At 35.7% G+C, this 57,671-nt stretch carries 48 protein-coding genes and 2 tRNA genes (1 of these 50 cut by a window edge); 32 read left to right on the forward strand and 18 right to left on the reverse strand.

What is annotated here, in order from left to right; genetic code table 11:
- Positions 1-17: 17 nt before the first annotated feature.
- A complete protein-coding gene (locus tag E0I61_RS00965; protein ID WP_131991225.1) occupies positions 18-539 on the reverse strand; it encodes a YceI family protein in 522 nt (173 codons plus the stop codon).
- Positions 540-735: 196 nt separating this feature from the next.
- On the opposite strand from E0I61_RS00965, the gene E0I61_RS00970 reads away from it, so the two are divergent.
- Both E0I61_RS00970 and E0I61_RS00975 read left to right on the forward strand, forming a co-directional pair.
- Entirely contained in the window at positions 736-1,710 is a 975-nt protein-coding gene (locus E0I61_RS00970; protein ID WP_132068815.1) for a polyprenyl synthetase family protein, read from the forward strand.
- Between the two features lie 172 nt (positions 1,711-1,882).
- Complete coding sequence (locus tag E0I61_RS00975; protein ID WP_113664520.1) at positions 1,883-2,233, forward strand: hypothetical protein; 351 nt, start codon at positions 1,883-1,885, stop codon at positions 2,231-2,233.
- 33 nt (positions 2,234-2,266) lie between these two features.
- Here the strand turns inward: E0I61_RS00975 and E0I61_RS00980 are convergent, their stop codons facing one another.
- Complete coding sequence (locus E0I61_RS00980; protein WP_131991221.1) at positions 2,267-2,809, reverse strand: hypothetical protein; 543 nt, start codon at positions 2,807-2,809, stop codon at positions 2,267-2,269.
- Positions 2,810-2,928: 119 nt separating this feature from the next.
- Here E0I61_RS00980 and E0I61_RS00985 point away from each other — a divergent pair, with 119 nt between their 5' ends.
- Both E0I61_RS00985 and odhB read left to right on the forward strand, forming a co-directional pair.
- Entirely contained in the window at positions 2,929-5,700 is a 2,772-nt protein-coding gene (locus E0I61_RS00985) for a 2-oxoglutarate dehydrogenase E1 component (RefSeq protein ID WP_132068817.1), read from the forward strand.
- Positions 5,701-5,873: 173 nt separating this feature from the next.
- Positions 5,874-7,091 carry a 2-oxoglutarate dehydrogenase complex dihydrolipoyllysine-residue succinyltransferase gene (gene odhB / locus E0I61_RS00990; RefSeq protein WP_131991217.1) on the forward strand — a complete coding sequence of 406 codons (1,218 nt, stop codon included), beginning with the start codon at positions 5,874-5,876 and terminating at the stop codon, positions 7,089-7,091.
- Positions 7,092-7,146: 55 nt separating this feature from the next.
- On the opposite strand, the gene E0I61_RS00995 is transcribed toward odhB, so the two are convergent.
- The 4 genes from E0I61_RS00995 to E0I61_RS01010 all read right to left on the reverse strand — a co-directional run bounded on the left by E0I61_RS00995 (position 7,147) and on the right by E0I61_RS01010 (position 13,439).
- Positions 7,147-7,587, reverse strand: a complete 441-nt coding sequence (locus E0I61_RS00995; RefSeq protein WP_132068819.1) for a retropepsin-like aspartic protease — start codon at positions 7,585-7,587, stop codon at positions 7,147-7,149.
- Positions 7,584-10,211 (reverse strand): CHAT domain-containing protein, encoded by a 2,628-nt coding sequence (locus E0I61_RS01000; RefSeq protein ID WP_132068821.1) that lies wholly within the window; start codon positions 10,209-10,211, stop codon positions 7,584-7,586. The genes E0I61_RS00995 and E0I61_RS01000 overlap by 4 nt, the downstream gene beginning before the upstream one ends.
- An 86-nt stretch (positions 10,212-10,297) precedes the next feature.
- Positions 10,298-12,250 (reverse strand): PKD domain-containing protein, encoded by a 1,953-nt coding sequence (locus tag E0I61_RS01005; RefSeq protein WP_132068823.1) that lies wholly within the window; start codon positions 12,248-12,250, stop codon positions 10,298-10,300.
- A 208-nt stretch (positions 12,251-12,458) separates the two neighbouring features.
- On the reverse strand, positions 12,459-13,439 hold the full coding sequence (locus E0I61_RS01010) for a hypothetical protein (RefSeq protein WP_132068825.1): 981 nt from the start codon (positions 13,437-13,439) through the stop codon (positions 12,459-12,461).
- Between the two features lie 283 nt (positions 13,440-13,722).
- Here E0I61_RS01010 and E0I61_RS01015 point away from each other — a divergent pair, with 283 nt between their 5' ends.
- From E0I61_RS01015 to E0I61_RS01045, 7 genes are all read left to right on the forward strand, one after another.
- A complete protein-coding gene (locus E0I61_RS01015; RefSeq protein WP_132068827.1) occupies positions 13,723-14,307 on the forward strand; it encodes an RNA polymerase sigma factor in 585 nt (194 codons plus the stop codon).
- A gap of 2 nt (positions 14,308-14,309) precedes the next feature.
- Positions 14,310-15,035, forward strand: coding sequence for a tetratricopeptide repeat protein (locus E0I61_RS01020; RefSeq protein WP_132068829.1), 726 nt, complete (start codon positions 14,310-14,312; stop codon positions 15,033-15,035).
- Positions 15,036-15,173: 138 nt separating this feature from the next.
- Complete coding sequence (locus E0I61_RS01025; RefSeq protein WP_131991203.1) at positions 15,174-15,953, forward strand: TatD family hydrolase; 780 nt, start codon at positions 15,174-15,176, stop codon at positions 15,951-15,953.
- A 65-nt stretch (positions 15,954-16,018) separates the two neighbouring features.
- Positions 16,019-17,155, forward strand: coding sequence for a 1-acyl-sn-glycerol-3-phosphate acyltransferase (locus E0I61_RS01030; RefSeq protein WP_131991201.1), 1,137 nt, complete (start codon positions 16,019-16,021; stop codon positions 17,153-17,155).
- Positions 17,145-18,173: an asparaginase gene (locus E0I61_RS01035; RefSeq protein ID WP_131991638.1), complete on the forward strand. Its 1,029-nt coding sequence runs from the start codon at positions 17,145-17,147 to the stop codon at positions 18,171-18,173. Before E0I61_RS01030 ends, E0I61_RS01035 begins: the two co-directional genes overlap by 11 nt.
- 62 nt (positions 18,174-18,235) lie before the next feature.
- Positions 18,236-18,320: transfer RNA gene (locus E0I61_RS01040), tRNA-Ser, on the forward strand.
- A gap of 882 nt (positions 18,321-19,202) precedes the next feature.
- Complete coding sequence (locus E0I61_RS01045) at positions 19,203-19,904, forward strand: porin family protein (RefSeq protein WP_131991175.1); 702 nt, start codon at positions 19,203-19,205, stop codon at positions 19,902-19,904.
- Here the strand turns inward: E0I61_RS01045 and E0I61_RS01050 are convergent.
- On the reverse strand, positions 19,899-20,504 hold the full coding sequence (locus E0I61_RS01050) for a hypothetical protein (RefSeq protein WP_131991173.1): 606 nt from the start codon (positions 20,502-20,504) through the stop codon (positions 19,899-19,901). The two genes, E0I61_RS01045 and E0I61_RS01050, sit on opposite strands and share 6 nt — an antisense overlap.
- 223 nt (positions 20,505-20,727) lie before the next feature.
- Here E0I61_RS01050 and E0I61_RS01055 point away from each other — a divergent pair, with 223 nt between their 5' ends.
- The 10 genes from E0I61_RS01055 (at position 20,728) to E0I61_RS01100 (ending at position 33,704) form a co-directional block, all read left to right on the forward strand.
- The gene (locus E0I61_RS01055; protein WP_132068831.1) at positions 20,728-23,175 is read left to right on the forward strand and encodes a bifunctional UDP-N-acetylmuramoyl-tripeptide:D-alanyl-D-alanine ligase/alanine racemase; all 2,448 of its coding nucleotides are present in this window, start codon (positions 20,728-20,730) and stop codon (positions 23,173-23,175) included.
- An 89-nt stretch (positions 23,176-23,264) separates the two neighbouring features.
- Positions 23,265-23,681, forward strand: a complete 417-nt coding sequence (gene mscL / locus E0I61_RS01060; RefSeq protein ID WP_131991169.1) for a large conductance mechanosensitive channel protein MscL — start codon at positions 23,265-23,267, stop codon at positions 23,679-23,681.
- A gap of 264 nt (positions 23,682-23,945) precedes the next feature.
- Positions 23,946-24,935, forward strand: a complete 990-nt coding sequence (locus tag E0I61_RS01065; RefSeq protein ID WP_132068833.1) for an aspartate-semialdehyde dehydrogenase — start codon at positions 23,946-23,948, stop codon at positions 24,933-24,935.
- Between the two features lie 99 nt (positions 24,936-25,034).
- A complete protein-coding gene (locus E0I61_RS01070; RefSeq protein ID WP_131991165.1) occupies positions 25,035-25,388 on the forward strand; it encodes a hypothetical protein in 354 nt (117 codons plus the stop codon).
- A gap of 147 nt (positions 25,389-25,535) precedes the next feature.
- Complete coding sequence (locus tag E0I61_RS01075; protein ID WP_132068835.1) at positions 25,536-27,755, forward strand: TonB-dependent receptor; 2,220 nt, start codon at positions 25,536-25,538, stop codon at positions 27,753-27,755.
- A 499-nt stretch (positions 27,756-28,254) separates the two neighbouring features.
- Positions 28,255-30,342: a prolyl oligopeptidase family serine peptidase gene (locus tag E0I61_RS01080; RefSeq protein ID WP_394346059.1), complete on the forward strand. Its 2,088-nt coding sequence runs from the start codon at positions 28,255-28,257 to the stop codon at positions 30,340-30,342.
- 289 nt (positions 30,343-30,631) lie between these two features.
- Entirely contained in the window at positions 30,632-30,907 is a 276-nt protein-coding gene (locus tag E0I61_RS01085; protein ID WP_235832042.1) for a helix-turn-helix domain-containing protein, read from the forward strand.
- Positions 30,908-30,909: 2 nt separating this feature from the next.
- Entirely contained in the window at positions 30,910-32,133 is a 1,224-nt protein-coding gene (gene dcm / locus E0I61_RS01090; protein WP_235832043.1) for a DNA cytosine methyltransferase, read from the forward strand.
- Positions 32,130-33,263, forward strand: coding sequence for a phospholipase D-like domain-containing protein (locus E0I61_RS01095; RefSeq protein WP_132068841.1), 1,134 nt, complete (start codon positions 32,130-32,132; stop codon positions 33,261-33,263). The genes dcm and E0I61_RS01095 overlap by 4 nt, the downstream gene beginning before the upstream one ends.
- 6 nt (positions 33,264-33,269) lie before the next feature.
- Positions 33,270-33,704, forward strand: coding sequence for a very short patch repair endonuclease (locus E0I61_RS01100; RefSeq protein ID WP_132068843.1), 435 nt, complete (start codon positions 33,270-33,272; stop codon positions 33,702-33,704).
- 109 nt (positions 33,705-33,813) lie between these two features.
- Here the strand turns inward: E0I61_RS01100 and E0I61_RS01105 are convergent, their stop codons facing one another.
- The gene (locus tag E0I61_RS01105) at positions 33,814-34,290 is read right to left on the reverse strand and encodes a hypothetical protein (RefSeq protein WP_132069680.1); all 477 of its coding nucleotides are present in this window, start codon (positions 34,288-34,290) and stop codon (positions 33,814-33,816) included.
- A gap of 42 nt (positions 34,291-34,332) precedes the next feature.
- The gene (locus E0I61_RS01110; protein WP_132068845.1) at positions 34,333-34,722 is read right to left on the reverse strand and encodes a hypothetical protein; all 390 of its coding nucleotides are present in this window, start codon (positions 34,720-34,722) and stop codon (positions 34,333-34,335) included.
- A 50-nt stretch (positions 34,723-34,772) separates the two neighbouring features.
- Between E0I61_RS01110 and E0I61_RS01115 the strand changes: the two genes are divergently transcribed.
- Positions 34,773-35,273, forward strand: coding sequence for a DUF456 domain-containing protein (locus tag E0I61_RS01115; RefSeq protein WP_132068847.1), 501 nt, complete (start codon positions 34,773-34,775; stop codon positions 35,271-35,273).
- Positions 35,274-35,465: 192 nt separating this feature from the next.
- Here E0I61_RS01115 and E0I61_RS01120 read toward each other — a convergent pair.
- The 7 genes from E0I61_RS01120 to E0I61_RS01150 all read right to left on the reverse strand — a co-directional run bounded on the left by E0I61_RS01120 (position 35,466) and on the right by E0I61_RS01150 (position 46,216).
- Positions 35,466-35,539: transfer RNA gene (locus E0I61_RS01120), tRNA-Asp, on the reverse strand.
- Positions 35,540-35,625: 86 nt separating this feature from the next.
- A complete protein-coding gene (locus E0I61_RS01125) occupies positions 35,626-36,552 on the reverse strand; it encodes a DUF58 domain-containing protein (RefSeq protein WP_132068849.1) in 927 nt (308 codons plus the stop codon).
- 102 nt (positions 36,553-36,654) lie between these two features.
- The gene (locus E0I61_RS01130; RefSeq protein ID WP_132068851.1) at positions 36,655-39,216 is read right to left on the reverse strand and encodes a M1 family metallopeptidase; all 2,562 of its coding nucleotides are present in this window, start codon (positions 39,214-39,216) and stop codon (positions 36,655-36,657) included.
- Positions 39,217-39,320: 104 nt separating this feature from the next.
- Positions 39,321-39,638 carry a thioredoxin gene (gene trxA, locus E0I61_RS01135; protein WP_131991141.1) on the reverse strand — a complete coding sequence of 106 codons (318 nt, stop codon included), beginning with the start codon at positions 39,636-39,638 and terminating at the stop codon, positions 39,321-39,323.
- 355 nt (positions 39,639-39,993) lie between these two features.
- Positions 39,994-40,905: an outer membrane beta-barrel protein gene (locus E0I61_RS01140; RefSeq protein WP_132068853.1), complete on the reverse strand. Its 912-nt coding sequence runs from the start codon at positions 40,903-40,905 to the stop codon at positions 39,994-39,996.
- 180 nt (positions 40,906-41,085) lie between these two features.
- The gene (gene dnaE, locus E0I61_RS01145) at positions 41,086-45,621 is read right to left on the reverse strand and encodes a DNA polymerase III subunit alpha (protein WP_132068855.1); all 4,536 of its coding nucleotides are present in this window, start codon (positions 45,619-45,621) and stop codon (positions 41,086-41,088) included.
- Positions 45,622-45,796: 175 nt separating this feature from the next.
- Complete coding sequence (locus tag E0I61_RS01150; protein WP_132068857.1) at positions 45,797-46,216, reverse strand: DUF417 family protein; 420 nt, start codon at positions 46,214-46,216, stop codon at positions 45,797-45,799.
- A 586-nt stretch (positions 46,217-46,802) separates the two neighbouring features.
- Between E0I61_RS01150 and leuC the strand changes: the two genes are divergently transcribed.
- The 4 genes from leuC to leuB all read left to right on the forward strand — a co-directional run bounded on the left by leuC (position 46,803) and on the right by leuB (position 51,842).
- The gene (gene leuC, locus E0I61_RS01155) at positions 46,803-48,197 is read left to right on the forward strand and encodes a 3-isopropylmalate dehydratase large subunit (RefSeq protein ID WP_132068859.1); all 1,395 of its coding nucleotides are present in this window, start codon (positions 46,803-46,805) and stop codon (positions 48,195-48,197) included.
- Between the two features lie 170 nt (positions 48,198-48,367).
- Entirely contained in the window at positions 48,368-48,964 is a 597-nt protein-coding gene (gene leuD, locus E0I61_RS01160; protein ID WP_131991131.1) for a 3-isopropylmalate dehydratase small subunit, read from the forward strand.
- Positions 48,965-49,101: 137 nt separating this feature from the next.
- Positions 49,102-50,688: an alpha-isopropylmalate synthase regulatory domain-containing protein gene (locus tag E0I61_RS01165; protein ID WP_235832044.1), complete on the forward strand. Its 1,587-nt coding sequence runs from the start codon at positions 49,102-49,104 to the stop codon at positions 50,686-50,688.
- Positions 50,689-50,780: 92 nt separating this feature from the next.
- A complete protein-coding gene (leuB, locus tag E0I61_RS01170; RefSeq protein WP_132068861.1) occupies positions 50,781-51,842 on the forward strand; it encodes a 3-isopropylmalate dehydrogenase in 1,062 nt (353 codons plus the stop codon).
- 89 nt (positions 51,843-51,931) lie between these two features.
- Here the strand turns inward: leuB and E0I61_RS01175 are convergent, their stop codons facing one another.
- Both E0I61_RS01175 and E0I61_RS01180 read right to left on the reverse strand, forming a co-directional pair.
- Positions 51,932-52,294, reverse strand: a complete 363-nt coding sequence (locus tag E0I61_RS01175) for an RNA recognition motif domain-containing protein (RefSeq protein WP_099713722.1) — start codon at positions 52,292-52,294, stop codon at positions 51,932-51,934.
- A 155-nt stretch (positions 52,295-52,449) separates the two neighbouring features.
- Entirely contained in the window at positions 52,450-52,935 is a 486-nt protein-coding gene (locus tag E0I61_RS01180) for a DUF6252 family protein (protein WP_132068863.1), read from the reverse strand.
- Between the two features lie 200 nt (positions 52,936-53,135).
- Between E0I61_RS01180 and E0I61_RS01185 the strand changes: the two genes are divergently transcribed.
- From E0I61_RS01185 to E0I61_RS01210, 6 genes are all read left to right on the forward strand, one after another.
- Positions 53,136-53,696, forward strand: a complete 561-nt coding sequence (locus E0I61_RS01185; RefSeq protein WP_131991125.1) for a 30S ribosomal protein S16 — start codon at positions 53,136-53,138, stop codon at positions 53,694-53,696.
- Positions 53,697-53,711: 15 nt separating this feature from the next.
- Positions 53,712-54,236 carry a ribosome maturation factor RimM gene (rimM, locus tag E0I61_RS01190; RefSeq protein ID WP_132068865.1) on the forward strand — a complete coding sequence of 175 codons (525 nt, stop codon included), beginning with the start codon at positions 53,712-53,714 and terminating at the stop codon, positions 54,234-54,236.
- Between the two features lie 151 nt (positions 54,237-54,387).
- Complete coding sequence (locus E0I61_RS01195) at positions 54,388-55,095, forward strand: tRNA1(Val) (adenine(37)-N6)-methyltransferase (RefSeq protein WP_132068867.1); 708 nt, start codon at positions 54,388-54,390, stop codon at positions 55,093-55,095.
- A gap of 237 nt (positions 55,096-55,332) precedes the next feature.
- A complete protein-coding gene (locus E0I61_RS01200) occupies positions 55,333-56,511 on the forward strand; it encodes an acyl-CoA dehydrogenase family protein (protein WP_132068869.1) in 1,179 nt (392 codons plus the stop codon).
- A 91-nt stretch (positions 56,512-56,602) separates the two neighbouring features.
- A complete protein-coding gene (locus E0I61_RS01205) occupies positions 56,603-57,385 on the forward strand; it encodes a DUF3050 domain-containing protein (RefSeq protein ID WP_131991117.1) in 783 nt (260 codons plus the stop codon).
- 64 nt (positions 57,386-57,449) lie between these two features.
- Positions 57,450-57,671 carry the 5' end (the start) of an SGNH/GDSL hydrolase family protein gene (locus E0I61_RS01210; protein WP_132068871.1) on the forward strand. It continues 522 nt past the right edge of the window, so only the first 222 of its 744 coding nucleotides appear in the window; the start codon lies at positions 57,450-57,452; the stop codon falls past the right edge of the window.

Here is a 57,671-nt window from a genome sequence, read left to right on the forward strand (position 1 = left end):
TTAGTTTGTCTTTCTTGTTAAACTGTTAACTCTAAGTTTGCCATAAACTTAATATCTTGTCCTAAGGCTAACCCGCCGGTTTGATTAAATGAAGTAAAATTCAAACCAAAATCCTTACGATTGATTTGACCCGTTATCTCAAAAGCAGCTTTTTGATCGCCATCATAAGTATTGATTCCAATGAATTCAGCATCAAGCTCCACCACTTTTGTAATGTTTTTTATGGTTAGATTTCCTTTTAAAAAATTAATGTTTTTATTGACTTTTTCGAATGAGGTCGACTTGAAACTAATAATTGGAAACTCCTTAATGTCGAATAAGTCATTCAACCCCAAGTGAGTATCTATTTGTTCCAGTTTTGCATCTTTATTATTGACATCTAAAGAGAATTCGATTGATGCATCTTCTATTTGATTATCCTCAATATCAATATGCCCATTGAATTTATTTATGGAACCTGCCAGATACGCAATTATTGAGTGTCTCATTTTTATCAGAACATCTGATTGGCTCGAGTCAACTGTCCATTTTGTTTTCATAATTCTTTGCGTTGTATTTAGAATTTATTTCAGAATCGGAATAAATTCTAAATGTTAAATTTTCGTTTGCAAATGTAAGAAGGAAACTTTGAATACTAAAATAGTTTCCAGTGTATTTTAATTTATTTAACATTTGATGACAAAAGGGAGTTTGTAATGCTAATTGAATACTGTAAATTAGCCAAAAAATTATTTTATGCATTCTATTTACCAGTATCAAGAGTTTCTTTCGGATTATTTGGAATCACAATATGAAACAAAAGAACCGAAAAATCTATACGAACCGATACATTATATTTTGGATCTTGGAGGTAAAAGAATGCGTCCGGTACTTACATTAATGAGTGCGGAGGTTTTTGATGCAGATTATAAAAAAGCGTTGCCGGCGGCTTTGGCTGTTGAAGTTTTTCATAATTTTTCGTTGGTTCATGATGATATTATGGATGATGCGCCATTGCGAAGAGGACAAGAAACAGTTCATGAGAAATGGAATTTAAACACCGGAATTTTATCTGGTGATGCGATGCTGATTTTAGCGTACCAATATTTTGAACAATATGAACCCGTTATTTTTCGGGATTTAGCCAAGTTATTTAGCAAAACCGCTCTTGAAGTTTGTGAAGGTCAGCAATGGGACGTCGATTTTGAAGTACGGAATGATGTTACGATTCCGGAATACCTGAAAATGATTCAGTATAAAACGGCCGTTTTGGTTGCCGCAGCCATGAAAATGGGAGCCATTATCGCTGAAACTTCGGAAGAAAATGCAAATCTGATTTATGATTTTGGACTGAATTTAGGTTTGGCTTTTCAATTACAGGATGATTTCCTAGATGCTTTTGGTGATCCTGAAACCTTTGGAAAACAAGTTGGCGGCGATATTATAGAAAACAAAAAAACGTATTTGTATCTAAAAGCAGTTGCTTTTTCAGAAGAAGAGGAAGCGCAGGAATTGAGACGATTGTTTTCGATTCAGCCAGAAGACAATACTGAAAAAATCAAAACGGTAAAAGAGCTTTTTAACAGCTCAGGCGCTTCAAAAGCAACTCAAGATGCAATACAAGATTTTACGTTTAAGGCTTTTCAAACTTTGGATAAAATGAATATTGACTCCGATAAAAAAGCATTACTAAAAACTTTTGGCGAGAATTTAATGGGAAGAAAAGTTTAGGTTTTTGATTGATGATTAACGATTTTTGACCCAAGCGACAGCGAACTCGCGAAGCATTGCAGAAGTTTTACTTCGGATAAATAATTGTTCTATCACAAAAATCCATACCTCCAAAAATAAAAATCAGTACTGTTACCAAATCTGAATTCGTTAATAAAAAATCTAAAATCAAATGTTTATAGTTCCAAAAAATACCGATTTACTACTTACTGAAGCGGAAGGCGAAAACTTATATTTGAAATTAATTGAACAAATGAATAAGGATTTCAATCTCGCTAACGAAGCAATTGATTTTCCTTTGAGTATCTCCCCTAATGAATTGAAGTTGCAGCTTCATGAAAAAATCTACCGCCTAATTCAATATAAATTTGCTGAATACCTCAACTTACTTTACATAATTGATGTTTCTGAGGAGGAAATAAAAAAACTAGACGGATCTGATTTAGTAATTCTGGCAGAACAAGTCGCCTTCTTAATTCTAAAAAGAGAATGGCAAAAAGTCTGGTTCAGGAATAAGTATTAATTATTAATGTCAGAAGCAAAGTAAGTTTTTACATTAAAAATAAACCCTGACAAACGGCATGAATGCGCTGCCATAAATGTTATTGTCGTCATTTAATACATTGTAACGGGCGCCAATTGTAGCGTTTCCGGATCTATAACCTGCTCCCAGAAACAATCCTGTGTTCCAGTAATCTTGTGAATTGCTATTGGATCCCTCCAAATCTACATTGACTCTTAATTGTTCCAGTTCAGCCGAAAGTTGGATTTCAGATATTGGATTAAAAAGACCTATAACACTGCCACCATACAAATGGGAAGCGTAATACTCTTTTTGTTTTAAATATTTATATTGTACGCCAACCCCCAAAGCTACATACTCATTGAAATTATAAATAGCACTTGGAGCCAATGAAATGTCCGTATAGCCAGAGCCAAAGCCTAAACCAATTCCGCCTCCAAATTGCACATTCCTCCAAAACTGATTTTGGGTTTTAGGAGAGGATGAATTTTGTTGTGCAAACAGACAACTTGAAAAAAATAAGGTGATTATCACCAATAATGATTTGGAATCCTCTAAAAAGCTATTCTTTGTCATAAGTTTTTGGTTTTTTAACATTTTTCAATGTAAAAGTATCTTAAAATAAATTATAAATTTATTCTATTATTGTACTTTTGCCAAACTATTTTAACAAAAAAGTATATTCACTAAATATTATGGATAGGTTTTCATTTTTAAACGCAGCACACACCGAATTTTTCGCACAATTATACGATCAATATTTAGAGAATCCAGATAGCGTTGAGCCAAGTTGGAGAGGTTTTTTTCAAGGTTTCGATTTTGGGATGGCTACTTACAATGAGGAGAACAAGGTGGAACAAATCGCTAATTTTGCAGCTAATAACTCAGATATTAATTTGGTGTCTGATAAGCTTCAAAAGGAATTTAATGTATTGAAATTAATAGATGGATACCGTTCTCGAGGTCATTTGTTTACCAAAACAAATCCGGTTCGTGAAAGAAGAACTTCATCACCTACACTTGAAATTTCAAATTTCGGACTTTCAGCAGCCGATTTAAATACTGTTTTTGACGCGGCAAAGGTTATTAACATACAACCGTGTACGCTTCAGGAAATCATAACTCACCTTGACACTATATATTGTCAACATATTGGGGTGGAGTACATGTACATTCGTAATCCAGAAGTGGTGGAATGGATTCAGCAAAAATTAGGGGTTAATGATAATCAGCCTAAATTTTCACCGGATGAAAAAAAATCGATTCTGAATAAATTAAACCAAGCCGTTTCTTTTGAAAACTTTTTGCATACTAAATATGTAGGTCAAAAACGTTTTTCTCTTGAAGGTGGAGAATCTATAATCCCAGCTTTGGATGCTTTAATTGAAAAAGCAGCCGAGCAAGGAGTTGAACAATTTGTAATGGGAATGGCACACCGTGGCCGTTTGAATGTTTTGGCAAATATTTTTGGCAAATCAACCCAAGACATTTTTGGGGAATTTGATGGTAAAGATTACGACCAGGAATATTTTGACGGAGATGTTAAGTACCATTTAGGACTTACCGCTGACAAAGTTACCAGTACTGGAAAAAATATAAATATCAATTTGGCTCCAAATCCTTCGCACCTGGAAACAGTAGGTGCGGTTATCGAAGGGATTACAAGAGCTAAACAAGACAAATATTTCCCTAACGATTTCTCTAAAGTATTGCCAATCGCCGTTCACGGTGATGCCGCAATTGCAGGTCAGGGAATTCTTTATGAGATTGTACAAATGGCACAACTTGACGGTTATAAAACTGGAGGAACAATTCATATTGTAATCAATAATCAAGTAGGTTTTACCACTAATTATCTTGATGCGCGTTCCTCTACATATTGTACGGATGTTGCCAAAGTAACACTTTCGCCAGTATTACACGTAAATGCGGATGATGCCGAAGCTGTAGTTCATGCGATGTCATTTGCTTTGGATTTCAGAATGCAATTTGGTCGTGATGTATTTATCGATTTATTAGGATATAGAAAATACGGACATAACGAAGGTGATGAGCCTCGTTTTACTCAACCGGTTTTGTACAAAATTATTGCAAAGCACAAAAATCCCCGTGATATTTATGCCGATAAATTGTTAGCAGAAGGTGTCATAGGAGCGGATTATGTAAAACAATTAGAAGCAGTTTATAAAGAGGACTTGGATAACAATCTTCAGGCTTCACGCAAAAAAAACTTAACCATCATTACTCCATTCATGAAAAATGAGTGGGAAGGTTTTACACAGGTTTCGGATGTGGTAATGCTTGAAAAAGTGGATACAAAAGTTGCTAAAGATACCTTAGACTCTATTATAAAAACCGTTTCGAGCTTGCCGTCTGATAAGAAATTTATAAATAAAATTTCTAAAATTGTTACCGATCGCAGAACAATGTACGATAACAATACTATCGACTGGGGAACAGCAGAAACATTGGCTTATGGGTCGCTTTTGACCGAAGGTTATGATGTTCGTATTTCTGGGCAAGACGTAGAACGTGGTACTTTTTCGCACCGACATGCGGTAGTAAAAGTCGAAGATTCTGAGGAGGAAGTAATTTTATTAAACAGCATAGACAACAAAAAGGGGAGTTTTAATATTTTTAACTCTCATTTATCTGAATACGGAGTTTTAGGTTTTGATTATGGATACGCATTAGCCAATCCTAAAGCATTAACTATCTGGGAAGCACAGTTTGGGGATTTCAGTAATGGAGCCCAAATTATGATTGACCAATACATCTCTTGTGGAGAAGACAAGTGGAACAACCAGAACGGAATTGTTTTACTATTGCCACATGGATATGAAGGTCAAGGTGCAGAACACTCTTCGGCTAGAATGGAGCGTTATTTACAACTTTGCGCCAGACATAATATGTATGTTGCCGATTGTACAACGCCGGCCAACTTCTTTCACTTGTTGAGAAGACAAATGAAAACAACGTTCCGTAAACCACTTATTGTGTTTACACCAAAAAGTTTATTGCGTGATCCAAGATGTGTTTCTACTGTTGAAGAATTTGCAACAGGTAGTTTCCAGGAAACATTCGATGATGAAACAGTGAATAAAGCCGATGTGAAAACATTAGTTTTCTGTACCGGTAAATTCTATTATGACATTACTGCCGAAAGAGAAATCAACGGTCGTAGCGATGTAGCAGTAGTTAGAATCGAACAATTATTCCCTTTACCAGTAGAGCAATTAAAAACGATTATAGCAAAATATCCAAACGCGGATGATTATGTTTGGGCACAAGAAGAACCAAAAAACATGGGTGCTTACAGCTACATGTTGATGAACTTCGATTTAGTAAAATGGAGATTGGCTTCGTTAAGAGCATACGCAGCTCCGGCTTCAGGAAGTTATACGCGTGCAAAACGCCGTCATGCGGATGCAATAAAAATGGTTTTTGATAAAGATTTATTTAGATAATAAGGAGCTATTTCCTGCTGTACGCTATATCTTTTTCTTTTCACAGGAAAAAAGAAAAAGGTAATTGCGAGAGCAATTCGACCATCAGGACTAAAAAACAGTTCACACAATAAACACATAAGTTGTTCCAGAACAATTTAAAACATAAAATTCATAATTTAAAATAATACGAGATGATTTTAGAAATGAAAGTCCCATCACCAGGGGAATCTATAAAAGAAGTTGAAATTGCAACTTGGTTGGTAAAAGACGGAGATTATGTAGAGAAAGACCAAGCAATTGCTGAGGTTGATTCTGACAAAGCAACATTAGAATTGCCAGCAGAAGCAAGCGGAATCATTACTTTAAAAGCAGAAGAAGGCGATGCAGTAGCGGTAGGAGCGGTAGTTTGTTTAATCGATACAAGTGCAGCAAAACCAGCAGGTGATGCACCCGTTGAAGCACCAAAAGCTGAAGTTAAAGCAGAAGCGCCAAAAGCAGCTCCGGTAGCAGCAGTTCCAGCAGCAACGTATGCTTCAGGAGCACCTTCTCCAGCAGCAAGAAAAATATTAGACGAAAAAAATATAGCGCCAGCTTCAATAACAGGAACTGGAAAAGACGGAAGAATCACTAAAGATGACGCAGTAAATGCAGTGCCTTCAATGGGAACCCCTACAGGTGGATCTCGTGGAACGGAGCGTACTAAATTATCTATGTTGCGTAGAAAAGTGGCCGAAAGATTAGTTGCCGCTAAAAACGAAACGGCAATGTTGACTACTTTCAACGAAGTAAACATGACGCCAATCAACTTGATTCGTAATGAATACAAAGATGCATTCAAAGCAAAACATGGTGGAATTGGTTTAGGATATATGTCTTTCTTTACTAAAGCAGTGACGAGAGCGTTAAAATTATTCCCGGATGTAAACTCAATGATGGATGGTGATCATAAGATCGCTTTCGATTTTTGCGATATTTCAATTGCGGTTTCTGGACCAAAAGGTTTAATGGTTCCTGTAGTTCGTAATGCTGAAAACTTGACTTTCCGTGGTGTAGAAGCTGATATTAAAAGATTGGCTCTTAAAGCACGTGACGGACAAATCACAGTTGATGATATGACTGGCGGAACGTTCACGATTACTAACGGTGGTGTTTTTGGAAGCATGTTGAGTACACCAATTATCAATCCTCCACAATCCGGAATTCTTGGAATGCACAACATTATCGAGCGTCCTATTGCCGTAAACGGAAAAGTGGAAATTCACCCTATGATGTATGTGGCACTTTCTTATGACCACAGAATCATTGATGGTCGTGAGTCTGTTGGATTCTTGGTAGCTGTCAAAGAAGCGCTAGAAAATCCATTAGAGTTATTGTTGGATAACAATCCTAAAAAAGCTTTAGAACTATAGTTTTAAAATTTTAGAATATAAAAAAATCCTGTTTAGAAAAACTAAACAGGATTTTTTATTTCAGCAAATACAAACAATGATTGTAATAATCCACAATCGCTTTTCCTTTCATCAAAACATCCGCGCCAATGATTCCATGAACGGGTTTTGATTTGTGTTGCAGTAAAGCCTCATTGACGTGTGATAAATCGAAAATTACAATATCAAAAGCGATGTCTTTCCAAGAACCCAGTTGCAGTTGGTTTTTTGTGGCAACTTGCGTAAACATTCCTGTGGCACCTGCTCCTGAAGCTTTTGTTTTGGATTTCTTGGCTTCCAATAAAAACAAATCGACACTCTCAAATCCGATACAACTATTTGAAGCACCCGTATCGAGAATGAAACTGCCAATTACCCCATTAATTTTAGCCTTTATCAAAAGGTGTTGGGTTTTGGTAATCTTAAATTTTACTTTTTTGTAGTTTTCTTTTTTGAGAATAGTGTGGAGGTTTTTCATTTTTTATATCTAATAAGAGCTAAAAATAATCCAATTAAAATCAAAAAAGCAATACTGTAAAAAATATAATTTGTAGAATTACTTTTTGTTTCAATTCCGCCATAATATACGAATGCACTCCAGTAATAAGGCGATTTTTTGGCATTTGGAATACTTTTATTATTTAAAAAGCTACGTTTTGCATTTGCATTGGCTTCAAAGTAAGAGGAATCATTTTTTATATTTTTATAAAAATAATCCATAAAAACAGAAGTTGTATAATCGTTTACTTTCCACAAGGAAAACAATAAATTTTGGGCTCCGGCAAACTGAAAACCTCTGGCAATACTCATTGCGCCTTCGGATTTGTAGAGTTTGCCAATTCCGGTTTCGCAGGCACTTAGGACCACTAATTCCGAATTAATTTTCAAGTGATATAATTCCGAATATAAAATTTCCTGATCGTAAAATTTGATGCTTGCCAGGGTTTCAAGATCACCTGCAGAAGCATGTGTGGACAAATGCAGAATCGAATGATGGGGAGCATTGATTCTGAAATTTTGGAATGTTGCCGTCGCATTTTCAAAAAACTGTCCTTTAAAATTCTTTTTTATGGATTGCATTTCGGCTTTAGAAAAAGCTAATTCGTAATTCGTATTTTCAAAAACAGGAAACATTCCTAAAACGGTTTGCTGCTCTGTCGAAAGTGGTTTTGCATTCAAATAAAAACCAGCCGAATTGTTGTAGACAATCTTGAAATCATTCAATAGATAATGCATTTTGGCAAAATTACTCGTTGCTATTTCTTTTGTGATCAAAGCTTCAAATGGAAGAAAATGGAGTAGTCCATCAGGAACAATCAATAGGTTTTTATGGATTGTGTTTTTGGGTAATTTGAGTAAATCAAAAGCAATTTTCCCATATTGATTGTAGCCTTTTACGTCATTTGAAATGGTATTGGCATTACTGAAATAGTCCAAGAATTGCCAAATTTTAACAATGGAATGGGCTGTGTTACTAAAGGAGTTTAGTTTTATTTCTTGGTTTTCCAAAGTAAAAGAATACATCTTTTCAAACCCCGAGAAATAGTAAACCATAACTGCCTTGTCTTTTTCCAGTTTTGAATACAAGGATTTCAGATCGATGTTTTCGGCTGAATTGACTTGATTTTTCGACCTAATTTTCTTTAGCGAAAGCATCAATTCGTTTTGCTTTTTCATGGCTTCGTTTATTTTTGAAACGTCTGCCAAAACTCCTTTTTGCTGTTCTTTTGCGATTTCATTAGTCCAAATTTGAAGTTGTTCCAAATGCAATTTTTCTTCTCTGGAAGCTGTTTTTTTGTTCGAAAGATAGTTTTTCAAAACCCCCGATTTTGTTCGTTCCGAAAGTTGAAAAGCACGTTCTATATATGAGCTTTTATTTTCTTTTTTATAGAGAAAATCATAAATGGAAATACATTTTTCGGTTCGATTTCTAATTCGGATTTGGTTGATGATTTTGGAGTTTTCATATACTAAAAGATTGGCAAACAAATCTTCGATTTGAAACGAAAGAGCATAAGCTTCCAACGCTTTTTTGGGTTGGTTTTGTTCCTCGAAAATATCGGCTTGCAAGTCCAGGGCGTCAAGCAACACCGTTTCGGCATAAAGGGAATTGGGATAGGGTAGAATATTCTTTTGATTGGAATAATTTGGAATTAAAATCTTGAAAACCGATGCTATAATTGTGCTTGCTTCAGCGTATTTTTTTTGTTGAAATAACAAGTCAGCTTCTTCATAATTGAATTTGGCTAGTTTTCGAGGCGAAATATTGGGGGTTGAAAAGAAATATTTCTTGGCTTTTTCAAAATAGGAATTAGCCAATTCAATGTTTTGCCATTGTAAATTTAAGGCAGACAAGTTGCGGTAACAATTTGCCAGTGTTTCGGTTTGGGACTTGTCAGATTGCAATAATCGTATGGCGGCAAAATAAGAGCTTTCCAGTTTTGTAAAAATATTTGGAATCGGTTTGGAAAGTACTGGATTTTTATAGCTTAGCGCATAATTGTTTCCCAAGTTGTTCCATAAATTCCCTTTTTGAACGGCCGATAATTTCTCGATTTTTATGGTTTTTTCGAGCAAGTCAATCGCTTCTTCAACTCTGCCCGTGTTTTGATACACATTCGACAAATTGAGAATGGCGGCTATTTTTTGGGATTGGTTTTTCTCGGCATTGGCGATAAAATAATATTGTTTTATGACGTTTTCGGCATTGTCATAATCCCCTAAAATTGTGTATAAATTCCCTAACGGTTTCAGACAATATTCGATAATGTCATAATCCTGAAGTTTGTTTTTCTGATAGATTTGCCAGGCCTTTTCATAGCTTGAAATCGCTTGATTGGTTTTGCCAAATAGGTTCTGGTAGAAAGCGATATTGCAATTTAATACGACTAGTGCCAGTAGTTCGTTTTTGGATTTTAGTTTTGGATTTTTGTGAAATTCCTTTTCGTTTTCGGTGAGGTTTTGTAAGTTTTCAGCAGATGGATTTGCTACAAAAACATCAATTGTATGGTAAATTTTATCTTCTTGGGAAATAGTATTCTGTCCAAAAATATTTAGATTTAAAACCAAAAAAATTAAAACATATAAGGGATTTAAGTTCATATAACTTTTACATTGTGTAAGTAAAAAAGGATGATTTTTCAGTTATAAAGGTATGATTAGCTACTTAAATTCCTTATATTTTTACACTAAAACTTCCATAATCCATAAAACTGAAAGTAATTAAAATTCTCTTTGAAATTCATCACGTATCGGGCTCCTAAACTAGGACCAATTCTAGCTCCACCAATCGTTAAATCAAAAAGCAAACCTGTTTTGAGCGAAGTAAAAGAGTCGGAAACCGAATTGGATTCTTTAGTTGTGCTAATCAAAAATTTATCTGTTGTTCCTTCATAAGTTTCTACTTTTTGGTTTTGATTCTGTTTTTCAGAAACGTTTATATTGGCTTGTAATCCGGCGCCAATACCAATATAATTATTGATGTTATAACGAAGTAATACCGGTATTTCCCAATTTACATTTTGGTTGTTTGAAGCTGTTGTGGTGCGTTGCAGTTGTCGAACACCATTAGTGGTGGTTACGATTTTCTCTTCAACAGCAATTGAATTGTCAAAGGAATGCAGGCTGTTCAAGAATTCAGCTTGCCAATAATAGCGGTACGATTTATAAGGGGAAAGGGTTGCGCCAGCAAAATAACTTTTGGAGTTCTGTAAATTTGGATACAAATTATAACCTGCTTTGGCCCCAATAGAAATTCCCGGTAAGAATCGGGTAGTAGCATAATTGGTAATAATGGGCTCGTTTTTGTCGAAAATTATGGCGGTTCTGGTTTTGGTTTTTATTTTGTGAAAGTCTTTATTGAATTTCATGGAATATTTCACAAAGCCTTTGGTGCTGTCGATTTCTTTTACATTTTTCTGATTGCTCCCGGGCAGATAAATATTTTTGAAAGTAAAGAAAATCTGTTTTTGTTTGATAATCGTATCCAGACAGCTTGTTGTTGGCACTTCGTCTTTAGGGCAAATCGGACATTTTGGATACATATCTTCAATTTGAAATGTTTTCTTGTCGAACATATCCGGAATGTCCGTTTCCAAACGAATCATTCTTGCTGGACCTTCGCCATTATTTTGGAAACGGGTTTTAAAGTTGACTCTCTTGAAACGGACCAATCTGTAATTCATGAAACTTCCGTTAGAACCCATTTTGTTTGGGTCATGAGAAGTGACGATTTCCATTTCCAAATTTTTTATCTTGTGGTTTTTAAAACTTCGGTTGGGAACAAATATTCCGCGCATGGTTACGGTTGCGCTGGTGTCTTTGATCATTTCGGGAGTGGTTTTGAATGTGTAAAAAACAGTGCGGGTTTCCGTAGGATTGCTGTCGTCAAATTCCAGAATGGAAACATTTTTGTAGGTTTTATTTGCTTCTAAAAGTGTGGCATCCAAATCTTCTTCGGTGGTTGTGGATTTGTATTTTTTGGCTGGAGCCAAAGTCTCGCTGGAGGCCAAATACGAATTAGAATTGTCCAGGTCATTTACGGATGCAAGGGTGTTTTCTTTGATTTCGCGTTCTCCGGCATGCGTTCTAAAGTCAACCAATTCGAAGTTGTTGTTTTTGAATTGTTTTTCGTTGTAAAAAAGATATAATTTACCGTTGCTTACGTAGTTTTCCAGATTTTGATAACTTAAAATTACCACCATTTCCTGTTCTGGAATAGGGTCACAATTTTTTTGTATAGTGAAGCCGTTTTGGTCTTCAATGGAAGCGATGTCTTTGTAGAGATCATCAGAAGTTTCGGTTATCGCCACTTTTTTTGGTCGTGTGGCTGGTGGTTTTCCGTTGTCATAATTATTGGTTACGGCTAGACGTGCGGTATAGGTACCTTTGGTTTTGTAGACATGTTTGGGTTCGGCTTCTCTGCTGTAATGGCCGTCACCTAGTTCCCATAGGTAAGAATAACTGGGTTTTGGTGCGCCGGCGATTGGGATCAGTGGTGGTGTTTCTGGTTTGAAAGAAACGAGTTTCCCTTTTTGATTGTAACCAATGTTTGCTCTTCTGGTAATGGTGTCTTTTACTTTTGTTTGGGAGTAAAAGGGAAATGAGGATAGTAATAAGAGGAAAAATAAAGTTGGTTTCATAATCGGGTTTTTTTTAGCCCTGATGGGAACGGCATCCTTTCTTGTCCTGAATTTAGTTCAGGATCCAGAAGCAAGTTCTGGACAAGAAAGATACAGTGTACAGCAGGATTAGCTCCTGAGAAGCATCAGGATGCATTCGAAAATATTTTTAAATGTAAAAAAAAGTGGTGAGCAAATCACCACTTTTTCTAAAAACTTCTATCAGATGTTATTGTATTGCATTGATTGCGGCTACTAATTGAGCTTCAGTTCCTAGCGTAGTTTCGGATAAAGTGAAAGTGTACACATCGTTTGCTTGAACGGTTACGGCTTTGATTGCGTATCTCCAGTTGCCATTATCTTCGGTTGCAAAAATTATGTGCATTTGTAATCCTATTGGAATTTGACCGTAATGCTCACTAAATTGTAGTGTGGTTGGATTATAAGTATCTAACTTGGCTAGCGCATTTTGGCCCTCACCATCATAGGACAAGTAAATAGCACTATTTGTATTGTTATATCCTGTTGGAACGCTTGCTAAAATGGTGGTTCTTGGTCTTGGGTCACTGTAGAATTTATCTACATTTGTCCAACCAAAGTTTCCAAAAGTCACCGTATAGCCGTTTTGATTGAAACCAACCGCTCCATCTTTTCCTCCTCCAGCTGCGCCTCCAGGTCTTACCCAAGCAAGGTTGTCATCGTCTTTTGTGTCGCCTGCCCAAAAAGTCATTCCAGTATCAATAGCAGTCCCTGTTAAATTTGAGGGCACTAGAAGTTGAATTGTGCCTGTTGTAGCTAGATCTACACCTCCCTGAGAGGCTTTGATAAAAAATTCACCACCGGATTTCAGTAGACTTTTTTTACCGTCAGGCATAACTCCCATCGTAGGTTTGTTAGCTATTAGCATGTTTCCTTTGTCGAAAAGTTCAATAAATGTAATATCAATTGCTCCGGTTACAGGATTTCCGTTTTTAGTAAGTGCATTTCCGTCTAATTTTATAGTCACTCCTTTTGCAGAAGTTAGCGTGATAACTCCGGTTCCAGCAGTTGCTGTAAAATTTTGTGTGTTCTTTTTTACCCCTTGTTCCCTTATTGCAATAAATGCTGCTTTTGTTGGAGGTGCTGGAGTTGTGTTTTCATTGGTAGTACAGCTTGCAAAGGCTAGTGTTGCTAAAGCTAAAAGGGCGATGTTTTTAAAATTTGATTTCATGATTTCTAATTTTTTAAAATGGTTTTTTAATAGATACTTTTTGTTTTGTAATTGTTACCCCAATTGGCAAACTATTTTTTGTCGTTTATTAGGGCTTCATTGTTATATCAACTTTCTTATTATTTTGTTACCCCTTATAATCTGAATCTTTTCTGAGTATCGATAATTTCAAGTTGTTTAAGGGACGTTTACAGGGTTATATCAAATTGGTTTTATAATTGTTACCCTTTTAATTTGAATTTATTTCAGATTCTTTTTTACATTAGCCAATAAAAAGTTTTTTATGGCTAACAATGCGATTCATCCGGATCAAATTTATATAGACGGACTTGCCAATAATAATTCGGCAATGATCCAATCTATCTACAAAAAGTTTGTTCCCAAAGTGGTTACCTATATAAGGAATAATTCAGGTGATGAAGATCAGGCCCAAGATGTGGTTCAGGAAATCCTGATTTTGCTTTTTAATCAGGCAAAAGTTAACAAATTGCAACTCACTTGCCCGTTTGACGCCTATTTTTTTTTGTTATGTAAAAGGAAATGGCTGAATGAATTGAAAAAAGCATCGAATAAAGGGGTAACAATCAGGGAGGATTTTGCATCTAATAATGAACCCTCAGATGAGATGGTTACACAAACCGAAGCATTCGAGGAGAAACAACAGCTTTTTGATGCGATGTTTAAAAAACTGGGTGACAAATGCCAAGAGTTATTAAAATTGAGTTTTACCCTCAAATCTATGGAAGAGGTGGCGGAGAAACTCCAGGTGACTTACGGGTATGTCCGCAAGAAAAAATCGTTGTGTACCGGTCAATTAACCCAGTGGATTCAGGAAACAAACCGATTTAAATCTTTAAAAATCACTTAGCCATGAACGAGGACCGTTATATAGTATTCGACCACTATCTTCAAGACGAATTGTCTGTCGAAGATAAAGTAAAGTTCGAGAATCAATTGGCTGAAGACCCGGAATTGGCTTCGGCATTTGAAATTTTCAAGGAATTGAATCTTCATCTGGAAAATAAATTTGGCAATGCCGATGAGTTTAATGCTTTCAAAGAAAATTCAAAATCGATTTCGAATGATCATTTTAAAGCTTCTAAACCGAAAACAAAAGTGATTGGATTTAAGCCTTGGATTTATTTGGTTGCAGCATCAGTTGTTGTTTTGTTGGGGTTGTTTCTTTTTAATCCAAAACCAAATTTCGAAGATTTCAACCAACATGAGAACGCTTATTTCACCGAAAGAGGGGCGGTTGATGAAAAACTGAAACAAGCAGAGGACGCTTTCAATGCAAAAAATTATAAAGCAGCCATCTCATTTTTTAAAGCCGTTTTAAAAGAGAAAGACACGCCGGAAATACACTATTTCTATGGGATTTCCTTATTGGAAACTAATGAAATTCAAGAAGCTGAAGTTGTTTTTAACGAACTAAAAGCGGGGACTTCAATTTATAAAAATAAAGCAATTTGGAATTTGGCTTTAGCCAAATTAAAACAGAAAGATTATAAATCCTGTAAGGAAATTCTATTGACTATTTCCTCAGATTACGAGGATTATGAACAAGTTCAGGAATTATTGAAGGAATTGGATTAAATTTTTAAAACAAAAGCAGCACTTTTATAAGTATAACGAAAAGATACAAAAGAATTTTCTGGAGTATCTTTTTTTCTTTTTGACTTTTGTTATAAAATTTTAAAAAACTTCGCAACTTTGTAACCTTAAACTATAGACTTGGAAACAAAAGCAATAATCACCGATACCCATACACATTTATATTCTGAGGAATTTGATCAAGACCGAAATGAAATGATACAGCGCGCCATTGATGCCGGGGTTTCACGATTTTTTATTCCTGCAATCGACTCCACATGTACGGAGTCTATGTATGAATTGGAGAAAAATCACCCTACCACTGTTTTCTTGATGATGGGTTTGCATCCTACGTATGTAAAAGACAATTATCTCGAAGAATTGCAACACGTAGAAAACGAATTGGCGAAAAGAAAATTTTATGCCATTGGTGAAATTGGAATCGATTTGTATTGGGATAAAACGCATTTGAAGGAGCAGCAAATCGCCTTTAGAAGACAAATCCAGTTAGCCAAACAATACAAATTACCTATTGTGATTCATTGTCGGGAAGCTTTTGAGGCCATATTTGAAATTCTGGAAGAGGAAAAATCAGCTGATTTATTTGGAATTTTTCATTGTTTCTCCGGAACGCATCAACAAGCATTACAGGCGATTTCGTATAATATGAAGCTGGGAATAGGTGGAGTAGTGACTTTTAAAAACGGGAAAATAGATCAATTTTTGAATCAAATCGATTTGAAACATATTGTTTTAGAAACGGATTCCCCTTATCTGGCACCAATACCCTTTCGAGGCAAACGCAACGAGAGTGGGTATATCGTTAATGTCGTAGATAAGTTAGCGCAAATTTATAGTCTTTCGGCAAATGAAGTTGCAGCAATAACCACGGAGAATTCCAAAGCTATTTTTGGGATTTAAAGAAGAATTTACCTTATTTTGATATTTTTTTTGTTCATTTGCCAACACAAAAATTGAGAACCAAAATGCAGAAATTTGACGCTATTCGGCCATTTTACGATTCCGAAATAAACGAAGCACTTCAGAATGTTGTAAATCATCCCATGATGAAAGCATTGATGAATTTTACTTTTCCGGATGTTGCTGATGAAGTTTGGAAAGAACAATTGCGAAAAACGCATTCTATTCGTGATTTTCAGTGCAATTTTATTTATCAGTCTGTTCAAAGAGTTTTGGAAAAAAGCTCTGAAGGTTTGACTACTTCAGGTTTTGAAAACTTAAAGCCTAATACCTCCTATCTATTTATCTCGAATCATCGAGATATTCTATTGGATACCACTTTGTTGAATACCGCTTTATTTGAACATGGGTTAGCGATGACGGCTTCTGCGATTGGAGATAATTTAGTCAAGAAATCGTTTCTGAATACGTTAGCCAAACTAAATCGAAATTTTTTAGTGCAGCGTGGCTTAACGCCAAGGGAAATGCTACAAAGTTCAAAGTTGTTGTCAGAATATATTGGCAATTTATTACTCCATGAAAACCGTTCCGTTTGGATTGCGCAACGTGAAGGAAGAACCAAAGACGGAAATGACGAAACTAATCCGGGTGTTTTGAAAATGCTTGGAATGGGTTCTGACGAAAAGAATTTGATGGATTATTTCAAAAAGATAAAAATTGTACCGGTTTCTATTTCGTATGAATACGACCCAACGGATGCTTTGAAAATGCCTCAATTGATGGCTGAAGCCAATAATGAAGTGTACATTAAAGAAAAAAATGAAGACTTCATGACAATTCTTAGCGGTGCTTTGGGACAAAAGAAAAGAATTCACATTCATGTTGGTAAAGTGTTAGATACTGAAATTGATACAGTCATTGCTGAGAATGATAGTACCAATAAGCAAATAGTAGCTTTGGCAAAAGTAATTGATGATGCAATATTGAGCAATTATAAGTTGTGGCCAACGAATTTTATTGCATATGACATTGTAAACAAGACAGATCACTATTCCCATTTGTACACCGAAAATGAAAAATCGTTATTCGGTCGCAGACTTGAAATGCGTATTGATCATGACAATCCAGTAGCTTTAGATGGTTTTTTGGCGATGTATGCGAATCCGGTTGTGAATAAATTAAAATACCATGATGTTGTATAAATCCAAAATACTTTTGATTTATACTGGTGGAACCATCGGTATGAGGAAAGATTTTGAAACGGGTGCACTTAAGGCTTTCAATTTTAGCAAATTATTACAACGAATCCCAGAATTGAAACAATTGGACTGTGAGATAGAAACAATTTCATTTGAGAATCCCATTGACTCTTCTAATATGAATCCTGAAGAATGGGCAAAAATTGCTACAATTGTTGCTGATAATTACGTTTCTTTTGATGGATTTGTTGTGCTTCATGGATCAGATACGATGTCGTATTCCGCATCAGCTTTGAGTTTTATGCTCGAGAATTTGTCAAAACCAGTTATTTTTACGGGTTCCCAATTGCCTATTGGAGATTTACGTACTGATGCCAAAGAGAATCTGATTACTGCGATTCAAATTGCTTCTTTGCGCCATAATGACGCGCCAGTTATCAGTGAAGTGTGTCTTTACTTTGAATACAAATTATACCGAGGCAATCGAACCACCAAGATTAATGCCGAACATTTCAAAGCGTTTACCTCCCCTAATTATCCTGAATTGGTGGAATCCGGAGTACACTTAAAATTGAATCCCGAATTGTTTTTACCCAAAAACGAAAATAAGGAATTCAAAGTTCATAAAAATTTGGATAATAATGTGGCTATCATAAAAATGTTTCCAGGTATCAGTGAAGCAGTTTTATCGGCTATTTTAGATATTCCGAATCTTAAAGGTGTTGTTTTAGAAACCTATGGAGCGGGGAATGCACCTACGGAAGAATGGTTTTTAAATTTATTAAAAAAAGCAATTTCCAGAGGTTTACATATAGTGAATGTTACCCAATGTTCCGGGGGAAGTGTGAGAATGGGACAATATGAAACCAGTACAGGCTTGAAAGAAATTGGAGTGATTTCCGGAAAAGACATTACCACTGAAGGCGCAATAACAAAATTGATGTATTTACTGGGTCAAAAAACAGCTCAAAAAGACTTTAAGGCTATCTTTGAAAGGGCTTTACGAGGCGAAATGGTATAATATTCAGTTTTTACTTTTCTAAGTCAGTTTTTTTTGTGTTCTTTGCAACCTTAAATGAAAATAGAGAGGTGGCCGAGTGGCTGAAGGCGCACGCTTGGAAAGCGTGTATATGGCAACATATCGAGGGTTCGAATCCCTTCCTCTCTGCAAAGAAATTAATGCTTCCTGAAAGGGGAGCATTTTTTGTTTTATAGTGTGACAAATTTTTTTGTTTGTCTAAGCGTATAAAAACAAAAAAGGATCAGGCATGAAATGCCAAGCATTAATTTCTTTGTGAGATTCTATTCCGGAATGAATGAAATTAATCCTGTTTTTACTGTAAATACCTTTAAACTCAAATCACTTATGAGCAAAGTATTCTGGGTTTTAACATTCTATAATCTTCGCAATTTTATTTATTGACAATAAGAAGTCATTTAAAATTGATATTTTTTTGTTGATTATTTAATATTGATCATAACCATTTAATGAAACTTGTTTGTTCTATTTTAAAATATAATAAATAATTTAAATTAAGTAAGAAAATAAATACCAAACATGTTTATTTGCGTATTTAATCGATTATATTTGTAATAGAAACATCCTGTATTTAATTTCAACTAGAGATTAAAGCTTCTAATATTCTTAAAAATTTTCTGAAACCTAAATTATTAATTGAAGAACCCAGATATAAAAACTATTTGATACATCATTAAAAGATAAAAGATAAAAATTTTACAAATTTAAAAAACGGAACTGATGGAAACAGAAAACAGAAAAAAAGAAGTGTTTTTGTACATAGGTGTTTTTTTTCTTACTGTCGGGAGTTTATCGATAGTTGCTTTAATATTGATGTTCTTGTATGTATCTTTTTGATTTGGATTCTAAATTATCCAAGATAAGGAAATATTAAAATCTACCACTGTGTTTTTTGAAAGAAATACGTCTCTGGAATCTATCAAAATCCTATATTTGTAAGCGATAAACAATGATGAAGTCAAAGAATGTATTTAAACTAACATGGAGCAATCATTAAACAAAAATAACTACATGCGACTATTCTTAAGTTGCTTTCTTTTTCTATCCATTTTTAATGTTTTTTCCCAAGAAAATACTGTAACTCAAGATACCGTCATTGTGAAAGTTGATTCCTTGTATCGAGAAGATCAGTTTTATTTTGCAATAACATATAATACACTGATGAATAAGCCTTCAGGTTTGTCACAAAGCAAATTTTCTTCTGGGTTATCGGCAGGTTTTCTGAGAGATATGCCCATTAATAAAAAAAGAACGGTTGCTATAGCTTCCGGTATTGGTTTTTCATATAATAATTATAATCAAAATCTTGCTATTTCTTCACCTGCAGGAACTCCGGTGTATACTATTATTGATTCGGATATTCCATACGATAAAAACAAGTTCTCATTGCTTTCAGTTGATGTGCCTCTTGAGTTCAGATGGAGAACTTCTACTTACGAAAGTCATAAATTTTGGAGAATTTACGGAGGACTAAAATTGAGTTATGTACTCTATGACAGATCTATTTTTAATAGCGCTGATGGCAAAGTAGTGGTGACAGGAAATAAAGATTTCAATAAAGTTCAATATGGGGCTTATATTTCATCAGGCTATAACACGATTAATTTATATGCCTATTACGGTTTGAATTCACTGTTTAAATCCGCAAAAGTCAATGACGAATCGGTTAATATGAAATCATTGAATATTGGAATTATATTCTACATTTTATAACCACAGCACTAACAAAAGCAACTGAGACACTGCTCCTAGCATAAAACCTATAATCAATTCTTTATTCGTGTGTGCTTTCATTTCTAATCGTGAGGAAGCCACAAAACCATTAAAAAGAATCAGCAGTGCAATTGTAAATGTATTCTGAATTTGAAGGTGCAAGCTCAATCCAATTATAAAAACCGTCAAGGAACTGATGGCAATCATGTGAAGGCTGGCTTTTATATTGGCAAACACTAGAATTAGCGCTAATATAGTACTCAAAAGCGCACCCAGCAGAAAAAAGTGCAACTCAGGATATCGGTCTATTGTAATGCTTTTTCGCACCAACAGAATAAGTAAAAAGCAGTGAAGGATTAATGGAATTTTGCGTTGGGATACTTCGGCAAGCATAATGGAATCTATGTTTCCTGCGGTACGTAATAATAAAAACACCAAAGCAGGTAAAATCACCGTTACAACTAAAACTTGAAAAAAAACAAATAATTTTTCTTGATTCACAAAGTCAGCGCCGTTAAACGAAAGATAAAATAACGTGGCCATTGCCGGTATGAATATCGGATGGAAAACATAGGAAAACAATGGGAGGATTTTTTTCAAAACTTCTGATTTTTCTAAAAACAAATATAAGTAATCTACCAAAATTAGTTAAGCTAATGCTCTTCTTTCTTTTTCTTAAATATACGGAATTGCTTATAATTATAGTATATCTAAGTCATCGTTTTGAAAAGAAGTGTTATTTTTGAGGAAGTTTTACAAATAGACGAACTATTAAAAGTGTAATTTCTATACAAGAAATCTACTTCAATCTCTTTCTAATTCCATGAGCCAGAAAATCCTTAAAAGTATTCAAAATATCCCTGCTGAATTTATTGGTAACAACACTAATTTGGCAATAGATACTATTGCTATAGACAGCCGTTCTTTGCAAAACGGGCCGCAGACTTTGTTTTTTGCATTGGTTGGAGCCAATACTGATGCGCATCGGTATATTCAGGATTTAATCGCAATTGGCGTTCAGAATTTTGTGGTTACCCATATTCCGGAAGAATGCGAAGGCAAAGCTAATTTCTTTGTTGTTGAAAACACACTGACCGCTTTACAACAATTTGCGGCAAACTATCGCAGTCTTTTTGATTTTCCTGTTATCGGATTGACTGGAAGTAATGGCAAAACGATAGTTAAGGAATGGCTTAATTTTTTATTGAGCCCTGATTATAATATTATTCGAAGTCCAAAGAGTTACAACTCACAAATTGGTGTACCATTGTCTGTAATTGCAATCAATGAGCAACACAATCTGGGGATTTTTGAAGCCGGAATTTCTACCCATTCTGAAATGGAAAAACTGGAGAAAATAATCAAGCCAACGATTGGGATTCTTACCAATATTGGTTCTGCGCATGATGAAGGTTTTGTAAATTTAGAAAATAAAATAAGAGAGAAAATCACCCTTTTTGAAAATTCAGAAGTGGTTATTTACCAAAAAAACGAAATGGTTGATGCCATTATCCTTTCAAAAGCAAAAACGTTCACCTGGAGTTTTAACTCAAAAGAAGCTGACGTTTTTGTCTTCAATACAGCAATTAAAAACGATACAACCACTATTCAATACCGATATAAAGGAGATTCATTCGGATTGGCAATTCCTTTTCAGGATAAGGCATCGGTTGAAAATGCAATCTCGTGTTTGATGGTTTTATTGTATTTTAAATACGATGAAAAAACCATTCAAAATCGAATGGAGTTATTGTATCCGGTAGAAATGCGGTTGAAAGTCAAGAACGGAATCAACAACTGCAGTATTATTGATGACAGTTACAGTTCTGATTTTCAGTCGTTGAAAATAGCGTTGGATTTTCTCGAAAGTCAAAAGCAATACAAGAAGAAAACGGTGATTCTTTCGGATATTTTCCAAAGCGGTTTGTCTAATGACGAATTGTATGCTAAAGTTTCCCAGTTGATTGTTTCGAATAAAATTGACCGCGTTATAGGCATTGGAGAAACCATTTCGGCATTCGAAAAGAAGTTTGCCAATTGCATAACCTATAAAAATACAGCCGAGTTTATATCAAAATTTGATGATTTGAATTTTGTCAATGAAACTATTTTAATCAAAGGGGCGAGAACATTTCAATTTGAAGAAATTGTTTCCTTATTGGAAGAAAAAACACATGAAACCGTTTTGGAAATCAACCTGAATGCGATTAGTTACAACCTGAATTTTTTTAAATCAAAATTGAAGTCGAATGTCAAGATTATGGTGATGGTAAAGGCTTTTGGTTACGGAAATGGCGGTTTTGAAATCGCTAAATTATTGGAACATCACAAAGTGGATTATCTGGGAGTGGCTTTCGCCGATGAAGGAATTTCGCTGAAAAGTGCAGGAATTCATTTGCCTATTATGGTTTTAAATCCTGAAACGACCAGTTTTCCTGCGATTATTCAACATCAGTTAGAACCTGAAATTTATAGTTTGAAAGGACTTTATGCGTTCCTTAAAATTGCCGAACAAAAGAATTTAAACCAATTTCCGATACATATCAAACTTGATACAGGAATGCATCGTCTAGGTTTTGAAGACAATACGATTGATGATTTGATTGTAACTTTAAAAGGAAATCAAACCGTTAAAGTGGAAAGTATTTTGTCACACATGGCCACAAGTGATGATTTAGAATACAAGGATTTTGCACATTCACAAATTGATTTATTCGAAAAATTATCCTCTAAATTGATGTCTGAATTACAAATAAAACCGCTGCGACATATTTTGAATACTTCCGGGATTAGTAATTATCCGGATTCACAATACGATATGGCGCGTTTGGGCATTGGTCTTTACGGTGTTTCAAATGATGCCGAAGAACAAAAAAAGTTGGAAAATGTTGGAACACTTAAGTCGGTGATTTCACAAATCAGGGGTATTGCTGCCGGCGAAAGCGTTGGGTATGGCAGGCGATTCATTGCAGATAAACCTACAAAAATTGCTACCATTCCTATTGGGTATGCCGATGGTATTTCCAGAAGTTGGGGAAATGGTTTAGGTTTTGTAACGATCAAAAAGTCGAAAGCATCTATTGTTGGTAGTATCTGTATGGACATGCTGATGGTTGATGTTACTGAAATTGAATGCACAGAAGGAGATCAGGTAATTATTTTTGGCGAAAGCCCAACGGTAACCTATATGGCACAAAAATTAAACACAATACCCTATGAGATCCTCACCAGTATTTCCCAACGAGTGAAACGAGTTTTTTATAGAGAGTGATTAAATGTTGTGTAAAAGACTGTTAATTGTGTTTAAAAATTTATTACATTCGTTAAGAAAGATATATTTTTAACCTAAAAAAATAAATTATGGGATTTTTTAGTGATTTTAAGGCTTCTTTAATGAGGGGAGACGTTTTAAGCTTGGCAACTGCTGTTGTTATTGGTGCTGCATTTGGAAAAATTGTTGGATCTGCCGTTGATGATGTTATAATGCCAATTGTTGGTTTGTTAACAGGTGGAATTGATTTTACCCAGAAATTCATCACTTTGGATGGGAGCAGTTATCCTGATTTACCTGCAGCAAAAGAAGCAGGAGCTGCGGTGATTACGTATGGTAATTTAGTTCAGGCGATCATTAACTTTATTATTATTGCTTTTTTTGTTTTTGTGATTTTAAGAGCCGCTGAAAAAGCGAAGAAAAAAGAAGTTGTTGTTATAGTTGCTCCTGCTGGACCAACTCAAGAAGAATTATTGACTCAGATTAGAGATTTATTGAAAAAATAATTTCCGCTACATTATATATTCTAATTTATCCTGAATTAATTTCAGGACTAAACCGCTTCGTAATTGAGGCGGTTTTTCTTTGCTCTTTTATTTAACAAAAGCATACCGCGGATTCACAAAGGAATTTAAACGCAGCAAATTTGCAGTCAATAACTATTTGTTGTAAATATAACATTTTGTTATTTTTTGTTAACACACTTGTTTTGATTTCAATATTACTTACTTTTGTACTTCAAATTTAATATTCAATAATAAAAATATAAGATGAGAATAGCAGTTGTAGGCGCTACCGGAATGGTTGGCGAAGTAATGTTGAAAGTTTTGGCAGAAAGAAATTTCCCTGTAACAGAATTAATCCCTGTTGCTTCTGAGCGATCAGTGGGTAAAGAAATTGAATACAAGGGTAAAAAATATAAAGTAGTTGGCATGCAAACAGCAGTAGATATGAAAGCGGATATTGCTTTGTTCTCTGCAGGTGGCGATACTTCATTGGAGTGGGCTCCAAAATTTGCAGCAGCTGGAACAACCGTTATCGATAATTCATCGGCTTGGAGAATGGATCCTACCAAAAAATTAATCGTTCCCGAAATCAATGCAACTGAATTGACTGCAGCAGATAAAATCATTGCGAATCCAAACTGTTCTACCATTCAAATGGTATTGGTTTTGGCTCCTTTGCACAAAAAATACAACATCAAACGTGTGATTGTTTCTACGTATCAATCCATCACTGGAACAGGTGTAAAAGCAGTGCAACAATTGGAAAATGAATACGCAGGTGTTCAAGGTGACATGGCTTATAAATATCCAATTCACAGAAATGCAATTCCACAATGTGATTCTTTCGAAGAAAATGGATACACTAAAGAAGAGATGAAACTGGTTCGTGAAACCAAAAAAATATTAAGTGACAATACGATTGCCGTTACGGCTACTGCGGTTCGTGTGCCAATTGTAGGCGGACACAGCGAAGCGGTAAACGTAGAATTCTCGAATGATTTTGATGTAAACGAAGTGAGAAACATTTTGCATCATACCGATGGCGTAGTGGTTCAGGACAATAATGACACCTATACGTACCCAATGCCTATGTATGCACAAGGAAAAGATGATGTTTTTGTAGGTAGAATTCGTCGTGACGAAAGCCAGGAAAACACCCTGAATATGTGGATTGTTGCTGACAACTTGAGAAAAGGAGCAGCGACAAACACGATACAAATTGCTGAATATTTGATTGCAGCCAAATTGGTGTAAATCAATTTTTATTTTAAAATGAAACCATTTGTTTCGCAAAAATATATTTTGTGAGACAAATGGTTTTCTTTTTTCTTGTTTTTGTTACCTTTGGCTCGAATGAAAAAGAATAAACTCATAGTAAGTCTTTCTCTGGTTGTTACAGTATTGTTCTCAATGCTGTTTCAGTCATTTCATACCTATGAGCATTTGGAAAAACAGCTTTCCCAAAAGCAGTGCCATCATAAATACAATGTTACCGGTACCGAGATAACGCACCAACATCACAAATTAGACCATTGTTATGTTTGTGAATTCGCTTTTGGCAGTTACATTACTCCAAAAGATTTCTCCTATCAATTGTACTCCAGTATTGAAGAAATCCCTTATTTCTTTTCTGCAGCGGAAACGGTTATTTCGTTTTCCGGCAGTCTGTATTCCCTTCGAGGTCCTCCCGTAAATAGTTTAAGCTGAATTCATTTCAACTTCTGTTGAATTTATTTTCCATGCAACTTCATTAATTTGATTTTGTTGAATGCATTTTTATTTACTAAATAATTCCATTCTCGGCAACAACTCTTTTGGAGAAAGCCGACAGCAGGAATACTACAATCATTTTCAATGAAAAAATTTATCATAACCCTATTCTTGGGATTTTCGGCGTTGCTTCAAGCACAAAACACCCTTTCGGGAACCATAACCGATTTAAAAAATCAACCCATAAAAGGCGTTTCAGTATATGCATCAGAATTGCATAAAGGGACAACTACAGATGAAAATGGAAAATACACAATTTCCAATCTGCCAAATAGAAACCTAAAAATCAGCTTTACGTTCGTAGGATTTGCAACCCAAAATAAAACCATAAGCAGTCTTCAAATAGAAAACACACTTGATATTATCCTCGAGGAAGCAATTTTCGAAATGGATGAAGTTATTGTTTCAACCGCTTTCAATAAAATTCAATCGCAAAATGTGATGAAAGTGGAGCACGAAAGCATCAAAAATTTGCAACGAAAAGGAACGGCCACTCTAATCGAAGGATTGGCGACTATTCCCGGAGTTTCTCAAGTTTCTACCGGAACTTCTATCGGGAAACCGGTGATTCGTGGTTTGAGCGGCAATCGTGTTTTGGTGTATTCTCAAGGTGTTCGAATAGAAAATCAACAGTTTGGTGACGAACACGGTTTGGGATTGAACGATTCCGGAATAGAAAGCGTTGAGGTGATTAAAGGACCGGCTTCTTTGTTGTACGGTTCCGATGCTTTGGGTGGTGTTTTGTATTTTAACCCAGAAAAATTTGCCGATGCAAATACCTTTAAAGCAAACTTCAGCCAAAAATACTTCTCGAATACAGCAGGTAGCAGTTCTTCTTTGGGTTTGAAAACATCTACAGACAACTGGAAATTTATGGCTCGTGGAAGTTACAACACCCATTCTGATTATAAAATTACTGATGGCGACAGAGTGACGAATACCCGTTACAATGAAACCGATTTCAAAACAGGAATTGGCTACAGCAATGCCAAATTCTCAAGTGTATTGCGTTACAATTACAATGAATTGGATTTAGGAATTCCGGAAGATGGCATAGCAGACCAAACGACGAGCAAGAAAACCGGATTTCCAAAACAAGGTGTTTTCAATCATTTATTGAGTTTAAACAATGTTTTCTTTTTCGAAAAATCAAAACTGGATCTTGATTTAGGATATGTTGCCAATGATCGAAGTGAGTTTGAAGACAGCAATGTGGCCGTTTTACACATGAAACTGAAGACTTTTAATTACAACGTAAAATACCATTTGCCAAAAATGGGAAAAGTAGAAACCATTGTTGGAATTCAGGGAATGCACCAAACCAATACAAATTCAGGAGAAGAATATTTAATTCCGGATGCTGTTACGAATGATTTTGGTGTTTTTGGAACGGCTAATTATGAGTGGAATTCCAATGTGTTGCAAGCCGGATTGCGTTTCGACAATAGAAATATTACTACCGATGCGCAAGGAATTGCAGGGGAAGAAGGTTCCTTTGAAGCCATCGATAAATCATACGACAGTTTTAATGCATCGTTGGGCTATAAAACCAATCTGGCCGATGATTTAACGTTGCGTTTGAACGTGGCTTCAGGATTTAGAGCGCCAAACCTTGCCGAATTAACTTCTAATGGAGTTCATGAAGGAACGAATCGCTATGAAGTAGGAAACAGTAATTTAGAAACCGAACAAAACGTGCAAACGGATTTGAATTTAGAATACAAAACGGATCATTTTGAGTTTTTTGTAAACGGATTTTACAATCACATCAACAATTATATCTACACTTCGCCAACAGGAGAAGTGATTGACCAGAATGCTGTTTTTGATTATATTCAGAATAATGCCAAATTATACGGAGGCGAAATCGGACTGCATTTTCATCCGCATCCTTTGGATTGGTTGCATTTTGAAACCAGTTTTGAAACCGTAACAGGCGAGAAACAATCCCGAAGCGTCGGGAGAGATTATTTACCGTTAATCCCGGCTAACAATTGGAACAACACCATTAGAACCGAATTTAAAATCAAAAACTGGTTGGAAGATGGTTTTGCAACTTTGAATGTTTCCAGTACGTTCAACCAAAAAAACGTAAGTGGATTTGAGACAGAATCGAATGGGTATAACTTAGTGAATTTAGGTTTTGGCGGAACTGTAAAACTGGGTAAAACCGCTTTTGATGTCAACATCAACGGGAATAATTTATTTGATAAAAGATACATTGCGCACCTTTCCCGATTGAAAACTGATGGGATTCCTAACATAGGAAGAAACATCGTTTTGGGCATGAATTTTAATTTGTAAACTCGACCCGTTACATTTAATTAATTTTTTTTACCACATTGAAACATAGATTTTTTAGTTTTTAAAAGAAAATATAGCTATTTCACTTTTCACATAGCCAAGCTATGAGAAGAATAGAACTGTTTTCTATATTTTATTTAACTGTTAGTCAGAAATCTATGTTTCGCTGTGGTTGCTTTTTTTATTTTAAATATTAATTACGCACAAAATGTTCATTCAATATTTTTTCTTTGCTGACGATGTTACATTTTAAGCTTTTATATCTCCTTATTTAAGTAAATTGACAAAAAACTTAAATTAAGGAATGAATAATTTAAGTAAATGAAGGAGAATGTTAATTAGTGTTTTTGAACTTAAAAAAATATTTTATAAAATCACCACTTTTCCAAACACCATTTTTTTGGTTTTATTTAAGACTTTCCCACATTTACAACACTAACTATTTCCCTATTTTTGTAACAACCTAAAACAGAATCTAATGAAAAAAACTTTTTTAATAATGGCTGTATCTTCTGCAATGACGACTTTTGGCCAAAACCAAAAACCGGTAACCTATCCCACTACGAGTAAAGGGGAAACCGTTGATGTGTATTTCGACACTAAACTTCCGGATCCGTACCGCTGGCTCGAAGACGACAAATCTGCTGAAACCGGTGCTTGGGTAAAAGCCCAAAACGAAGTGACGTATGGTTATTTAGCTCAAATTCCGTTTCGCGATGCGTTAAAAGCAAGAATGGAAAAACTGTGGAATTATGAAAAAATAGGAGCGCCTTTTAAAGAAGGAAAATTCACGTATTACTATAAAAATAACGGTCTGCAAAACCAGTCGGTGTTGTACAGAAAAGACGCCAAAGGAACCGAAACGGTGTTCTTGGACCCCAATACGTTTTCTAAAGACGGAACCACTTCGCTTGGCGGATTGAATTTCTCCAAAGACGGTTCTAAAGTAGCCTATGCCATTTCAGAAGGCGGAAGCGACTGGAGAAAGGTCATTATCATGGATGCCATTACCCAAAAAATAATTGAAGACACTATTGTCGATGTAAAATTCAGCGGCGTGTCTTGGAAAGGAAACGAAGGATTTTACTATTCCAGTTATGATAAACCAAAAGGAAGCGAATTATCGGCAAAAACCGACCAACATAAACTGTATTTCCACAAGTTAGGAACCGCACAAAAACAAGATAAAGTTATCTTTGGTGCCGACCAAAAACGCCGTTATGTAGGCGGTGGTGTTACGGAAGATGACCGTTATTTGGTAATCACAGCATCCAATTCTACGTACGGAAACGAATTGTACATTAAAGATTTGACAAAACCCAACAGTCCTATTGTGACTATTGTGGATAATTTCAAGAGCGACAACAACATTATTGAAAACGAAGGCGGAAAATTATTCATAGAAACCGACTTGAATGCGCCCAACAAACGCATCGTTACCGTGGATGTCAACAACCCGAAACCGGAAAACTGGAAAGATTTTATTGCAGAGACAGAGAATGTGTTGTCTCCATCAACAGGTGGCGGTTATTTCTTTGCTAATTATATGAAAGATGCCGTTTCGGTGGTGAAACAATACGATTATTCAGGGAAACTGGTACGTGAAATTAAATTGCCTGGCGTGGGAACTGCCGGAGGTTTTGGCGGAAAGAAAAAAGAGAAAACATTGTATTATTCCTTTACGAATTACATCACTCCGGGTTCTACCTTTTCATTCGAACCACAAACCGGAACTTCTGCGGTGTATCAAAAACCAAAAGTAGATTTCAACAGTGAGCAATATGAGTCCAAACAAGTGTTTTATACGTCCAAAGACGGAACCAAAATCCCAATGATTATCACCCACAAAAAAGGATTGAAACTCGACGGGACAAATCCAACCATGCTCTATGGTTACGGAGGATTTAACGTAAGTTTGACACCAAGTTTCAGTATTGCCAATGCCGTTTGGATGGAAAACGGAGGCGTTTATGCCGTGCCTAATCTACGTGGTGGTGGCGAATACGGGAAAAAATGGCACGATGCAGGAACCAAAATGCAAAAACAAAATGTATTTGATGATTTCATCGCAGCCGCAGAATATTTGATTGCCCAGAAATATACGTCTTCACAATACCTAGCCATTCGTGGTGGGTCAAACGGAGGATTGCTTGTGGGCGCTACCATGACGCAACGTCCGGAGTTGATGAAAGTCGCTTTGCCGGCTGTGGGCGTGATGGACATGTTGCGCTACCATACTTTTACTGCAGGAGCGGGTTGGGCGTATGATTACGGAACGGCGCAGGACAGCAAGGAAATGTTCAGCTACATCAAAGGGTATTCTCCCGTGCACAACATAAAAAAAGGGATTCAATATCCGGCAACGATGGTCACCACGGGCGATCACGATGATAGAGTTGTACCGGCGCACAGTTTTAAATTTGCTGCCGAATTACAGGAAAAACAAACCGGAACAAACCCAACTTTAATTAGAATTGACATCAATGCAGGACACGGTGCCGGAAAATCCGTGGCGGCAACCATTCAGGAAAATGTCGATATTCAGGCCTTTACCTTATTCAACATGGGAGTCGTGTTATTGCCATAGTTGGACTAACAGGATTTATTCTGAATTTATTTCAGGAGCTTTTTCCTGCTGTACACTGTATCTTTTCCTCCGCCGAAAGAGGCGAAAGGAAAAGGATGCCGTTCCCATCAGGGCTACGACATTGGATTTTACTGACGATTGTCATTGCGAGGAGTGCGAGGTACGCGGCAAAGCAATCACATTACAACAGATACCAACAACAAATTCAAAAAACGCTATTCGAAAGAGTAGCGTTTTTTTTGTGGAATGAATTTACTTATCAAAAAATCAGGTTGAAAACTAAAAATTAATGAGGTCAATTGTAGGCGGGTCAATTGTAGGCGTAAAACTAATTTTATCAAATATGGAGATTAAAGAAAAATTTGGTCAAAAAGTAAAAGAATTAAGAGAGCAAAAAGGCTTCTCTATTGAGCAACTGGCTAATATTTCGAATGTTGACAGAAATTATATCTCAGACATTGAAAAGGGAAAAAGGAATGTTTCAATTGAAATAATGGAGAAAATAATCCTTGCACTCGATACTGATTTTATAGAATTCTTCAACGATAATAATTTTAAGAAATGAAAATGAAAGAGAAAATATCAATTGAGGAATTTGATAGTAAAAAATTTAAACTTCGCATAGTTGAATCGGAGGACAATAGGAAAGCAGTAGTTACTCATTATCTTCATAATTATCGTAATGGAGTAAAAAAGCATTATGAAGCAGAAGCAAAGAAATATTTAAAAGAAATTGTTCAATACAAAAACCTGGAAGAAGATTTAAATCTTGTATCGGATGTTGCTTTGCAACAATTATTATTTGAGGTTGAAGATGTGCCCTTTCCAACGCCTGAGAATTATACTTTTAAATTTATAGATCTTTTTGCGGGAATTGGAGGTTTTAGAATTGCGTTGCAAAATATTGGAGGAAAATGTGTATATACAAGTGAATGGAATGCTGATTCACAAATAACATATAGAGCAAATTTTGGAGAAGTTCCATTTGGAGATATAACAAAAGAGCGAACCAAAAATTATATACCTGATGATTTCCAAGTACTATGTGCGGGATTTCCTTGCCAAGCATTTTCAATAGCAGGAAATAGAAAAGGCTTTCACGATACAAGAGGAACACTTTTTTTCGATTTAGAAAAGATTATCGAAACTAAAAGACCAAAAGTAGTTTTCCTTGAAAATGTTAAAAATCTTGTATCTCACGACAAAGGGAATACTTTTAAAATAATATTAGAAATTTTAGAAGAAAAACTTGGTTACAAAGCTTATACTAAAATACTGAACTCCTCCACTCATGCAAATGTTCCACAAAATAGAGAAAGAATTTTTATTGTTGCTTTTGATAAAGAACAAGTAGAAAATCATGGGGATTTTAGATTTCCAGAACCAATACCTTTAACCAATACAATTCATGATATTTTAGAAAAAGGGAAACAAGCAGATAATTTATATTATAAAAAAGACCATCAATATTATCCGGAACTTGAAAAGACTATGACTTCAAAAGATACGATTTATCAATGGAGAAGAGTCTATGTAAGAGAAAATAAAAGTCAAGTTTGTCCAACTCTAACAGCTAACATGGGAACAGGAGGCCATAACGTCCCTTTAATTTTAGATGATTATGGCATTAGAAAATTAACTCCGAAAGAATGTTTTGCATTCCAAGGATATCCAATGGATCAATATATATTACCAAATGTTTCCAATAGTAAGTTGTATATGCAAGCAGGTAATTCAGTAACAACAACTTTGATTGAAAGAATTGCTAATCAAATATTACAAGTTTTATGAAATCATTTGCAGAAATAGATCAGGAAAATGATGGAAATTATTTAAAATTACTTTCTGCATCTGCGAAACTTTCCAAGCTCTTTAGTGAAAGTCAAGTCCCGTATATATATTATAGAGCTGCAGAAAATATATTTTGTAGAAGTTTCGAAGCAGAAAATCTTTCAAGAGGAGATTCAGCATTTGATGCAAACTATAATTCGGTCGGAATAGGTTTGAAAACCTTTATTTGTAACAAACACGTGAGTACAGAAAAAGTTGCTGAATTTAACAAACTTTCAAAACAACTTAACGGATTTAAAGGTAAAGATTTAGCACATAAATTATCAGAATTTAGAAACGAAAGAATTGATTTAGCAAATCGTCTTTATGATATTGAGAATTCGCTTTATCATATTGTGGCTAGAAAAAGCAACGAGTTGCTTTTATTTGAGACGGATTATCATAAAATTGATATTGATAATATTGGCTCAGTAAAGGAAAGCAATTCTGGATTGCAATTCCATGATGGAAAAAATGGTTATTCTTATAATTATTCCAAAAGTACTTTATTTAGAAAATTTGAAATTCCTGAAAAAGTTTTTCGTTTACCTATTGATATTATTAGTGACCCCTATTCACTTTTATTAGAATTATTTGAAGAAAGCAAAGGTGTTCCAAAAGCAACAGATCTTTTTTTAAAAGGAGAGAATTTTGTTATTTTACCTCTTTATGGAATTAAAGAGAAACGAAAATTTGTTTTTGAGAGAAGTGGTTTGAATCAATGGAATGCAAGTGGCAGAAAGAGAGATTTTGGGGAAGTTTATATTCCAATCCCCATAATAATACATCAATTATATCCTAGTTTTTTTCCTAAAAGAGACCAAGAGTTTAATTTACAAATACCAACAGGAGAAATATTTAAAGCCAAAGTTTGTCAAGAAAACTCAAAAGCTCTAATGACTAATCCTAATAAAGCTTTGTCAGATTGGTTATTAAGAAAAGTCTTTGATCTGAAAGAAGGAGAATTAGCTACGATAGAAAAAATGGAAGAACTTGGTTTTGATAGTGTGATTATTTCTAAAGATAAAGAAGGGGATTTTAAAATTGATAAAGCAAAATTAGATAGTTTCGATGAGTTTTTAGAAGATTAGTATCATATGGATAATCTTTCTCCACAACAACGTTCCAAAAACATGCGAGCCATTCGCAGCACCAACACCAAAGCTGAAATCCGCTTGGCCAAAGCCTTATGGCACCTCGGCTATCGCTACCGTAAAAACAATAAAACGATTTTCGGGACACCAGATTTAACCTTCAAGAAACTCAAAATTGCCATTTTTGTGGACAGCGAATTCTTCCACGGCAAAGATTGGGAAAACCAAAAAGACCGCGTTAAAACCAATACGGTGTTTTGGCAAAAGAAAATAGAAAGAAATAGGCAGAGAGACATGGAAGTCAACACCTATCTCGAATCAAAAAATTGGAAAGTGCTTCGTTTCTGGAGTGCGGAGATAGAAAAAAATCTGGAGGATTGCGTCGCTAAAATCCGATCTGAAATTATTTCGAGACAAATTCAAAAAAGTGAATTCTAAACTTGAAACCACACTTCTACTCTCTTTTCTTTTATTACTATCTAGACACGAGCGAAGCGAACTGACGAAGTAAATAACTCCTCCTTCGACTGCGCTCAGGATGATAAACCTACTCTACTTTTAAAATCACCGGAAGAATAAATTGTGTTTTTACAGGAATTCCGCGTTTTATGGCTGGATTAATTTTTGGAAAATCAACCAAACGGGCTTTTAGAATGCTATCGATTTTGATTTTGTCATAAGTCACGGAATCTTTGGGGAATTGTGGTTCAAATTGCATCGTGGCATTAGGAAAAACAGTAACCTTTACTTCTATTGTATCCAGTTCAGGATAGAGGACCGAAAGGGTATCGATGCTCAATTTTTCCTGAATCAGCTGTGTTAAAACTTCAAAAAAACATTGCTGGCGCTGCGTTTTATCCTCAATTTTTTCACAGTCTACAACCGATGGAAATTCATCGACTTCTTTCCAATTGATGGATTTCAGTTCCTTTTGCAACAATTCCTTTTCCGAAGGCACTTGCTTTTCGAAATATTGGCAGGAATTAAAAAGTATAATTACTAAAAAAAGGTAATAGTGCTTCAAGGTCTTGTTTTTCAATTGAACTAATATTTTATAAAAATACAATTATTTTTTTTGAGTAGCTTTAGAAAGTAAATAATCTTCATAGGCTTCCTCAAACCATTTTTTTTTGCTTTCGGCAGCAATTTCTTTTTGGTCTGGATACAAAGCCGCCAATCGATCGGAAAAAATAGCAATCTGAATTGTATATTTATAAAATTCTTCCTTTGTCAACACTACATTTGGATTTGATTTTTTATCGGAAAACTCAAAAAAAAGTACACCAAACTCTTTCAAGGAAAAATTTAATACTTTTACTCTATTCTCGTTGTAAATTGTCTCCTTTAAAAGCACATCATTGCTATTCACAATTATTTCTTGGGCATTTACAGTCCAAAAAGAAAAAGTGAAGAAGAGCATCATCGAAAATGAAGCCATTAATTTAATATCTTTCATAAGCGAGCTACTGTTGCTTTTGTGTTTTCAAAATTACTAAAAATAAATATATGGATGTACTGCTTTTGGTTCTTGGTTTTATGTGTGTGCTTTTAGGTGTTTTTGGTAGCTTTTTACCTGTTTTACCCGGGCCAAGTATCAGTTGGGTTGGATTAGCACTACTCTATTTCACAAATGCCGTTCCTGCTAATTATTGGATTTTAGGAATTGCTTTATTGATTACTGTAATCCTGTCGATTTTGGATTATGTGATTCCGGCCAAAGGGACCCAAAAATTTGGCGGAAGCTCGTATGGCATTTGGGGGACAAACATTGGATTGATTGTCGGGATCTTTGCTCCAATTCCTTTTGGCTTCCTAATAGGCCCTTTTGTTGGTGCGCTGATAGGAGAACTTATTTATGATTTTAAAGACCATAATCGGGCTTTAAAAGCAGCCGCAGGTTCCTTTGTCGGTTTTCTGGCTTCGAGCTTTATAAAATTTGTGTTTTGCGTGATGTATTTGGGATTGTTTGTCTGGATTGTATGGCAACATAAATCCGAGTTGTTTTAGTTTATAAAACACGTTAAAATCAAAAAAGCCATCCGTAGATTCTGAATAAATCCAGAAGCATTGGAAAGCTTTTCATTGGTCTAACTACTAAACCCGGTCAGCTTACAAGGCCGACCAAACAACACAACTAGCTTTAGATACTTTATAGGGGCAAAAAAGCCTTTCTGTTACGAAAGGCTTTCCCCAATATTGCGGTCTGGACGGGACTCGAACCCGCGACCCCATGCGTGACAGGCATGTATTCTAACCAACTGAACTACCAAACCTCTGCGTTATTGCGGTGGCAAAGATACAATAGATTTCCGTTTACACAAGCGTTTTTTGAAAAAATATTTGATAAAATTTCACTCTATTATCCAAAGTTTTGTTTTTCAACCAAGTATGTCATTAAAATTTTTTCAAAACTTTCCCCAACGCTTACCGGAATGTACTTTATTCGGTTTTGTGAGCAGGTCAAAGCGAGTTTCTTAAAGTACGTTCCTGCCTGTTTTTCGTATTCTTCTTTGACATTATCGGCAAAAACAGCTACTTCTTCTCCCGTTTCCACGTCAATAAACTTCCTTGGAGCGCTATCAAAGTCAAAATTCAGCTCTGTTTTGTTATCGACAACATGAAATAAAACTACTTTATGCTTATTGTGTTTCAAATGTTGCAAAGCATCAAACAGCGCTTCTTCATTCCCGGACTGAAACATGTCCGTAAACAAGATAATCATCGAACGGCGGTGAATCTTCTCCGCTATTTGATGTAAAAAGGTAATGGTGTCGGTACTTTTTTTAGTTGTAGATTGCTCTAAAAGTCCTTCAAGTGTATTTAAGATCATTCGATGGTGGCGGTCACTGCCTTTTTCGGGCGCGTAGTACTCGTATGTATCCGAAAACACACTTATTCCCACAGCATCGCGTTGCTTCTTTAAAAGGTTCATTAAAACCGCCGAAGCCAAAACCGAAAAGCCAATCTTATTCTCAAAAAAATGCTGACTGTCATTTAGTTTTGGATAATGCATCGATGAGGAATTGTCAATGATAATATGACACCGCAAATTAGTCTCTTCTTCAAATCGCTTCGTGTACAAACGATCCGTTTTGGCAAATAACTTCCAATCAATATGTTTCGTACTTTCTCCTACGTTATAGACTTTATGTTCCGCAAATTCAGCAGAAAAGCCATGAAACGGGCTTTTGTGCATTCCTGAAATAAAACCTTCCACAACTTGGTTCGCCAACAATTCCAAATGCTGGAAACTCGAAATTTTCTCTATTTGCGATTCGATCTTCATATTCCAAATATATTAATAATTTAATTCTGATTGAAATACTATTTCCCAACAGCTGAAAATCTATTTGAAAAATGTAGTTAAATAATTTGGCTTGACTATTTATTATTTTATTATTTTTTGGGCTCGGTACAATCCATCGGTTGCTTGCAATAGCTTTCTTTTCAAAATTGGACTAAAATCGGGATTATCTTTTAAAAACTGTTGCACAACATCAAACGCATAAACCGACGAATATCTTCCAATACTGCCACTAAGCCAGCCTTTTGGAAAGAAAATATCTCCCGTTCTTTTAATTTCTTCGATTAAATACAGACCGTCTTTCAAATGTTTTTTCCCACTTTCCTGACGCAACGGATGATGAATATTTCCTAAGGCAGTAAGTACCCATGCTTCTTTTTCTCGATTTTTTTCGTCTTTTAGGGATTCCATAAAAGCATCCCGTACAGCCTCCTCTTTGGATAACGAAGGGAGCAAAAATTCAAATCGTTTTTGCTTGTCAGGATTGCTGATTGTTGCTTTGGTCTGATTGAGAATTTCTTCTGCCTTTTCGTGTTGAAAAATAGCCAAATCCATTGCCATATTCGTAAAGTCATCTTCATTTAACTTCAAATCGGGAATCGTGGTTTCTTTATTCCATATTTGGTATAACTTTTCTTTCCCCGATTCCGAATAAGCTATGGAACTGAACAAGCCAAATATTGTTTTTTTGAGATTTGCCGGCAACTTGGTCTGCAAACGTTGATAAACTAAATTCTCTAGTTCTTTTTGACCTTCAATCTGTTGTTTCGGGCTAAGAAATTTCCAAAATATAGACGTCAATTGATTCGACAACAACTTAGCGACCAATTCATTTGACTCAGTAGCAATCCCTTTAAGACAACTATTAAATGCCTCCAAAGGTGCAATTTTTCCAGTTAAGGTATTTTCATAAAGATTGATATAACTATAGGCTCGTGCCACTTCATTCTGGACAGACGGAAAATAATCTAAACGATTTACATCTATTGGGAAAACTCCATAGCCATAACCATTATAATTATAAATAATAGTTATGGGCTTAGCCAGCCCGATTGCAGCATTGAGTTTGGTCATTTTATTTTTTATCGAAACAGTAATCACTCTTGTACTATCAGGATACACCAACCCAATCTCGAAAATCTGTGGCCAAAGATTTTTAGACTGATCCTCAGCCTGCTGGTAAATTTCGAAACTTTTGATACGATTAGCGGCATCGTAAACAATACGATCCGAGAGAAGCGGCCTTCCCGATTGGTTGACCCAAACATTACTCCATTGTTTCATATTCAAAGGGGTCTTGGTATCCAGAATTTCAACCAAATTATTCCAATCGGCATTATCATTAGCATATTTTTTAATATATACTTGTATTCCTTTTCGAAATGCTTCTTCCCCCATAGACGTTTCTAATTGGCGCATCATAATAGGGGCTTTGTTATAAATAATACTCCCATAAAGTGACCCAGCATCCTTAAGATTCGCTAAATTCTGCTTGATAGGATGTGTCCCGGCGCTACGGTCTTCCCCATACGCATTAGGATAATGAGTTGTTAAAAATTGCAAATCATGGTTGACCTCCGGAAACACTGGATTCATGATTTTACCGGCCATGAAATTAGCAAATACCTCTTTCATCCAGACATCATCAAACCATTTCATGGTAACCAAATCACCAAACCACATGTGAGCCGTTTCGTGTGCAATTAATTTGCCACGATCCAATTTATCGCTATCGGTGGCGCTATTATCCAAAAATAAAGCAGATTCCTTATATTGTATCGCTCCAACATGCTCCATACCTCCGTATTGAAATACTGGAATGGCTGCAAAATCCATTTTTTGGAAAGGGAAAGGATGTTGCGTGTATTTTTCTAAAAAATCAATCGCCTGTTGGTGCGTCTTAAAAATCACATCAGTACTCGCTTGGATTTTTTTGACATCATTTTCCCGAAACAACATCTTCATTTCAAAAGCCCCGGGATTTTTGGAAATACTTTTAAATTTTCCTGCCACAAAAGAAAACAAATACGTACTCATCTTGTCCGTTTCCCCAAACTGATATTGTACAAAATCACCTTGGTCGATTTGCTTGACCAATGGCGCTCCACACAACACGCTCCAATCTTTTGGTGCTGTAATAGTAAGGGTATATCTCGCTTTAATATCTGGCTGGTCAAAACAAGGAAACAAAGTACTTGCTCTATCCGGAACCAATAAAGTGTACAAAAAATCAGCATTTCTATTCAATGACAAATCTCCGGCTATAAAAGAAATAGCAATCAAGTTACTGCCCAGTTTTAGATTTTCTCTCGGAATAACCAGGTGTTCTTTCTCCTGTTGGACAGCAATTGCCACTCCATTCACAGTAACCGATTTCAAGTTTTGGGTCTTTTCATTAAAGTCCAAATACAAGGGCTCTTTCAGGCTCAACACGTTCAGGTTTAACACTAGTTCTGAAGGTATCGGGCTATCTTTCTTTTCTGGAATAGCAAATGACAACTTATAGGCCACATCCGAAACTTGTTGTTTACGGAAACTGGCCAATTCTTTTGAAACACCATTTTGCAATACAATATTGGTTTCTTTTAAAGTTTGGCAAGAGCTGATTACTAAAAACAAACACAAAAAGCAATGTGGAATTTTCATTTCAATTGAGAATTAATTATTTGATAAAAATAACAAAAGGCTTGACTTTCGCCAAACCTTTTATTTGAATCTTTTCAGATTCTATATAAATCATAATCTACTGATTACAACAAAGCGTCTAAACTATCAGCGTAAGTTTGTTTCGGAGCAACTCCTACTTGTTTTCCTACTACTTCTCCGTTATGAAAAACCAACACCGTTGGAATATTCCTCACTCCGTATTTTGCAGCAAATTCTTGGTTTGCATCAACATCAACTTTTCCTACTACTACTTTCCCTTCGTACTCGTTGCTTAGTTCGTCAATGATTGGTCCTACCATTCTACAAGGTCCACACCATGCTGCCCAAAAATCCACCATTACTGGTTTTGTTGATTTCAAAACTACTTCTTCAAAAGTAGCGTCTGTTATTGCTAATGCCATAATTTTTTTATTTAAAGTTTATCGTTCGGATATTTAAAGTCTCAAACTCGGTTACAAATTTAGAAATTAAAAACAAACCAAACGCTATTCATAAATTAGTTTTGACTATTAATACATCGTCAATTCTTATTCCCTCGTTTCAATTCATTCAAAATTATAACAATTAGGAGCTATTTACTCCGTCAGTTCGCTTCGCTCGTGTCCTGCTGTACGCTGTATCTTTTCCTCTTTAAAGAAAAAAGAAAAAGGGTGCCGCTTCCATCAGGGCTATGACATTTGGGGATTTCAAAACGTTTAGACCACAAAAAAAGACCCTCTTTTCAGAAGGTCTTCATTCTATTTCAATTGTACTTGATTATAGACTGTATTTCAAACCAAGAGTTAATCCCAACCCACTGATTCCAACATAAGAACTCAATTCATCCATTGGTTTCGTTGAATCTAACCCATTTGGATTTGTTGCAGCATTATTTGAATTAACATCCAAACGATCTACATAATTCGTATGAATTTGAGCCTGACTTCTACCTGCTAATACATCTTGACCATTCGTTGTAAATTCAGTAGTTTCTTTAGTTTTTCCATGAACCGTAAAATTACGGTATTCTAATTCCGCAAAAGCAGAAATTCTCTTTCCTAATTTATACGACGTCCCTAAAGCAGACATAAATCCTACTGTTGGATTTGGCTTTACCTTATCTACACTATGCACAGCTACTGTTGCTGGACTAGCCACACCTGTTGGAACCACTGCATCTGTAGTAATTTCTAAATCACCGTGTATAGGCAACAAAACACCCACTTTAGTATAAGGCTCAAAGCCTTTATGTTCCCCTAAAAACAACACTAACGCTGGTGCTAAATCAAAAGCCGTAATCTGGCCTACAGATCTGAAATTATAAACAGGCCTCCCATTAGATATAAATATTTGATCTGTAGTCGTTTGCGCCATTGTTTTATCATTACTAGAATAATAGTTAACACCTATCTCAACACCTAAACGAGTATTGAATCTGTAACCCGCAGTTATTCCAGTACGAAAACCTTCTCCAAAAGAACCTGTAATACTTTCTTCCGAAGTTAATTTTCCACCAACATAAACTTTATCTAAAGCTGCGTTCCCTCCAACTGTTGGGAATTCTGTAGCGGCAGTTTGCATAAAATAAGATCCGCCTAATTTAAAATACCAACTTTCTTTTTTTTCAGTTTGCGCTACCATAGCCATGGTACAAACCATGAATCCTAATAAAAACAGGTTCTTTTTCATAATTTTACTCTTAATTAATTTATACAAACATAAATAATTATAAGACAATTTTTACAGATGCTTTAGCATCACAAAAGAACAATCATTACAATATTCGAAATTAAAGCTAAAAGTATGCATGCATGTTGAATCTTTAACTAAAAGGTAAAATTTACAATCAATATTTAACTGTTAAAAAAATCAATTCAACTTAAAATTAATCTGCATCTTCTCCAACTCCACCAACAATTCATTCGAAATTTTGATTTTTAATTTTCTACTGGGCATGGTTAGTTTCGTCACCACTTTTATCTCTTCGACTTCTGTAGTACTATTTATTTCAGGAACTTCAAGCATCGATGCATCAGAATCGTCGCTTTCATCAACAAAAGCTGCCTCTTCATTTTCTATTTCAACAGGAGCAACAGTAACGAGTCGTTTGGTTTTTTCCAATTCCATGATTTCAAAAGACACTGTATTATCCCCTTTATTCTCTTGAAAAAGATGACTTAATTTATGGATAAAATCAGTTTCTAAATCCTTTATATTTAATAGCACGACTAATTTTCTAGCGAAGGTTTCTAAAACATCTTGCAATTGCTTTACCTCCACAAATTGTAATCTTGGTTCGGTTTTTTTACCAGTCTCTCTATTTACCCAACCATCTTTGATGTTGACTTTAATAAAAACAAACTCATTTTGTCTAAAGAAATGGCGAAACTTTAAATACTCTTCCCCAAAAATTCGGAATTCATAACTTTCGTCATAACCCTCCAGAGTAAACATACCCCAGCCTTTTCCGTTCTTAGCTTCTCGATGCTGGATATTATTTACAATACCACCAAATGTTAGATTTTTACCTATATGTAATTCCATGTTTCTAAGCGCTTCTAATTTGGCATTACAAAAATGTTTCATTTCAAATTTGTAATCATCCAGCGGATGTCCCGAGATGTAAATCCCTACGACTTCTTTTTCTCTAGAAAGCTTTTCCATCATACTCCAATCTTCACATGGCGGTACAACAGGCTCTTCAATTTGTACTTCGCTGGTATCCCCAAACAAACTTACTTGAGAGGAATTCTCATTTTCCTGAAATTTTGACCCATATCGAATCGCTTTTTCATAAAAGGTAATTCCATCTCCATCATCATGAAAATATTGCGCTCTCGTTGTTCCTAAAAACGAATCAAACCCTCCAGCCAAAACCAAATTCTCCAATGCTTTTTTATTCGCAGCACGTAAATCGATACGTTTGGTCAAATCAAAAATCGATTTGTATCGTCCGTCTTTTCTATTCTCCACAATTGTTGCCACAGCTCCAGACCCCACACCTTTTACGGCTCCCATTCCAAAACGCACCGCATAATCATCATTTACGGTAAATTTATAAAACGACTCATTGACATCGGGTCCTAAAACTTGTAATCCCATACGCTTGCATTCTTCCATAAAGAAAGAAACCTGCTTGATATCACTCATATTATTAGACAAAACCGCAGCCATATATTCCGCTGGATAATTGGCCTTCAAAAATGCCGTTTGATAGGCAATCCAGGCATAACAAGTCGAGTGCGATTTATTAAAGGCATATTCCGCAAAAGCCTCCCAGTCTTTCCAAATTTTCTCCAACTTATCTTCGGCATGGCCTTTGGCGGCAGCCTGACTGATAAATTTAGGTTTCATTTTATCCAGAACGTCCTTTTGTTTTTTTCCCATTGCTTTACGCAAAACGTCGGCATCCCCTTTAGAGAAATCCGCCAGTTTTTGGGACAAAAGCATTACTTGTTCTTGGTAAACGGTAATTCCGTACGTATCTTTTAGTAATTCTTCACAGGCATCAAGGTCATAAATAATTTCCTCTTCGCCATTTTTTCTTTTTACAAAACTCGGAATATAAGCAATTGGTCCCGGACGATACAACGCATTCATGGCAATTAAATCCGGAAAAACCGTTGGCTTCAATTCCTTCATGTATTTCTGCATTCCCGGACTCTCATACTGGAAAATCCCTACCGTTTCTCCTCGTTGAAAAAGCTCATACGTCTTCAAATCATCAATAGGAAATTCATCCGGATTAAGATCAATTCCGCTTCTATATTTCACCAACTTAACCGTGTCTTTTATCAGAGTTAGGGTTTTCAAACCCAAGAAGTCCATCTTCAATAAACCCGCACTTTCCACCACCGAGTTGTCAAACTGGGTCACATACAAATCAGAATCTTTGGCGGTAGCCACAGGAACAAAATTGGTAATGTCGCTCGGCGTAATAATCACTCCGCAGGCGTGAATCCCAGTATTTCTTAGATTCCCTTCTAAAACTTTGGCTTGCTGAATGGTTTCTCCACCCAAATCACTTTCATTGGCAAGCCCTATTAATTCTTTTATTTTATCGTATTCTTCCGGACGAACCGCTTTCTTAATTACATCTTCTTTTTCATTTAAAAAACGCGCCAAATTCCATTTAGACGGCATCATTCCCGGAATCAATTTTGCTATTTTATCGGCTTCAAATAATGGTAAATCCAAAACACGGGCCGTATCTCGAATGGCTGATTTTGTTGCCATTTTACCATATGTGATAATCTGTGCTACTTGTTTCGAGCCGTATTTCCGGATCACATAATCCATTACACTGCTTCGTCCTTCGTCATCAAAATCGATATCAATATCGGGTAGTGACACACGATCGGGATTCAAGAAACGCTCAAAAAGCAGGTTGTACATCAATGGGTCAATATTGGTAATTTTCAAACAATACGCCACCACCGATCCCGCCGCTGAACCACGACCAGGACCTACAGACACCCCCATACTTCTGGCCTCGGCAATTAAATCCTGTACAATCAGGAAATATCCTGGATAACCGGAATTGGAGATCGTCAACAATTCAAAATCCAGTCGTTCTTGAATTTCTTCAGTTATTACAGGATATCTTCGATTGGCGCCTTCAAAAGTAAGATGTCTTAAATACGCATTTTCTCCTCGTACACCGCCATCTTTTTCATCTTCCGGATTATTAAATGCTGTTGGAATTTCAAATTTAGGAAGCAAAACTTCTCTCGCTAAATCGAAAATTTCAATTTTATCCACAATCTCCGAAATATTCGAAATCGCTTCGGGCAAATTTGCAAAAAGCTGTTTCATTTCGTCTCCCGACTTAAAATAATACTCCTGATTGGGCAATCCGTACCGATAGCCGCGACCGCGACCAATAGGCGTAGTTTGTTTTTCACCGTCACGCACACAAAGTAAAATATCATGTGCATTCGAATTTTCTTTGTCTATATAAAAGGTATTATTCGTTGCAACAATCTTAACATCATGTTTTCTTGCCAATGAAATCAAAGACGCATTCACCCGATTTTCATCTTCTTGATTGTGACGCATCACTTCAATATAAAAATCTTCTTTGAACTCGTTTTTCCACCAAAGCAAGGCTTCTTCGGCTTGGTTTTCACCAATGTTTAAAATCTTATTTGGGATTTCACCATAAAGATTTCCAGACAAAACAATAATATCTTCTTTGAATTCCTGAATGACTTTCCTGTCGATTCTTGGCACATAATAAAACCCTTGCGTATACGCTATGGAAGACATTTTGGCCAAATTGTGGTAGCCTTTTTTAGTCTTCGCTAAAAGCACTATTTGGTATCCATTGTCTTTAACCGACTTGTTTTTATGGTCTTCACAAACAAAAAATTCGCAACCTACAATCGGTTTCATCGGGACTTCAGTAGGTTCTTCCCCATTCTCAATCGCTGCTTTATTCTTGGCTTCAACCGCTTTATTATGGTATAAAATATCACGGACAAAATGGAAAGCACCCATCAAATTTGCATGATCCGTCATGGCAACCGCAGGCATTTTTTGTTGTGCCGCCGCTTTTACCAATGCCGCAATACTAATGGTAGATTGCAATACCGAAAACTGTGTATGATTATGCAAATGCACGAAAGGCGTGTCAATTAAGACTTTCTTGTTCTCCGAAAGCACTGCTCTGGAAACGGCTGGCGCTTGTTTTTCACCAAACTGCTGCCGAATTTTATCCGACGCTTCTTTGAGATTAATATGTTTTAATCCAATGAGTTTAATCTCATATGGATTCTTATTTTGGAAATCTTTAAAATAGCCAATTTCTACATCGAGTTCCTCTTTTGTGAAAACGTCACGACGAATTAACTCCAAGAAACAACGCGTAGTTGCCTCGACATCGGCAGTGGCATTGTGCGCTTCGCCAAAAGGCTTGTTAAAAAGATAAGAATGTAATTCCGTTAAAGTAGGCAATTTGAATTTTCCTCCTCGACCACCCGGTAACCGCAATAAGGAAGCGGTTACTTCGGTACAGGTATCCAGAATTGGCATCGAACTCATTTGGCTTTCAACACCCATTCTATAAAACTCACAACCCATGATATTGATGTCAAAACCTAAATTCTGACCTACAATAAATTTGGCTTTGCCTAAAGCTATATTGAATTTTTCTAAAACTTCTGCCAACGAAATCCCATCGGCTTCCGCCAATTCCGTAGAAATACCGTGAATTCGTTCCGCGTCATACGGAATATTAAAACCTTCGGGCTTCACTAAATAATCCTGATGCTCGAGAAGTTTTCCCATATCGTCGTGCAACTGCCAAGCAATCTGAATACAACGCGGCCAGTTATCCGTATCTGAAATGGGAGCGCCCCAACGCTTTGGTAATCCTGTAGTTTCGGTATCGAATATTAAGTACATAAATCCCTCCCCAGCCCTCCCCGAAGGGAAGGGTGCCTAAATCGATAGATTTAAACTGTGTATTTAACTGGTTTTAAACACTTTAAAATTAGTAAAAAATGCAAAAAATGAATTTCAAATTTAGTCTTTTTTTGGAGAAAGAATGCAGTATTTTATCAACACCTATCAATAATTTTTATTCTTTACTTTTTGCATAAACCATTAAAGAAATTGCCAAATACGGAATGTCTTTTAGCATAAAAAAATCAGTTACAGGAAAACCTTCTACCATTTTAAAAACACCCGGAGTGGTTGCCAAAAAACTTAAAGTTGTAACAAATATAATAGCCGAAGCCAGACCAGCATACATTCCGATTTTTTTATTAAAAAAAGAAAGTATTAATCCAATTCCAGTTACAACCTCAAAAATCCCAATTACATTAGAAACTGTTTGTACAGACATTAGTTTATACATCCAACCCATGGCAAAATGGTTTTGGACCAAACCTTTTATGGCTTCCGCTTCGACAGCCGTAAACTTAAAAAGTCCCACCCAAATTAAAATGATTACTGTTCCCAAAACTCCAAGTCTGTAAGCGATTTGATTTAAATTCATGATATTATTTTTAATTTTTTATAATATTCAAAATTAGCGATCTTCATTTAAAGCAATTGTCAGGTACTTGTCATAAATGAACCATTTATAAAAAATGAATGCCTTTAATTCCATTTAATCCTATTCTAAAAAACAAAAAAATACATTTTTTGGATGTCGTAGTATTTCATCAAAAAAAAATACTGAAATACAGGTAAAAAATATGCCATTTACAAAGAAAATCACAAAGAAAAACAACTTCGACAAAAGTCAAATAGTGAGTTTGAAATTAAAAAAAAGTCGTTTTTAATTCCATTTTATTAAATATCCATAAATATAACAGCTTTTTAGGAGCGTATTTTAACTATTCGATAAATAACAAAAACTTCAACAAATAGATTTTTTATTTTATCTAAATAAAAAACTGCACGAATAAAAAAGAAGCCTAAAAGATAAAAATCAGCAAAGAAATACCCTAATACGATTTTGGGTATCGTATATAATGAAATATTAAAAAATAAAGACTTGATTCTTTTTTTAGTTTTGTTTTCATTGTTATCATCTTAGCCAACTTGGCTATAAAAAAATACATTAAAAACATATTAAAATGAGTACTACATTATTTGACAAGGTATGGGATTCGCACGTGGTGCGTAAAATTGAAGATGGACCAGACGTGTTTTTTATTGACCGCCATTTCATCCATGAAGTTACTAGTCCTGTAGCTTTTTTAGGTTTAAAAGAAAGAGGTATTTCTGTTTTATATCCAGAGCGCACTTTTGCTACTGCGGATCACAACACGCCAACTATAAATCAACATTTACCGGTTCAAGATGTCTTGTCTGCCAATCAACTTAAGGCATTAGAAGACAATGCAGCAGAATATGGAATTTCACACTGGGGATTAGGTCATCAAAAAAACGGAATCGTACACGTAGTAGGTCCTGAAAACGGAATTACTTTGCCAGGCGCCACTATTGTTTGTGGAGATTCTCACACTTCTACGCATGGTGCTTTTGGCGCTATTGCTTTTGGAATTGGAACTTCTGAGGTTGAAATGGTGATGGCTACACAATGTATCATGCAACCGAAACCAAAGAAAATGCGTATCAACGTAAATGGTGAATTGAGTAAAGGTGTTGGTCCAAAAGACGTTGCACTTTATATTATTGCACAATTAACTACTTCTGGAGGTACAGGATATTTCGCCGAATATGCTGGAGATGTTTTTGAAAACATGTCTATGGAAGGCCGTATGACTGTTTGTAACTTGAGTATCGAAATGGGTGCCCGTGGTGGTATGATTGCTCCGGACCAAAAAACATTTGATTTCTTAGAAGGAAGGTTATACGCTCCAAAAGGCGAAGCTTGGACAAAAGCCGTTGAATATTGGAAAACGTTGAAAACGGATGCCTATGCTATTTTTGATGCAGAATTAAACATCAATGCTGCAGATATTGAACCAATGATTACATATGGTACAAATCCTGGAATGGGAATTGGTATCTCAAAAAATATTCCAAGCGCTAACCAAGTAGAAGGTGGCGAAGAAACGTATAAAAAATCTTTAGCTTACATGGGCTTTGAAGAAAATGACGTAATGATTGGCAAACCAATTGATTTTGTTTTCTTAGGAAGTTGTACCAATGGTAGAATTGAAGATTTTAGAGCTTTTACAGAAATTGTAAAAGGGCGACAAAAAGCAGCTAATGTTACGGCTTGGTTAGTTCCGGGTTCTCACGTAGTAGAAGCTCAAATTAAAGAGGAAGGACTGTTGGACATTCTTACTGAAGCTGGTTTTGTATTGCGTCAACCAGGTTGCTCGGCTTGTTTGGCGATGAATGATGATAAAGTACCTGCAGGAAAATATGCAGTAAGCACTTCAAACAGAAACTTCGAAGGTCGTCAAGGTCCCGGTTCAAGAACATTATTGGCAAGTCCAATCATGGCCGCTGCTGCTGCAGTAACTGGAAAACTAACAGATCCTAGAGATTTGTTTTAAAAGATTTCAGAATGTAGAGTAACGATTTTTGATTTCAGATTTCGTTAAAATCGACACAGCATTCAGTTTAAATTATAGAATATAAAATAATATTAGTTAGCGTTTACGATTCCATTTTCCTTAAGGTAAATCTAAAATCAGAAATCGTTAATCAAAAATCAAAAATCACAATGGCATACGATAAATTTAATATCCTTACGAGTAGTGCAGTACCACTACCAATAGAAAATGTGGACACCGATCAAATCATCCCAGCACGTTTCTTGAAAGCTACTAAACGTGAAGCTTTTGGAGACAACCTTTTCAGAGACTGGAGATACAACGGAGATGATACACCAAAAGCTGATTTCGTTTTGAATGACGCAACTTACAGTGGAAAAATACTAGTAGGCGGGAAAAACTTTGGTTCGGGTTCTTCAAGAGAGCACGCGGCTTGGGCCGTTTACGATTACGGATTTCGTGCAGTTGTGTCTAGTTTTTTTGCAGATATTTTTAAAGGGAATTGCTTAAACATTGGTGTTTTGCCGGTACAAGTAAGTCCAGAATTTGCTGAAACTATTTTCAAGGCTATTGAAGCTGATCCAAAAACAGAATTAGAAATAAATCTTCCGGAACAAACCATTACATTAAAAGCAACCGGTCAAAAAGAATCTTTTGATATTTCCGGATACAAAAAAGATAATATGGTTAACGGTTTTGATGATATTGATTATTTGCAAAACATCAAAGAAGAAATTGTTGGTTTTGCCAATCAACTTCCTTACTAGAAACAAACAATAAAAATGCAGTTATCGTATGCTCAATAGTATCGTCAAGCCAGATAACTGGTTTTACCATTTTATAAAATACAACAACAAGATTTCAAATCACTGAAGTCGAAACCACTTTTAGCATCAAATTTATAATGAAAAAAAGAAAAATTGAAATAATGGATACGACGCTCCGTGATGGTGAACAAACATCGGGAGTATCATTTTCTGCTGCAGAAAAACTAACCATTGCGCAATTATTGCTGGAAGAATTAAATATTGATAGAATCGAAATTGCTTCGGCACGGGTAAGCGAAGGAGAATTTCAAGGTGTAAAAGGGATAATGAGTTGGGCTAATGAGAAAGGTTATTCCAACCGAATCGAAGTTTTAACTTTTGTTGACGGCGGGCTTTCGATAGACTGGATGAAAAAGACTGGAGCCAAAGTCCAAAATTTACTGACCAAAGGATCTCTCAACCATTTAACGCATCAACTAAAGAAAACGCCTGAACAACATTTTACCGAGATTGCTCAAACCATTGCATTGGCTCAAGAAAATAATATTGAAACCAATGTATATTTGGAAGATTGGAGTAACGGAATGCGCAATTCCCCTGAATATGTGTTTCAATATTTAGATTTTTTGACAAAACAACCAATAAAAAGAGTGTTATTGCCGGACACTTTAGGTGTTTTAATTCCTTCAGAAACTTTTGAATTCATTTCGAAAATTATAGCAAGATATCCAAATACTCATTTTGATTTTCACGCCCATAACGACTACGATTTAAGCATCGCAAATGTAATGGAAGCTGTAAAAGCTGGTATTCAAGGGCTTCACGTCACGGTAAACGGAATGGGAGAACGTGCTGGAAATGCACCACTTGAAAGCACCGTTGCCGTAATCAATGACTTTTTACCACAAATAGAAATCGGTGTAAAAGAATCATCATTGTATTCTGTGAGTAAATTGGTAGAAACTTTTACCGGCTATAGAATTCCTGCTAACAAACCTATTGTTGGCGACAATGTATTTACGCAGACTGCAGGTATCCATGCCGATGGCGACAATAAAAATAATTTATATTTTAATGATTTGCTTCCGGAACGTTTTGGAAGAAAACGAAAATATGCCTTAGGAAAAACATCTGGCAAGGCCAATATTGAAAAAAACCTTCAGGAATTAGGGTTGAAATTAAATCCTGAAGACTTAAAATTAGTTACACAACGTATCATTGAACTAGGCGACAAAAAAGAGACTGTTACTAAAGAAGACTTACCCTATATTATTTCTGATGTTTTGGATAGCCAAACCTATCAAGAAAAAGTTGTTGTTGAGTCCTATATATTATCTCATGCAAAAGGCATGCGCCCATCGACCACTTTATCTTTAAAAATAGACGGGGAAGTGATTGAAGAGCATGCACAAGGTGACGGGCAATTTGATGCTTTTATGAATGCATTGGCAAAAATATATAAAAGCAAAAACTTAGAATTACCAAAATTGATTGATTATGCTGTACGAATTCCTCCTGGAAGCAGTTCTGATGCATTGTGCGAAACCATAATTACCTGGACGAATAATGAAAAAGAATTTAAAACCAGGGGACTGGATTCAGACCAAACAGTTGCCGCAATCATAGCGACCCAAAAAATGTTGAATGTAATCCCCTCCCCAGCCCTCCCCGAAGGGGAGGGAGCCACGACGAAATTGGACCGTCAAATTTTAAATAAAATTTAAGAGATTTAACACAAACAATAAACCCAATCCTATTCCACCCAGTCTCCCCTTCCTTCGGAGGGGGGGCTTGGGGGAAGGAAAACACAATTAATATGAAATTTAACATAGCCCTTTTAGCCGGAGACGGAATTGGACCTGAAGTAATCAATGAAGCTGTAAAAGTTTCGGATGCTATTGCAAAAAAATTCAACCATGAAATCACTTGGACGCCTGCTCTTACAGGAGCTTGTGCCATTGACGCCGTTGGAGTTCCTTATCCTGATGAAACACATGAAATTTGCATGAAAGCAGATGCCGTTTTGTTTGGAGCCATTGGACATCCAAAATACGATAATGACCCAAGTGCCCCCATTCGTCCAGAACAAGGTTTATTACTGATGAGAAAAAAATTAGGCTTGTTCGCCAATGTGCGTCCAACCTTCACATTTCCATCTTTGATTGACAATTCTCCTTTAAAAAGAGAACGCATCGAAGGAACTGATTTGGTTTTTTTGAGAGAACTTACCGGAGGGATCTATTTTGGAGAAAAAGGAAGAAAAGACGATGGCGAGACTGCATTTGACACATGTACTTACACTAGAGCAGAAGTACAACGTTTAGCAAAAAAAGGTTTTGAGTTGGCAATGACCCGTACTAAAAAACTATGTTGTGTTGATAAAGCCAATGTAATGGAGACTTCCCGCTTGTGGAGAGAAACTGTACAAGCTATGGAAAAAGACTATCCTGAAGTAACGGTAAGTTATGAATTTGTTGATGCTGTAGCGATGCGTTTAGTGCAATGGCCTAATTCGTATGATGTATTGATTACAGAAAACTTATTTGGAGATATTTTGACCGATGAGGCTTCAGTAATATCAGGCTCAATGGGATTAATGCCATCAGCATCTGTAGGAGAGCATACTTCATTGTACGAACCTATTCACGGATCGTATCCACAAGCCACAGGCTTAAACATTGCCAATCCATTAGCAACAGTACTATCCGCTGCAATGATGTTTGAAGATGCTTTTGGACTAAAAGAAGAAGCAGAAGCTATTAGAGCAGTAGTTAACAAATCATTGGAGCAAGGAATTGTAACTGAAGATTTAGCTTCTAAAGATTCAAAAGCCTATAAAACCAGCGAAGTGGGAGATTGGTTGGTTGCTAATCTATAGTAAAGACGCACTGCGGTGCGTCTCAACAATATCCAAACAAAAAAGGTGTCAATAAATTGACACCTTTTTTTATATTGTAGAAAAAAATATTAATATCCTCCTCTGTTTCCACCACCACGGTTATCTCCACCACGGCTGTTTCCACCACCATAACCACCGCGTGAATCTCCACCACGACTGTTATTGTTAAAACTTCTTCTTTCACCTTCTGGTTTAGGCTCAGATTTGTTTACTACGATTGCACGTCCTTGAACAGTAGCACCGTTCAATTCGTCAATTGCTTTTTGAGCTTCGTCATCATTTGGCATCTCAACAAAACCAAATCCTTTACTTCTTCCAGTAAATTTATCAGTAATAATTTTAACTGAATCAACTGCTCCGTAAGCCTCGAAAGACTCTCTTAAATCTGCTTCCTCAATACTGAATGGAAGGCTTCCAACAAAAATATTCATATGTACTTATTTAAATAATAGAACAAATGTACTGTTATTTTTTTCTAATCTACTATATATTAGCTTATTTATGTTTTTATTTTAATTTAAAAAAAAGAAAACGAGCATCCTAAAGCTAATACTCGAAGTGTTTTAAGAAACCAACTCCTCATAGATTACTGAACAAGAGAACTAACTACAGGAACCTTATAAAAAACTCCGTGTTGAAAATTCACAACAGGACTGGCTAACGAGTTTGTATTTGTATTTTTTGCATTAAATTTAAACGTGCCTGTGACGGTATTATTAACAGCATCATAATCCGTTATCTCAATTTGCCCCTCTCCTATCCCAAAACCTGTAGAAAAAGTAACCAAACCATTCGTAACATCAGTAATCGTATAAGTCGCTTTTTTGGTCTCGCTGGTTCCTAAAAAATAAGTTTGAGCCGTAGTAGAAGTGGTTTTTAAGGATAAAGTTTCATTTGCTGTAAAGGATTCTATAAGCAAAGATCCATCACCAGCTAATGTTGCTTTAGATTGCACCCCTCTCCAAAACACGTTATCCTTCATCCCTTGCAGCGAAGGATTATTAAAACTAATATCTTCTTCACAAGACATTAAAGAGAAAAGCACGACAATAAACAAAAAATATGTTTTCATAAAATGCAACTTTTGAACAAACAAAAATAAGTTATTAAAGCTTAAAAACAGAACTTCCCTCAAAAAATATGCGCCAAAATCATTCCTAACACATTACCAATCATTAAAATACTATTCGAATTAGTATTTATCGAGAAAAAATGTATCTTTGCACCCTTAATTAATCGAGGTCGAGTACCTCAAAATTTAATCATAAGATTATGTCAGTAAAAATTAGATTACAAAGACACGGTAAAAAACAAAAACCTTTTTACTGGGTTGTAGCTGCAGATGCACGCTCAAAAAGAGATGGTAAATACCTAGAAAAAATTGGTACTTACAATCCAAACACTAACCCAGCAACTATCGAATTAAACCTTGATAGCGCAGTAAAATGGTTACACAATGGTGCTCAACCAACTGATACTGCAAAAGCAATTCTTTCTTACAAAGGTGCTTTATTGAAACATCACCTTGATGGTGGTATTCGTAAAGGAGCTTTAACTCAAGAACAAGCTGATGCAAAATTAGCTGCTTGGTTAGAAGCAAAATCTGGAAAAGTTGATGCTAAAAAAGAAGGTTTAACAAAAGCACAAGCTGATGTTAAAGCTAAAGCTTTCAAAGCAGAACAAGATGTTAATGCTAAACGTTTAGCTGCAGCTGCTCAAGCAGAAGCTGACGCTATCGCTGCTGCAACTCCAGCTGTTGAAGAAGAAGTTGCTGAAGTTGAAGCTGAAGAAGCTCCTGCTGCAGAAGAAAATAACGAAACAACTGAAGCATAATTTTAGAAGGCGAAGATGCGTAAAGAAGATTGTTTCTACTTAGGTAAAATCGCTAAAAAATTTAGTTTCAAAGGGGAAGTTCTTGCCTATTTAGACACGGACGAACCTGAGTTATACGAAAACTTGGAATCAGTGTTTGTTGAATGCAACAAACACTTGGTTCCTTTTTTTATTGAAAATAGTTCGTTACACAAAAACGACTTTCTTAGAATTCGTTTTGAAGATATGAATACCGAAGAAGATGCCGATGCTGTTATTGGCAACGATCTATATCTTCCTTTAAATATGTTGCCAAAACTTACCGGCAACAAATTCTACTTCCATGAAGTAATTGGTTTTGAAGTTGAAGACAAACGCCTTGGTGTTGTTGGAAAAATCCAATCCATAAATGACACTACTGCCCAACCTCTTTTTGAAGTTCTAAACGGCGATGTAGAAATTCTCATTCCCATGATTGACCATTTCCTTGTAAAAATTGACAGGGAAAACAAAAAAGTTATCATGGATTTACCAGAAGGACTTATTGAAATGTACCTTTAGAAAAGTTTAATCGGTTATTTGCTTATTCGGTTAATCGATAAAATCAAAGACTTCATTAGACTTTACTATTTATTGAAATCCAATAAATCCGCATTTACAAAAAAGCCTAAATCAAAAATCGTTAATCTACAATCTGAAATCAAATTTCTCCATGTTTAGTTTCAAACAATTTTCAATAGAACAAGATCGTTGTGCCATGAAAATTGGAACCGACGGTGTTTTACTTGGCGCTTGGGCACCAATTGAAAACAATCCCTTTAGCATTTTAGATATTGGCACCGGAACAGGTGTAATCGCTTTAATGCTTGCGCAAAGAAGCAACGCGGAACAAATTGACGCTTTGGAAATCGACGAAGAAGCGTACGAACAATCCGTAGATAATTTTGAGAACTCCCCTTGGAGTGATCGCCTATTCTGTTTTCATGCTGGTTTGGATGAATTTGTAGAAGAACCAGAAGACGAATACGATTTAATTGTTTCCAATCCTCCATTCTATACTGACGATTATAAATCTGAAAACGAACAACGGGATTTGGCGCGTTTTGCCGATGCGATGCCTTTTGAAGATTTGATCGAAGCCGCTGCTTTGTTACTTTCTGAAAACGGGATTTTATCTGTTATAATTCCTTTTAAAGAAGAAGAAATCTTTTTGGCTCTAGCCAAGGAATACGAATTACATCCTTTAAAAATTACTCGCGTAAAAGGGACTCCAACTACCGAGATCAAACGCAGTTTATTAGCTTTTACCCGAAATGAAAACGCTATCATTACTCTTGATGAATTAATTATCGAAACTTCGAGACATCAATATACACCCGAATATATCGAATTGACAAAAGATTTTTATTTGAAGATGTAATTCAGTACTTTATCCACATCCATCGACTTCTTCTTTTAAAATAAATTTCAAACGGCAATTAGCGATTTTATTGTAAATTAGTAGGCAATGTTTTTTTCATTAAAATCATACTTTGAAAAATACCATATTTGATTACAAAATTCGTTATTTTCAATGAAAATAAAAAAATATAACATTTGTTAGTGCTTTTGTTATATTTCTTTATGTAAATTTGTCACATATAAAAATTACCAAACCATGAAACCAGACTTATTTCAAGCTCCAGATTACTATAACTTAGACGATTTACTAACCGATGAACACAAATTAGTGCGTGATTCTGCTCGTGCATGGGTAAAACGCGAAGTATCTCCTATCATAGAAGAATATGCTCAAAAAGCGGAATTTCCAAAACAAATCATAAAAGGTTTAGGTGAAATTGGTGGTTTTGGTCCTTATATTCCCGAAGAATATGGCGGTGCAGGTTTAGATCAGATATCCTATGGATTAATCATGCAAGAAATTGAGCGTGGAGATTCTGGCGTTCGTTCTACCTCATCTGTACAATCTTCTTTGGTAATGTATCCAATTTGGAAATATGGAAATGAAGAGCAACGCGTAAAATACTTACCAAAGTTAGCAACAGGCGAATTTATGGGATGCTTTGGATTGACGGAACCAAACTATGGTTCAGATCCAGGAAGCATGATTACCAACTTTAAAGATATGGGAGACCATTATTTATTGAATGGTGCCAAAATGTGGATTTCGAATGCACCGTTTGCAGATATTGCTATTGTTTGGGCAAAAAATGAAGAAGGAAGAATTCACGGTTTAATCGTAGAGCGCGGAATGGAAGGTTTTTCTACTCCGGAAACGCACAACAAATGGTCGCTTCGTGCATCATCAACTGGCGAATTAATTTTTGACAATGTAAAAGTACCAAAAGAAAACTTATTGCCAAATAAATCTGGACTAGGAGCGCCTCTTGGTTGTCTTGATTCAGCACGTTACGGAATTGCCTGGGGTGCTATTGGCGCTGCCATGGACTGTTATGATACTGCTTTACGTTACGCCAAAGAAAGAATCCAGTTTGACAAACCTATTGCAGGAACTCAATTGCAACAAAAGAAATTGGCCGAAATGATTACTGAAATCACCAAAGCACAATTATTGACTTGGAGATTAGGCGTTTTGCGAAATGAAGGTAAAGCAACAACTGCTCAAATCTCAATGGCTAAAAGAAACAATGTAGATATGGCAATCCATATTGCTCGTGAAGCCAGACAAATGCTAGGCGGAATGGGAATTACCGGAGAATATTCTATCATGCGCCACATGATGAATCTTGAATCTGTAATTACTTATGAAGGAACTCACGACATTCACTTATTGATTACCGGAATGGATATTACTGGAATTCCAGCTTTTAAATAACCATCAACGACTATTAAAGTATTTATAAAATTGATTGAAAAAGCTTCTTGGAAACGAGAAGCTTTTTTATATTTACATAAAAATACCACTTATGAATATTGAAACAATCAACAATAGCATTCAACCCCAAAAAGAGCTATTGTTACAACATTCTTTATATAAAAAAGTAAAAACCATTGAGGATTTACAGTGCTTTCTTGAAAATCACGTGTATGCAGTTTGGGATTTTATGTCTTTATTAAAAGCATTACAATCTAAATTAACCTGCACAACAACTCCTTGGTTTGCAACAGAAAATCCTGAAACCAGGTATTTGATAAACGAAATAGTCCTTGCAGAAGAATCCGATTTGACTATTGATGGCCGTCGCCAAAGTCATTATGAAATGTATATTGAAGCGATGGAGGCTTGCAGCGCAAATACTGCTGGTATAAAACAATTTCTAGCAGAAGTAGATTCACTTAAAAACATATTTGTTGCTATAAAAAAAAGCAATTTACACCCAAATATCAAAGCTTTCTTAGACTTTACTTTCAGAGTTATTGACGAAGGAAAATCGCATGAAATTGCAGCTGCATTCACTTTTGGAAGAGAAGATCTGATTCCAGGCATGTTTACCGCTATTTTGAAAAATTTTCAAGAAAACTTCCCCAAAACTGATTTGAGTAAACTCATTTATTATTTCGAAAGACATATCGAATTGGATGCTGATGACCATGGCCCAATGGCAATGAAAATGATAACGGAACTTTGTGGGACTGATGCTCAAAAATGGTCTGATGTCGAAGAAATTTCGAAGTTGGCTTTAGAAAAACGTATCGGGCTTTGGGATGCCATCGAAGAAACGCTTATGATGAATGTGGAATTAGCCTAAAACCAATTCACCCAAAAAAACGTAACTGTTATTTAGAAATGAGTTTTATCTAATTTCAAAAATAATGAAAAAACAATTCCAAATAACAGTTGCGTTTTTCTTATTCCTTTTTAGTTCAAGTTGCAGTACTGATAATCCAGCAACTAAAACTACTCCTATACCAGTAATTACAAAACCTATTCCGCAAACACAAAACCAATCCTACAGCTATTTGGCAATTGGAGACAGTTACACAATCGGTCAGAGCGTTTGTGAAACCTGTAGATTTCCTGAACAATTAAAAAAA

The sequence above is a fragment of the Flavobacterium ranwuense genome, from assembly GCF_004349315.1.
Taxonomy (GTDB): domain Bacteria; phylum Bacteroidota; class Bacteroidia; order Flavobacteriales; family Flavobacteriaceae; genus Flavobacterium; species Flavobacterium ranwuense.

Coding starts and splice junctions, on each gene's coding strand:
- E0I61_RS00985 (WP_132068817.1), top strand. CDS start 2,929: ATGGATAGGTTTTCATTTTTAAACGCAGCACACACCGAATTTTTCGCA.
- E0I61_RS01150 (WP_132068857.1), bottom strand. CDS start 46,216: ATGAATTTAAATCAAATCGCTTACAGACTTGGAGTTTTGGGAACAGTA.
- E0I61_RS01070 (WP_131991165.1), top strand. CDS start 25,035: ATGAAAAAGAATAAACTCATAGTAAGTCTTTCTCTGGTTGTTACAGTA.
- leuC (WP_132068859.1), top strand. CDS start 46,803: ATGAGTACTACATTATTTGACAAGGTATGGGATTCGCACGTGGTGCGT.
- leuB (WP_132068861.1), top strand. CDS start 50,781: ATGAAATTTAACATAGCCCTTTTAGCCGGAGACGGAATTGGACCTGAA.
- E0I61_RS01185 (WP_131991125.1), top strand. CDS start 53,136: ATGTCAGTAAAAATTAGATTACAAAGACACGGTAAAAAACAAAAACCT.
- E0I61_RS00995 (WP_132068819.1), bottom strand. CDS start 7,587: ATGAAAAACCTCCACACTATTCTCAAAAAAGAAAACTACAAAAAAGTA.
- E0I61_RS01205 (WP_131991117.1), top strand. CDS start 56,603: ATGAATATTGAAACAATCAACAATAGCATTCAACCCCAAAAAGAGCTA.
- E0I61_RS01015 (WP_132068827.1), top strand. CDS start 13,723: ATGGCTAACAATGCGATTCATCCGGATCAAATTTATATAGACGGACTT.
- E0I61_RS01020 (WP_132068829.1), top strand. CDS start 14,310: ATGAACGAGGACCGTTATATAGTATTCGACCACTATCTTCAAGACGAA.
- E0I61_RS01085 (WP_235832042.1), top strand. CDS start 30,632: ATGAGGTCAATTGTAGGCGGGTCAATTGTAGGCGTAAAACTAATTTTA.
- E0I61_RS01180 (WP_132068863.1), bottom strand. CDS start 52,935: ATGAAAACATATTTTTTGTTTATTGTCGTGCTTTTCTCTTTAATGTCT.
- E0I61_RS01035 (WP_131991638.1), top strand. CDS start 17,145: ATGTTGTATAAATCCAAAATACTTTTGATTTATACTGGTGGAACCATC.
- E0I61_RS01010 (WP_132068825.1), bottom strand. CDS start 13,439: ATGAAATCAAATTTTAAAAACATCGCCCTTTTAGCTTTAGCAACACTA.
- trxA (WP_131991141.1), bottom strand. CDS start 39,638: ATGGCATTAGCAATAACAGACGCTACTTTTGAAGAAGTAGTTTTGAAA.
- dcm (WP_235832043.1), top strand. CDS start 30,910: ATGAAAGAGAAAATATCAATTGAGGAATTTGATAGTAAAAAATTTAAA.
- dnaE (WP_132068855.1), bottom strand. CDS start 45,621: ATGTACTTAATATTCGATACCGAAACTACAGGATTACCAAAGCGTTGG.
- E0I61_RS00970 (WP_132068815.1), top strand. CDS start 736: ATGCATTCTATTTACCAGTATCAAGAGTTTCTTTCGGATTATTTGGAA.
- E0I61_RS00965 (WP_131991225.1), bottom strand. CDS start 539: ATGAAAACAAAATGGACAGTTGACTCGAGCCAATCAGATGTTCTGATA.
- E0I61_RS01005 (WP_132068823.1), bottom strand. CDS start 12,250: ATGAAACCAACTTTATTTTTCCTCTTATTACTATCCTCATTTCCCTTT.
- E0I61_RS01045 (WP_131991175.1), top strand. CDS start 19,203: ATGCGACTATTCTTAAGTTGCTTTCTTTTTCTATCCATTTTTAATGTT.
- E0I61_RS01165 (WP_235832044.1), top strand. CDS start 49,102: ATGAAAAAAAGAAAAATTGAAATAATGGATACGACGCTCCGTGATGGT.
- odhB (WP_131991217.1), top strand. CDS start 5,874: ATGATTTTAGAAATGAAAGTCCCATCACCAGGGGAATCTATAAAAGAA.
- E0I61_RS01080 (WP_394346059.1), top strand. CDS start 28,255: ATGGCTGTATCTTCTGCAATGACGACTTTTGGCCAAAACCAAAAACCG.
- E0I61_RS01200 (WP_132068869.1), top strand. CDS start 55,333: ATGAAACCAGACTTATTTCAAGCTCCAGATTACTATAACTTAGACGAT.
- rimM (WP_132068865.1), top strand. CDS start 53,712: ATGCGTAAAGAAGATTGTTTCTACTTAGGTAAAATCGCTAAAAAATTT.
- E0I61_RS01175 (WP_099713722.1), bottom strand. CDS start 52,294: ATGAATATTTTTGTTGGAAGCCTTCCATTCAGTATTGAGGAAGCAGAT.
- E0I61_RS01095 (WP_132068841.1), top strand. CDS start 32,130: ATGAAATCATTTGCAGAAATAGATCAGGAAAATGATGGAAATTATTTA.
- E0I61_RS01140 (WP_132068853.1), bottom strand. CDS start 40,905: ATGAAAAAGAACCTGTTTTTATTAGGATTCATGGTTTGTACCATGGCT.
- E0I61_RS01110 (WP_132068845.1), bottom strand. CDS start 34,722: ATGAAAGATATTAAATTAATGGCTTCATTTTCGATGATGCTCTTCTTC.
- mscL (WP_131991169.1), top strand. CDS start 23,265: ATGGGATTTTTTAGTGATTTTAAGGCTTCTTTAATGAGGGGAGACGTT.
- E0I61_RS00975 (WP_113664520.1), top strand. CDS start 1,883: ATGTTTATAGTTCCAAAAAATACCGATTTACTACTTACTGAAGCGGAA.
- E0I61_RS01195 (WP_132068867.1), top strand. CDS start 54,388: ATGTTTAGTTTCAAACAATTTTCAATAGAACAAGATCGTTGTGCCATG.
- E0I61_RS01065 (WP_132068833.1), top strand. CDS start 23,946: ATGAGAATAGCAGTTGTAGGCGCTACCGGAATGGTTGGCGAAGTAATG.
- E0I61_RS01130 (WP_132068851.1), bottom strand. CDS start 39,216: ATGAAAATTCCACATTGCTTTTTGTGTTTGTTTTTAGTAATCAGCTCT.
- E0I61_RS01115 (WP_132068847.1), top strand. CDS start 34,773: ATGGATGTACTGCTTTTGGTTCTTGGTTTTATGTGTGTGCTTTTAGGT.
- E0I61_RS01125 (WP_132068849.1), bottom strand. CDS start 36,552: ATGAAGATCGAATCGCAAATAGAGAAAATTTCGAGTTTCCAGCATTTG.
- E0I61_RS01075 (WP_132068835.1), top strand. CDS start 25,536: ATGAAAAAATTTATCATAACCCTATTCTTGGGATTTTCGGCGTTGCTT.
- leuD (WP_131991131.1), top strand. CDS start 48,368: ATGGCATACGATAAATTTAATATCCTTACGAGTAGTGCAGTACCACTA.
- E0I61_RS01000 (WP_132068821.1), bottom strand. CDS start 10,211: ATGAACTTAAATCCCTTATATGTTTTAATTTTTTTGGTTTTAAATCTA.
- E0I61_RS01030 (WP_131991201.1), top strand. CDS start 16,019: ATGCAGAAATTTGACGCTATTCGGCCATTTTACGATTCCGAAATAAAC.
- E0I61_RS01100 (WP_132068843.1), top strand. CDS start 33,270: ATGGATAATCTTTCTCCACAACAACGTTCCAAAAACATGCGAGCCATT.
- E0I61_RS00980 (WP_131991221.1), bottom strand. CDS start 2,809: ATGACAAAGAATAGCTTTTTAGAGGATTCCAAATCATTATTGGTGATA.
- E0I61_RS01055 (WP_132068831.1), top strand. CDS start 20,728: ATGAGCCAGAAAATCCTTAAAAGTATTCAAAATATCCCTGCTGAATTT.